General features: G+C 72.4%; 40 protein-coding genes. 16 read left to right on the top strand and 24 right to left on the bottom strand.

Annotated features, from left to right (window positions below; translation table 11 throughout):
• Nucleotides 1-328: 328 nt before the first annotated feature.
• The 3 genes from FF100_RS32505 (at nt 329) to FF100_RS32495 (ending at nt 1,666) form a co-directional block, all read left to right on the top strand.
• Nucleotides 329-1,027, top strand: a complete 699-nt coding sequence (locus FF100_RS32505; RefSeq protein ID WP_139040174.1) for an acyl-homoserine-lactone synthase — start codon at nt 329-331, stop codon at nt 1,025-1,027.
• 10 nt (nt 1,028-1,037) lie between these two features.
• Nucleotides 1,038-1,346, top strand: a complete 309-nt coding sequence (locus FF100_RS32500) for a hypothetical protein (RefSeq protein WP_139040173.1) — start codon at nt 1,038-1,040, stop codon at nt 1,344-1,346.
• A gap of 89 nt (nt 1,347-1,435) precedes the next feature.
• Nucleotides 1,436-1,666, top strand: a complete 231-nt coding sequence (locus FF100_RS32495; protein WP_139040172.1) for an SPFH domain-containing protein — start codon at nt 1,436-1,438, stop codon at nt 1,664-1,666.
• 80 nt (nt 1,667-1,746) lie between these two features.
• Here the strand turns inward: FF100_RS32495 and FF100_RS32490 are convergent, their stop codons facing one another.
• The 7 genes from FF100_RS32490 to gap form a co-directional block, all read right to left on the bottom strand.
• Entirely contained in the window at nt 1,747-3,183 is a 1,437-nt protein-coding gene (locus tag FF100_RS32490; RefSeq protein ID WP_171070421.1) for a DUF2254 family protein, read from the bottom strand.
• Between the two features lie 154 nt (nt 3,184-3,337).
• Nucleotides 3,338-4,408 carry a tetratricopeptide repeat protein gene (locus FF100_RS32485; protein WP_139040170.1) on the bottom strand — a complete coding sequence of 357 codons (1,071 nt, stop codon included), beginning with the start codon at nt 4,406-4,408 and terminating at the stop codon, nt 3,338-3,340.
• Nucleotides 4,409-4,410: 2 nt separating this feature from the next.
• The gene (locus FF100_RS32480) at nt 4,411-5,124 is read right to left on the bottom strand and encodes a thiamine phosphate synthase (RefSeq protein WP_139040169.1); all 714 of its coding nucleotides are present in this window, start codon (nt 5,122-5,124) and stop codon (nt 4,411-4,413) included.
• 144 nt (nt 5,125-5,268) lie between these two features.
• The gene (gene fba / locus FF100_RS32475) at nt 5,269-6,354 is read right to left on the bottom strand and encodes a class II fructose-bisphosphate aldolase (RefSeq protein WP_139040168.1); all 1,086 of its coding nucleotides are present in this window, start codon (nt 6,352-6,354) and stop codon (nt 5,269-5,271) included.
• An 87-nt stretch (nt 6,355-6,441) separates the two neighbouring features.
• The gene (locus FF100_RS32470; protein WP_139040167.1) at nt 6,442-7,644 is read right to left on the bottom strand and encodes a phosphoglycerate kinase; all 1,203 of its coding nucleotides are present in this window, start codon (nt 7,642-7,644) and stop codon (nt 6,442-6,444) included.
• Nucleotides 7,645-7,695: 51 nt separating this feature from the next.
• On the bottom strand, nt 7,696-8,208 hold the full coding sequence (locus FF100_RS32465) for a hypothetical protein (RefSeq protein WP_139040166.1): 513 nt from the start codon (nt 8,206-8,208) through the stop codon (nt 7,696-7,698).
• A gap of 115 nt (nt 8,209-8,323) precedes the next feature.
• Nucleotides 8,324-9,331, bottom strand: a complete 1,008-nt coding sequence (gap, locus tag FF100_RS32460; RefSeq protein WP_139040165.1) for a type I glyceraldehyde-3-phosphate dehydrogenase — start codon at nt 9,329-9,331, stop codon at nt 8,324-8,326.
• A gap of 501 nt (nt 9,332-9,832) precedes the next feature.
• Between gap and FF100_RS32455 the strand changes: the two genes are divergently transcribed.
• The 3 genes from FF100_RS32455 (at nt 9,833) to FF100_RS32445 (ending at nt 11,927) form a co-directional block, all read left to right on the top strand.
• On the top strand, nt 9,833-10,975 hold the full coding sequence (locus tag FF100_RS32455) for a GGDEF domain-containing protein (RefSeq protein ID WP_139040164.1): 1,143 nt from the start codon (nt 9,833-9,835) through the stop codon (nt 10,973-10,975).
• A gap of 152 nt (nt 10,976-11,127) precedes the next feature.
• On the top strand, nt 11,128-11,415 hold the full coding sequence (locus FF100_RS32450; RefSeq protein WP_139040163.1) for a DUF4164 domain-containing protein: 288 nt from the start codon (nt 11,128-11,130) through the stop codon (nt 11,413-11,415).
• Nucleotides 11,416-11,546: 131 nt separating this feature from the next.
• Entirely contained in the window at nt 11,547-11,927 is a 381-nt protein-coding gene (locus tag FF100_RS32445) for a cell division protein ZapA (RefSeq protein WP_139040162.1), read from the top strand.
• A gap of 122 nt (nt 11,928-12,049) precedes the next feature.
• Here the strand turns inward: FF100_RS32445 and FF100_RS32440 are convergent, their stop codons facing one another.
• The 9 genes from FF100_RS32440 to FF100_RS32400 all read right to left on the bottom strand — a co-directional run bounded on the left by FF100_RS32440 (nt 12,050) and on the right by FF100_RS32400 (nt 21,973).
• On the bottom strand, nt 12,050-13,963 hold the full coding sequence (locus FF100_RS32440) for a putative bifunctional diguanylate cyclase/phosphodiesterase (RefSeq protein WP_139040161.1): 1,914 nt from the start codon (nt 13,961-13,963) through the stop codon (nt 12,050-12,052).
• A 167-nt stretch (nt 13,964-14,130) separates the two neighbouring features.
• Nucleotides 14,131-15,624: an IMP dehydrogenase gene (gene guaB, locus FF100_RS32435; protein WP_139040160.1), complete on the bottom strand. Its 1,494-nt coding sequence runs from the start codon at nt 15,622-15,624 to the stop codon at nt 14,131-14,133.
• A 162-nt stretch (nt 15,625-15,786) separates the two neighbouring features.
• Nucleotides 15,787-17,313 (bottom strand): flavin-containing monooxygenase, encoded by a 1,527-nt coding sequence (locus FF100_RS32430; protein WP_246102638.1) that lies wholly within the window; start codon nt 17,311-17,313, stop codon nt 15,787-15,789.
• Nucleotides 17,310-18,212, bottom strand: a complete 903-nt coding sequence (locus FF100_RS32425) for an alpha/beta hydrolase (RefSeq protein WP_139040159.1) — start codon at nt 18,210-18,212, stop codon at nt 17,310-17,312. Before FF100_RS32425 ends, FF100_RS32430 begins: the two co-directional genes overlap by 4 nt.
• Nucleotides 18,209-19,036, bottom strand: coding sequence for an SDR family NAD(P)-dependent oxidoreductase (locus tag FF100_RS32420; protein ID WP_139040158.1), 828 nt, complete (start codon nt 19,034-19,036; stop codon nt 18,209-18,211). Before FF100_RS32420 ends, FF100_RS32425 begins: the two co-directional genes overlap by 4 nt.
• A 188-nt stretch (nt 19,037-19,224) precedes the next feature.
• Nucleotides 19,225-19,485, bottom strand: a complete 261-nt coding sequence (gene minE / locus FF100_RS32415) for a cell division topological specificity factor MinE (protein WP_139040157.1) — start codon at nt 19,483-19,485, stop codon at nt 19,225-19,227.
• Entirely contained in the window at nt 19,482-20,297 is an 816-nt protein-coding gene (minD, locus tag FF100_RS32410) for a septum site-determining protein MinD (RefSeq protein ID WP_139040156.1), read from the bottom strand. The genes minE and minD overlap by 4 nt, the downstream gene beginning before the upstream one ends.
• Before the next feature lie 156 nt (nt 20,298-20,453).
• Nucleotides 20,454-21,266, bottom strand: a complete 813-nt coding sequence (gene minC / locus FF100_RS32405; RefSeq protein ID WP_139040155.1) for a septum site-determining protein MinC — start codon at nt 21,264-21,266, stop codon at nt 20,454-20,456.
• 191 nt (nt 21,267-21,457) lie between these two features.
• On the bottom strand, nt 21,458-21,973 hold the full coding sequence (locus FF100_RS32400) for a CreA family protein (RefSeq protein WP_139040154.1): 516 nt from the start codon (nt 21,971-21,973) through the stop codon (nt 21,458-21,460).
• A 184-nt stretch (nt 21,974-22,157) separates the two neighbouring features.
• On the opposite strand from FF100_RS32400, the gene FF100_RS32395 reads away from it, so the two are divergent.
• Complete coding sequence (locus tag FF100_RS32395; protein WP_139040153.1) at nt 22,158-23,180, top strand: DUF2865 domain-containing protein; 1,023 nt, start codon at nt 22,158-22,160, stop codon at nt 23,178-23,180.
• A gap of 1,157 nt (nt 23,181-24,337) precedes the next feature.
• Entirely contained in the window at nt 24,338-25,504 is a 1,167-nt protein-coding gene (locus FF100_RS38560; protein WP_342779042.1) for an OmpA family protein, read from the top strand.
• A 218-nt stretch (nt 25,505-25,722) separates the two neighbouring features.
• On the opposite strand, the gene FF100_RS32385 is transcribed toward FF100_RS38560, so the two are convergent.
• The 4 genes from FF100_RS32385 to FF100_RS32370 all read right to left on the bottom strand — a co-directional run bounded on the left by FF100_RS32385 (nt 25,723) and on the right by FF100_RS32370 (nt 31,943).
• Complete coding sequence (locus FF100_RS32385; protein WP_139040151.1) at nt 25,723-26,007, bottom strand: hypothetical protein; 285 nt, start codon at nt 26,005-26,007, stop codon at nt 25,723-25,725.
• 10 nt (nt 26,008-26,017) lie between these two features.
• Nucleotides 26,018-27,904: an OmpA family protein gene (locus tag FF100_RS32380; protein ID WP_139040150.1), complete on the bottom strand. Its 1,887-nt coding sequence runs from the start codon at nt 27,902-27,904 to the stop codon at nt 26,018-26,020.
• Nucleotides 27,905-28,096: 192 nt separating this feature from the next.
• On the bottom strand, nt 28,097-29,731 hold the full coding sequence (locus tag FF100_RS32375) for a porin (protein ID WP_139040149.1): 1,635 nt from the start codon (nt 29,729-29,731) through the stop codon (nt 28,097-28,099).
• Nucleotides 29,732-30,107: 376 nt separating this feature from the next.
• The gene (locus tag FF100_RS32370) at nt 30,108-31,943 is read right to left on the bottom strand and encodes an ABC-F family ATP-binding cassette domain-containing protein (protein WP_139040148.1); all 1,836 of its coding nucleotides are present in this window, start codon (nt 31,941-31,943) and stop codon (nt 30,108-30,110) included.
• Between the two features lie 264 nt (nt 31,944-32,207).
• Between FF100_RS32370 and FF100_RS32365 the strand changes: the two genes are divergently transcribed.
• The 3 genes from FF100_RS32365 (at nt 32,208) to FF100_RS32355 (ending at nt 34,647) form a co-directional block, all read left to right on the top strand.
• Complete coding sequence (locus FF100_RS32365) at nt 32,208-32,402, top strand: BrnT family toxin (RefSeq protein ID WP_246102636.1); 195 nt, start codon at nt 32,208-32,210, stop codon at nt 32,400-32,402.
• Nucleotides 32,362-32,679, top strand: a complete 318-nt coding sequence (locus FF100_RS32360) for a BrnA antitoxin family protein (protein ID WP_139040147.1) — start codon at nt 32,362-32,364, stop codon at nt 32,677-32,679. The genes FF100_RS32365 and FF100_RS32360 overlap by 41 nt, the downstream gene beginning before the upstream one ends.
• A 135-nt stretch (nt 32,680-32,814) precedes the next feature.
• Nucleotides 32,815-34,647 (top strand): gamma-glutamyltransferase family protein, encoded by a 1,833-nt coding sequence (locus FF100_RS32355; protein ID WP_139040146.1) that lies wholly within the window; start codon nt 32,815-32,817, stop codon nt 34,645-34,647.
• A 64-nt stretch (nt 34,648-34,711) separates the two neighbouring features.
• Here FF100_RS32355 and FF100_RS32350 read toward each other — a convergent pair whose 3' ends face one another.
• The 3 genes from FF100_RS32350 to FF100_RS32340 form a co-directional block, all read right to left on the bottom strand.
• Nucleotides 34,712-34,918 carry a hypothetical protein gene (locus tag FF100_RS32350; RefSeq protein WP_139040145.1) on the bottom strand — a complete coding sequence of 69 codons (207 nt, stop codon included), beginning with the start codon at nt 34,916-34,918 and terminating at the stop codon, nt 34,712-34,714.
• Between the two features lie 79 nt (nt 34,919-34,997).
• Nucleotides 34,998-35,312: a polyhydroxyalkanoic acid system family protein gene (locus tag FF100_RS32345; protein WP_139040144.1), complete on the bottom strand. Its 315-nt coding sequence runs from the start codon at nt 35,310-35,312 to the stop codon at nt 34,998-35,000.
• Between the two features lie 71 nt (nt 35,313-35,383).
• The gene (locus tag FF100_RS32340) at nt 35,384-35,725 is read right to left on the bottom strand and encodes a septal ring lytic transglycosylase RlpA family protein (protein ID WP_139040175.1); all 342 of its coding nucleotides are present in this window, start codon (nt 35,723-35,725) and stop codon (nt 35,384-35,386) included.
• Nucleotides 35,726-36,610: 885 nt separating this feature from the next.
• Here FF100_RS32340 and FF100_RS32335 point away from each other — a divergent pair.
• Nucleotides 36,611-37,801, top strand: a complete 1,191-nt coding sequence (locus tag FF100_RS32335; RefSeq protein ID WP_139040143.1) for a site-specific DNA-methyltransferase — start codon at nt 36,611-36,613, stop codon at nt 37,799-37,801.
• A gap of 495 nt (nt 37,802-38,296) precedes the next feature.
• Here FF100_RS32335 and mutY read toward each other — a convergent pair whose 3' ends face one another.
• Entirely contained in the window at nt 38,297-39,529 is a 1,233-nt protein-coding gene (gene mutY / locus FF100_RS32330; protein WP_139040142.1) for an A/G-specific adenine glycosylase, read from the bottom strand.
• Between the two features lie 180 nt (nt 39,530-39,709).
• Between mutY and FF100_RS32325 the strand changes: the two genes are divergently transcribed.
• From FF100_RS32325 to FF100_RS32310, 4 genes are all read left to right on the top strand, one after another.
• Entirely contained in the window at nt 39,710-40,195 is a 486-nt protein-coding gene (locus tag FF100_RS32325; protein WP_139040141.1) for a DUF721 domain-containing protein, read from the top strand.
• Between the two features lie 207 nt (nt 40,196-40,402).
• Nucleotides 40,403-41,047 (top strand): DsbA family protein, encoded by a 645-nt coding sequence (locus tag FF100_RS32320; RefSeq protein WP_139040140.1) that lies wholly within the window; start codon nt 40,403-40,405, stop codon nt 41,045-41,047.
• 109 nt (nt 41,048-41,156) lie between these two features.
• Nucleotides 41,157-41,789, top strand: coding sequence for a thioredoxin domain-containing protein (locus FF100_RS32315; RefSeq protein WP_139040139.1), 633 nt, complete (start codon nt 41,157-41,159; stop codon nt 41,787-41,789).
• A gap of 25 nt (nt 41,790-41,814) precedes the next feature.
• Nucleotides 41,815-44,077: AAA family ATPase (locus FF100_RS32310; protein ID WP_139040138.1), on the top strand; the 2,263-nt coding region annotated here is incomplete at its 3' end.

Raw genomic sequence — 44,077 nt, 5'->3', positions numbered from 1 at the left:
CATGCGCTCCCACTGAGTGTCGCTAAGAACGAGACGGTCCAGGACGCCCAAAGCGGCTCTCCAAAAAGCAGCCTTGAATCACGTCTCAACCAACCGGGAAACCCCAAGAGTCCACACCGCCTAGGGCCACGATCGCAGGAGCCCTGATCCCAAGCTCCTGATCCCAATCACCCCGATCTCCAGGGCCCTGCTCCGGGCGCGAGGGCCGTCCGGCCAAAAGCGGCATTTCGGGTGCGCCATTTGCGCACGCCGGCGCCACCCTACCGGTTTTCGGGGATACCGGGCTCCTCCCTCCTCTGACCTTACTGAGGCCGGACCGAGGGACGCCATGATCCGCCTCCACGTCATCGACCCGGCGCACCGCGGCCTCTACGCGGACGCGCTCGCGCAGCACCACGCCTTGCGGCGGGCCTCCTTCGAGGCAGGCGGCTGCCGGGCGCTCCGGACCGTCGATGCCGCAGGGTGCGACCGGTTCGACACCGAGGCGACGCGCTACCTCGTGGCGATCGACGGGGACGGGCGGGTCACGGGCGGCACGCGGCTCCTGCCGTCCGACGGTCCGACGCCGCTGAGCGAGATCTTCCCGCACCTCGCCGAGATCCGCGGCGTCGCGCGCGGACGCGACATCTGGGAATCCGCCGGGTTCTTCGCCTCCGCGCGCTACCGCGAGGAGAAGCCGCTGTCGCGGGCGGGCGGCATCGTGGCGGCGGGCTTGATCGAGCATTGCCTGGAGCAGGCCATCCCGCACCTGAACCTCGTCGCCGAGACCTGCCGGATTCCCCAGATGGCCGAGCTCGGCTGGCGCCCGCGGCCGCTGGGCCTGCCGATCGCCCATGACGGCGTCTCGCTCTGCGCCGTCCGGATCGCGGCGAGCGAGGAGGCCCTGGCGGAGACCCGGGCGGCCTACGACATCGTCGCCTCCGTCCTGGCCGGCCCCCTTCCCCCGACCCCGCCGGACTGCGCCCGCTCGCCCGACCGCACCCGGTCGCCGGACCGCACGCGGTCCGGGCGTGGCCTGGCAGCGTGAGGCCGCAGCGATGACGCAGCACGATGGCACCCGCCTTCCCACTCAGGCCCTGCGCCAGGCGTCCCGCCAAGCTGTTCGCCAGGCCGCGCGCCAGGCCTCCCGGCAAGTGTCCGGCGAGCTGTCCGGGCTCCCGCGGCCAACCGTCGGGACCCGCGCCGCGGCCGACCTTCTGGCCGAGCACCTGATCGAGGCCTACCGGCACGCCGCCGCGTGCGAGGACCCGGTCGCCCTCGACCTGATCCGGCTCGCGCTCTGGCATGTCGCCCGCACCTACCCGCCCTCCGGGGTGAACCCGGCGCCGGAGGAGCATTGGTCGTAACCTTCGGCGCATCGCATCCGGCCCGGTCCCGCCCCCGTCGCGAGCCCGCGCATCCCCAAACCCGTTCCGCATTCGACCAGGCACGCACCATGGCGCCCGTTTTCCAGACCTCTCTGTCGTCGTCCGGCCTGTCGCAGGCCGCCCGGGCCGAGATCCAGGCCCTGCGCCTCGCCGCCGGCATCCTGGACCTGCAGCACAGCGCGAGCCCGCAGATCCGCGACCTGCCCTCCGTGCAGGCGATGATCCGCGCCGCCGCAGCGGTGTTCGACGAGCTCGGCTTCGGCGAGGAGGGCGAGCTCGACCGGGCGATGTCTTCCTGACGGGACGCGGGCCCGGGGCCTGCACGAGTCCTGCGAGAAGCCTGCAAAGCCGGATCCGCGCGGCTTCGCCCCGGGCCTCCCTACGCCGTCGGTCCGGGCACGCGGGTCGAGCGCGAGTTCAGCTTGCCCAGGCTGGCGGCGAGGTCCGCCGTGGCCGCGGAGACGGCCTCGGCGGTCGCGACGAAGCCGCGCTCGGTCAGGGCCTCCGCGAGATCGGCCAGGGAGGCTTCGAGCTGGCGCGTCAGGACGTGCTCGCCGAGGCTCGACAAGGCGCGCCGGGCGACATCGGCCAGTCTCTCGGCGGTCGGCGTCTCGACGTGGCGCAGCAGGATGGCGAGCGTCGCGATGGCCTCCGTCAGGGTCTGGGACTGGATCGACTCCGACGCGACGACGATCACGGCCTCCAGCGCGTCGGTCGCGATGACCGGTGCCGCATCGCCGTAGACGATGCAGGCGCCGGCATCGCCCGGGGCTTCGACCTCGCCCCGGCTCCACTGCGCGATGATGTCCCGCAGGGCCTGGATGACGGTGAGGCCGGGATTGGGGTTGGATTTCGACGTCGAGACCGAGGTCCAGGCGATCGTCGCGAGCTGGTGCAGGCCGTAGGCCGTGTTGTTCTGGAGATCGCGGCCGTCGTCATAGACGAAGGCGGCCAGGATCTCGCCGACGAGGCCCTCGCCGGCGAGGCGCTCGCGCGCGTCCATGCGCGACGCCGCGCTCGGGCTCACCCGCAGCCGGAACACCGGATCGCCGACCGCGCGATAGGTCCCGAGCGCGATCAGGACCACGATCTCGGCGTCGCCTCGCCCGTGCCGGTCCAACGCCGCCGCGATCCGGGCGGGGTCGAGGCCGACGACGTAACCGCTCTCCCGTGACCGGACGAGGGCGAGATCGACGAAGCCGGGGCGTTCCGCCCTCCGGGTCGCCGCCAGCAACCGGAGATCCGCGCTCCGGGCCTCCAGCACCTTGTCGTGGATGAACTGGATGATCTGCTCCGGCCGCATCTGGTCGATCGTGTTGTAGATCATCACGATGATCAGGCACAAAGCCAGGGCCGTGAGCAGCAGGCTCAGCGCCGCCGCAAAGACCGGCCGGTGGTAATCGGTGTTGGTGACGAGGGTGGTCAGGACGAAGACCGACAGCCCGACGAAATAGCCGAAATAGAACTGGTTGGTCCGGCGCGCCATGAACTGGTCGGTGACCTGCGCCGTCAGGGCGCCGGCGCCCTGCTGCACGGCGAGGAGCAGGAGCGAGAAGGTGATCGAGGTGACCGTGATGATGCTCGAGGCCACGGTGGCGAGCAGGCTCGCCAGGGCGGCGCGGTCGCCCATCAGCGCGCCGAGCCAGCGGAAGCCGGGCGGTCCCTCGGCGCCGGACCACGATCCGTCCGCGAGGTAGACCAGGGCGCTCAAGGCGATGAACCCGCTCACCGTCGCGAGCGGCAGGGAGAGGAACTGCCGGAACGAGCGCCGGATCGCGCTGACGAGGCGGTTCGGAACCGCGGCGATGGCGTTCATGGGCCGGGATCCCGTCCTAGTCCCATCGCGCCGATGCATCGGCACGCCGATGCCTCAGTGCCGGCCCCCGCTCGGGCGTGCCCCGTGCCCTCGTACGGGGGCGGTTCGAAAGGCGCTGCGGCGTGACGTTCCGATTCTCGGCGGATGCCCCGGCTCACGGCCCCGCGCGGTCCGCGGCCAGCCGTTCGGCCCGCGCCTTCTCCTCGGGGCTGAGCCCGGCCACCGCCTGGGTCAGCCAGGCGTCGGAGAGGCCTTGCGCCCGGGCGGCCATGTCCCAGGCCGCGGCCTCGACCAGGTTGCGCGCGACGCCGCGGCCGCTGGCATAGAGCCGGGCGACGCGGTTCTGGGCGACGGCGTTGCCCCGGAAGGCGGCGTGGCGGAAGTAGCGGGCGGCCCGGGCCTCGTCCTTCGCGACGCCCTCGCCGTTGAACAGCAGGATCGAGTACTCGACCTCGCCGGCGAGGTCGCCGTTATCGGCGGCGCGGCGGAACCACTCGGCCGCCCGGGCCGGGTCCTTCGCCAGCCCGCGGCCCTGGAGGTAGAGCACGCCGAGGGCGTGCTGGGCCGGGGCCAGTTCCTGATGGGCGGCCTGGCGCAGGAGGTCGGCGGCGCGGGTCAGGTCCGCCGGCACGCCGGTGCCGATCAGGATCAGGGCGAGGTTGTAGCTCGCGGTCGCGTCGGCCCGGGCGGCGGCCTTCTCCAGCAGGGCGCGGCCGGAGGCCTGGTCCTTCGGCACGCCGCGGCCCTCGATCTGCATCATGCCGAGGGTCGCCGCGGCGTGGGGATCGCCGAGATTGGCCGCCAGCCGGTACCATTCGGCCGCCCGCCTGGGGTCCTGGCGCACGCCGAGGCCCTGGCTGTAGAGCTCCGCCAGCAGGGTCATGGCGGCAAAGTCGGTCTTGTTGGTCTCGAGCCGCTTCGTCGCCTCCTTGAACGCGGTGACGTAGAAGCCGCGCTGGTAGGCCCCGTAAGCGAGGTCGGCGTTCGGGTCCTTCGAGGGCGCCGGCGGCAGCGAGGCCGCACCCGGCAGGGTCTGGTTCGGCGCGCCGAAGGTCTGGACGCCCAGCGCGGGGGCTGCCGGAGCCTGGATCGCCGGGCTTGCCGGCGTCGAGCCTGGCGGCGTCGGCTTGGCCGCGACCGGGCCGGCCGCGAGGCTCAAGGTCCCCACGGCCGTCAGGGCCGAGGCCCGGAGGAGCGTCAGGGTCGCGAGGCGGACCTGGCGCATCCTCACCCCTCCCCGGCCGGGCGGGCCTGGATGAGCTGCTGCGCCTCGGCCACCGCAGCCTCGCCGCCCTCCCCCGCCCACAGGACGGGATCGAGGCCGATGAACTCGGCCCCCGTCGCGACGAGGTCCGGCACCGCCGCGAGGTCGCGGGCGAGGGCGATGCAGGGCGTCTCGAAGATCTCGACCCACCAGGTCAGCCGCGCCACGAGGTCGTCGAGGCCGAGCTTCGCCTCGTCGCCGAACAGGACGTAGTCGGCGCCGGCCTCGCCGGCCTCCATGGCGGCGTGCTTGGTGCGCAGGCGCCCGACCCCCAGGATGCGGCCGTCGCGCAGACGATCGCGCAAGGCGCGCAGCGGGGTCTCGGCGTCGTCCTCGTCCTCCTCCTCGTCGTCGGCGGCCTCCGAGGGCTCCGCCTCCGCCCGATCCTCCGCCCCATGGTTCGCCGGCACGTGGACGCCGTCGGCACCGCTGCGGGAGGCCACGGTGGCGAGGTCGGTGGTCCCGCCCCCGGCCAGCACCAGGGCGGCGCCGGCCTCCTGCACCGCAGGCGCCACCGCCTTGACGGCGTTGACCAGCGCGCGTTCGTCGCCGGGCGGCAGGCGCAGGATCACCGCGGCGACGTCGCCGGCCTTGACCGCGCGCGCCAGGCGCTGGCCGAGGTCCGGGCCGGCCTCGGGGGCCGTGAGGAGGATCAGGCGGGTCTGGGGTTCGGCCATCGGGATCTTCGGTTCGAGCCTTCGAGCGCGCGACAAGGCGAGGGCAAAAAACGCATGGGGCGGACGGCCCTGCGGCCGCCCGCCCTGCTGCCCGGTCAATGGGGCGGCGATGCGGCGCGGGGCAAGCCCCGCGCCGGCTCGGCCTTACTCCGCGGCCTGCTTGTGGGCGGCGAAGGACGGGTCGAGCTTGCCGGCGGCGTAGCGCTTGGCCATCTCCGAGAGCGCGATCGGCCGGATCTTGCCGGCGTGGCCGGCGGTGCCGAACTCCTCGAAGCGCTGCTTGCACAGCTTGGTCATCGCGTCCATCGCCGGCTTCAGGTACTTGCGCGGGTCGAACTCGGCCTTGTTCTCCTGCAGGATCTTGCGGATCTGGCCGGTCATCGCCATCCGGTTGTCGGTGTCGATGTTGATCTTGCGCACGCCGTGCTTGATGCCGCGCTGGATCTCCTCGACCGGCACGCCCCAGGTCGGCTTCATCTCGCCGCCATACTGGTTGATGATGTCCTGCAGGTCCTGCGGGACCGACGAGGAGCCGTGCATCACCAAGTGGGTGTTGGGCAGGCGGCGGTGGATCTCCTCGATCACGTTCATCGCCAGCACCGCGCCGTCGGGCTTGCGGGTGAACTTGTAGGCGCCGTGCGAGGTGCCCATGGCGACCGCGAGGGCGTCGACCTTGGTGGCGGCGACGAACTTCTCGGCCTCGGCCGGGTCGGTGAGCAGCTGGTCGTGCGACAGGACGCCTTCGGCGCCGTGGCCGTCCTCGGCCTCGCCCTCGCCGCTCTCCAGCGAGCCGAGCACGCCGAGCTCGCCCTCGACCGAGCAGCCGGCCCAGTGCGCCATCTCGGTCACCTTGCGGGTGATCTCGACGTTGTAGGCGTAGTCGGCCGGGGTCTTGCCGTCGGCCTTGAGCGAGCCGTCCATCATCACCGAGGTGAAGCCGTACTGGATCGCGGTGGCGCAGGTCGCCTCGTTGTTCCCGTGATCCAGGTGCATGCAGACCGGGATGTGGGGATAGATCTCGACCAGGCCGTCGATCAGCTTGGCCAGCACCACGTCGTTGGCATAGGCGCGGGCGCCGCGGCTCGCCTGCAGGATCACCGGCGAGTCGGTGGCGTCGGCCGCCGCCATGATGGCGAGGCCCTGTTCCATGTTGTTGATGTTGAAGGCCGGCACCCCGTAGCCGTGCTCGGCGGCGTGGTCGAGGAGCTGCCTGAGCGTGATGCGCGCCATGTCGAAATCCTCCGAGATCGTCGTTCGTGCAGTTGTATAACGGACGGGTCGGCGGGCGTCATAATCCCGCCGACCTGAACGGAACCCTCAAGCTGTCTGGCGCAACGCGTCGACGCCCGGCAGCGGCTTGCCTTCGAGCCACTCGAGGAAGGCGCCGCCGGCGGTCGAGATGTAGGTGAAGTCCTCGGACACGCCGGCATGGTTGAGCGCCGCCACCGTGTCGCCGCCGCCCGCCACCGAGACGAGCTGGCCGGCCTTGGTCCGCGCTGCCGCGTGGCGGGCCGCCGCCACCGTGCCCTGGTCGAAGGGCGCGATCTCGAAGGCGCCGACGGGGCCGTTCCACACCAGGGTCCTGGCGTCGTCGATCACCGCCGCGATCCGGTCGACGGACAGGCCGCCGATGTCGAGGATCATGCCGGTCTCCGGGATGGCGTCGACCCCGTAGGTGTGGTGGGGCGCGCCGGCCTTGAACTCCTCGGCCACCACGCCGTCGACCGGCAGGACGATGGCGCAGTTGTTCTCCCGCGCCGCCTCGATGATGGCCTGCGCGGTGCCGGCGAGGTCGCGCTCGCACAAGGACTTGCCGACGCCGAGGCCGGCGGCGTGCAGGAAGGTGTTGGCCATGCCGCCGCCGATCACCAGGGCGTCGACCTTGGCGACGAGGTTCTTCAGGAGGTCGATCTTGGTCGAGACCTTGGAGCCGCCGACGATCGCCACCACCGGCCGGGCCGGGGCCTCGAGGCCCTTGGTCAGCGCGTCCAGCTCGGCCTGCATCAGGCGGCCGGCATAGGCCGGCAGCACGTGGGCGAGGCCTTCCGTCGAGGCGTGGGCCCGGTGGGCGGCCGAGAACGCCTCGTTGACGTAGACGTCGCCGTTCGCGGCGAGCGCCTTGACGAAGCCCGCGTCGTTCTTCTCCTCGCCGGCGTGGAAGCGGGTGTTCTCCAGCATCAGGACGTCGCCGTCGTTCAGCGCCGCGACCGCCGCGGCGGCCTGCTCGCCGATGCAATCCTCCGCGAAGGCGACCGGACGGCCGAGTTCCCGGGCGGTGGCCTCGGCAATCGGGCGCAGGGACTCGGCGGCGACCGGCTTGCCCTTCGGGCGGCCGAAATGCGCGAGCAGGATCACCTTGGCGCCAGCCTCGACGAGTTCCTGCAGGGTCGGCAGGACGCGCTTGATGCGGGTGGCGTCGGTGACGCGGCCCTGGTCCATCGGCACGTTGAAGTCGACGCGGACGAGGACGCGCTTGCCCTTGAGGTCGCCGGCATCGTCGAGGGTACGGAAACGGGTCATCGGCGGGGGCACCTTGCGGACGGGGAATGAGCGGAAAGAGCGGGGCGCGGCTCAGCGCAGCGGGATCAGGGCCTGCAGGTTGAGGCGCTGCGCCACCAGGGTCAGCGCCACCGTGAGCGCGGCGGTGATCACGGCGGTGAGCAGCAGGGCCCCCATCCCCGGCAGGCCGCGGGTGCGCTCGGTCAGCGCCCGGACCTCACCGCGCAGGGCCGCGAGGTCGGATTGGCGGGCGGCCTCGTTCATGCGGGCGCCGGCCGCCTCGACCCGGTCCTCGACGCGGCCGAGCAGAGCCTCGGAGCGGGCGTACTTGTCCTCGATCCGCGAGGCCTTGTCCTCGATGCGGGCGAGCTGGTCCGCGACTTGCGTCGGCAGGGCGACGGCGATCCGGGCGGGGGCGCCGGCTTGCGCCGGGGGAGGGACCTGCGCGGGAACGGGATTCGGCGGAACTTGCGCCGGAACGGCGGGCGCCGCGTTCGGCGGCGCGGCCGGAGTCGGAGCCTGCCCCTGGAGCAGGGCCGCGTCGGCGGCGTTCGCGGGGCGGGTGGAGGGCGCGGCGTCGGTCATCGGCGGATCCTCGGGGGCGAATCCTTGAAGGGTCAACGCGGGCGGTCCCGCGATGGGCCCGCCCGAAAACGAAGGCCGGCCCCTTGGAGGGAGCCGGCCCGTCGCATCGTCCAGGTCAGATGAGCTTCGCCATCGCGATGGCGGTGTCGGCCATGCGGTTCGAGAAGCCCCACTCGTTGTCGTACCAGGTCAGCACGCGCACGAAGGTGCCGTCCATGACCTTGGTCTGATCGATGTGGAAGGTCGAGGAATGGGGGTCGTGGTTGAAGTCGATCGAGACGTTCGGGGCCTCGGTGAAGCCGAGCACGCCCTTGAGCGGGCCGTTCGCCGCCGCCTTGATCGCCTCGTTGATCTCGCCGACCGAGGTGGCGCGCTTGGCGTTGAACTTGAAGTCGACGACCGAGACGTTCGGGGTCGGCACGCGGATCGAGGTGCCGTCGAGCTTGCCGTTCAGCTCCGGCAGCACGAGGCCGACGGCCTTGGCGGCGCCGGTGGTGGTCGGGATCATCGACAGGGCCGCGGCGCGGGCCCGGTAGAGGTCCTTGTGCATCTGGTCCAGCGACGGCTGGTCGTTGGTGTAGGAGTGGATCGTGGTCATGAAGCCGCGCTCGATGCCGACGGCGTCGTTGAGCACCTTGGCGACCGGGGCGAGGCAGTTGGTGGTGCACGAGGCGTTGGAGACCACCAGGTGGTCGGCCGTCAGCTTGTCGTGGTTCACGCCGTAGACGACCGTGAGGTCGGCGCCGTCCGCGGGAGCGGACACGAGGACGCGCTTGGCGCCGGCCTCGAGGTGGAGCTTGGCCTTCTCCTTCGAGGTGAAGATGCCGGTGCACTCCATCGCGATGTCGACGCCGAGCTCGCGGTGCGGCAGCTCGGCCGGGTTCTTGATCGCGGTGACGCGGATGCGCTGGCCGTCGACCACGATGTGGTCGCCCTCGACCGTGACGGTGCCGGGGAACTTGCCGTGGACCGAATCGAAGCGCAGCAGGTGGGCGTTGGTCTCGACCGGGCCGAGATCGTTGATGGCCACGACCTCGATGTCGGTGCGGCCGGCCTCCTTGATGGCGCGCAGGACGTTGCGGCCGATGCGTCCGAAGCCGTTGATGGCGACCTTGACCGTCATGTGTTCTCTCCCGTGGAGGTTGCGTGGCGATAGGAGCCGGGGCGGGTGCGCCCCGCGGCGAGGCGGGCCGCGCGGGACGAGCCGGCGCGACGCGGATCGGGGATGGGCGAGAGGGGCCGGAGCCGGCCGGGGGGCCTGGCTGCGCTCTCCGTCCCGAACGCGCCGGCCGTCCCTTCGGGGACGGGGCTGGCGGGGGGCACGGGAGGCGTCACGGCAGCTCGTATTCTGGTTCTCGCCGGCGACAGCCGCCGGGCGGGGCGCCGGCTTCCTAACATGGCGCCGGGACGTGTCAAACTCAGGCCCCGGCTTGGGGAAAACCCGGTTCCGAGGGGCGGGTCGGGGCTCCCCCCTCGGAGCCCGCGCCCTCGCGGGGCCGTCGAATCGTCGAGATCCGGTCAGCCACCCCTTAACCACCGCGACGCGAGGGGTGAGAGAGCCCTGGATCTGTAACCAAATCGCGCCTGATCGGCGGTAGATCGGCCGGTGAAAGCGGCGACAGCGATGCAGATCGATCTTTCCACCCTCTACTACCTGATCATCGGCACGGTGCTGGTCGCGCTGGCGATGACGCTGTGGGAGCGGCAGGCCCATCCGCGGCGGGCGCACGAGCTCGGCCTCTGGGCCGGCGCCTACCTGGCCTTCGCGATCGGCGTCACCATCGGGCTCAACCGCGCGCTGCTCCCCGGCATCGTCGGCGGTGCGCTCGCCAACCTGGTGATCGTCACGGGCTACCTGCTGATCCTGCACGGCGTCGCCCGCCTCGACGGCCCGGCCTCCCTGCGCCGCCCGGTCGCGATCCTGGTCGCGCTGGCGTTGCTGTGGGCGACCGTCGGCGTGCGCTGTCCGGGCGCGCTGTGGAACTACCTCGCCTCGCTGCCGATCACGCTGGCCTGCGGGCTGACCGCCTGGACGCTGATGCAGAGCCGCAGCACCCGGACCTTGCGCGCGCGCCGGCTCGCGATCGCGGTCGCGGCCGGGCACGGCCTGTTCAACCTCGGCAGGGTGATCCTGACGCCGGTCCTCGTCGCCGCCTACGGCGACGGGCTGCTGCCGGCCTTCGGCAAGATCACGATGTACGAGGGCGTGCTCTATTCCGTGGCGATGCCGATGGGACTGATCGCGCTGGTGCGCGAGGAGGCGCAGGCGGACGCCCTGGCGGCCTCGCGCACCGACTACCTCACCGGTCTCCAGAACCGCCACGGCTTCTTCGAGGCCGGGACACGGCTGCTCGACGCGCAGCCGGCCGCCCTCCTCGCCTTCGACCTCGACCACTTCAAGGCGATCAACGACCGCCACGGCCACGCCGCCGGCGACGCCGTGCTGCGTCTGTTCGCCGATACCGCCCGCCGGGCGGCCGGGCCGGACGCCCTCGTCGCCCGGCTCGGCGGCGAGGAATTCGCCGCGCTCCTGCCCGGCCGGGACGTCGGCGGGGCCCGGCTCGTCGGCGAGACCATCTCCCGCCTCTTCGCCGCGGCGTCCCGGCACGGCGACGGCCCCGGCATCCCGGCGACCGTCAGCGTCGGCCTCGCGGCGGCGCGACCCGGCCTGGACGATCTTCCGGCCCTGCTCTCGGCCGCCGACCGCGCCCTCTACCGGGCCAAGGCGGGCGGGCGGAACCGCCTGGAGGTGGCGGCAGCCGCCTGATTGTCCCCGCCATCCCCAAGGCACGGCGCGCAAGGCCGCCGAGGGCCGGCACGGCGATTGCGAGGCGCGGCCCGGGCCTTTAGGGTTCCGGCGACGGAATTCCCGCGTTCTTAGTCGGCGTTGTCGTGGTCGGCGTAATCCCGGAGGTGAGCATGACCGCAGCGGTGGAGGAAGCGCTGCGCCGCCTCGAAGCCTCGGTGGCCCTGCTCGAATCCGCGGTGGCGCGCCGGCTCGACGCGGAGCGCAGCCACAGCGACCTCGAGACCGAGCTGGAGATCATGCGCGACGACCGGGCCCGGCTGGCCGCCGAGCTCGATGGCGCAACGGCGCGCCTCGCCGAGATGCAATCGGTCGCGGACGACGTCGACCACCGCCTCGGCCGCGCCATCGGCACCGTCGAGGGCGTCCTCTCCCGCTCGGGCGAGCGGGGCGAGGGCTGAGGCCGCCGGCCCGACATGTCCTAAGCACGATTGCTCACGGCAATGCTGCTTGGCTCTCTGGATTTGCATCGTTTCCGCCGCCGAACCGGTGACCACCCCGGCGATTGATGCATAGGTGCGAGGAGGGGGCGATGCCTCAAGTGACGGTCACCATCGCCGGCAAGACCTACCGCATGGCCTGCGGCGAGGGCGAGGAAGGCCACCTCGAAGGGCTGGCCGCGAGCTTCGATGCCCGCATCGGCGACATGCGCAAGGCCTTCGGCGAGATCGGCGACATGCGCCTGCACGTGATGGCGGCGCTGACCCTCGCCGACGAGCTGGCCGAGACCAAGCGTCGGATGGACGCGATGGAGCGCGAGACCGCGGCCTTGCGCGAATCGACCCATGCCGGCACCGCCGAGCGCGAGGGCGCCGAGGCGCGCCTCGCCGAGACCGTGCAGCGTACCGCCGAGCGGATCGAGCGCCTGGCCAAAAGGCTGGGGCCGGTGCCGGGGGGATCGCAGGGCGGCTGAGGCCCCGGGGGACACTCGGGTCCTCGCAAGGCACACGGTCTCGGGCAAAGCGGGGGGAGGACCGGCGCGTTCCCGGTCCTCGCGCGGTCCTTTGCGGGGGCGGTCCCGGGGGATCCCGGCTCTCAGGCCGAGATCGCGTCGGCGGGCGCCAGCCGGGTCAGGAGGCCCGGGATGTCGCGGCTTCGGATGGGGCGCGAGTACAGGTAGCCCTGAACGACGTTGCAGCCGAGGCTGCCGAGCGTGCGAGCCTGGCCCTCGCTCTCGACGCCCTCGACGATGCAGTCGATGCCGATGCCCTCGCAGATCGAGACCAGTGCCCGCACGATCATCCGGCTCGTTTCGTTGGTCTCGATGTCGAGGACGAAGCGACGGTCGATCTTGAGCTTGTTCAAGGGCAGGTTCTGGATGTGGCTGAGGCTGGAATAGCCGGTCCCGAAATCGTCGAGGGCGATCTGCGCCCCGGTGGCCTTGATGCGCTCGATGTTCGCGCGCGCCGTGGAGAAGTCGTGGAGGAGCGCGGTCTCGGTCAGCTCGAAGATCACGCGTGACGGGGGAATGCCGCTCTTGGCCAGGAGCCCGACGATCCGCAGGACGGCCAGCTGGCTGGTGATGTCGTTGGACGAGAGATTGAACGACAGCTTGACCGAGGGCGGCCAGGTCCGCATCTCGATGAGCGCCTTGTCGAGCATCGCGAGCGTGATCGGGGTGATCAGCCCCGTCCGCTCAGCCGTCGGGATGAAGGCCGACGGCGAGACGGAGCCGAGGGTCGGGCTGTTCCATCGCGCCAGGCATTCGAAGGCGAGGACCCGGCCCGTGACCATGTCGACCACCGGCTGGAACATGGCCGTGAGCTCGGTCTGCAGGTCCGCCCCCCGGAGCGCCTGCTCGATCGAATCCTCCGCGCTCATCAGAGCCCGGTGCTCGGCGGAGAAGATCTCGGATCGGGAACGGCCCGTCCGCTTGGCGTGGTAGAGGGCGAAATCCGCGTACTCGAACAGGATGTCCGCCTGGCGGGCAGACTCGGGGTAGGTGGCGAAGCCGATCGAGCAGCTGACCGACACGGTCAGGTCGCCGACGACCAGGGGGTGCTGCGTCGCCTCGATCAGCGCCTGGCCGATCTGCATCAGGTCGGAGGGGTCCGTGACGGAGTCGAGGTAGAAGGCGAACTCGTCGCCGCCGATCCGCGACATGCCCTTCACCTGCGGCACGGCCTCCGAGAGCCGCTGCGCCACTTCCCGCAATACGGCATCGCCGACCCGATGGCCGTAGGAATCGTTGACCGGCTTGAAGCCGTCGAGATCGATGACGCCGACGGACATCGTGCCCGCACCGTCCTTCGCCGCCAGGGCCGCCGACAGGGCATCGAAGTAGAACCGGCGGTTGGGGATCCCGGTCACCATGTCGATGCTCAGGAGGCGGACGTTCTCCTGGTCGAGTTGCTGGATCTCCAGCTTCGAGCGCACGAGCGTCGTGAACTCGTCGTAGGAACTGGTCAGGGAGCACGCGAGGCTCGCGACGGCGAGCAGGAGAACGAGTCCCGACAGCATCGCCGGCATGGTCCCGGCCGAGAAGTACTGAACGACCGCCGGGAACAGTGTCACGGCGGTGCACAGCACCGCCACGTAGCGCAAGTTGCTCAGGCAGAAGAGACCGACCAAGCCGGCCAGGACGCAGATGAGCGACAGGAACTGCTTCTCCTCCGCGCTCGCGGCGGAAGACAGGCTGAGCACCATCACGACAGCCAGGATCGCCGCGCCGACCAGCAGGACGATGGCGCGGGTGAGACGTGCCTGCGCCTGCTCGGTCGTGATCGCGTCGTCGCGGTGGCGGTACCACCACCATCCCCGGATGCAGGCCATCGCCATCAGGAAGGCGGGGATCGCCAGGGAGGCCAGAACCGGCTCCCGCCCGCGGAACAGAACCATGACGGCGAGCATCGCCGCCGCCAGGAAGGCGTAGAGCGGCGGCATCTTGGTGGCGAAGGCGTAGTATCGCGGGAGCACCAGATCGGCGTTGATGCGGCGCTCGAACATCATGACTGCGTCTCCTGCGCGGTTGCGCAAGACACCAGTCTAACCCTTGGTCATCAAGAATGTCTTTCACCGCCGGAGCGGTGGGCCCACGCGCCGCCGCGACCCGGATCGGTCGCGTCCGTCCGCGGTCATGGGCCGGCCGCCCCCCAGGGAGGGAGGCGGCCGGGGCCTCACACGCGGCCCGGGTAGTTCGGGCTCTCGCGGGTGATGGTCACGTCGTGGACGTGGCTCTCGCGCAGGCCCGCATTGGTGATGCGGATGAACTGCGCCTTCTCCTGCATCTCGGGGATCGTCGGGGCGCCGACATAGCCCATGGCGGCGCGCAGGCCCCCCGAGAGCTGGTGCAGGACCGCGGCGACCGGGCCCTTGTAGGGAACCTGGCCCTCGATGCCCTCGGGCACGAGCTTGTGGGTGTCGCTGACCTCGGCCTGGAAGTAGCGGTCGGCCGAGCCGCGCGCCATGGCGCCGACCGAGCCCATGCCGCGATAGCTCTTGTACGAGCGGCCCTGGTAGAGGAACACCTCGCCGGGCGCCTCGTCGGTGCCGGCGAGCAGCGAGCCGAGCATCGCCACCGAGGCGCCGGCGGCGATCGCCTTGGCGAGGTCGCCCGAATATTTGATGCCGCCATCGGCGATCACCGGCACGTCGGCCTCGTTGCCGGCCTCGACCGCCTCCATGATGGCGGTGAGCTGGGGCACGCCGACGCCGGCGACGATGCGGGTGGTGCAGATCGAGCCCGGGCCGATGCCGACCTTGATCGCGTCGGCACCGGCATCGATCAGCGCCTGGGCGCCCTCGCGGGTCGCGACGTTGCCGGCGATGACCTGCACGGCGTTCGACAGGGTCTTCACCCGCCGCACGCTCTCCAGCACCTTGGCCGAGTGGCCGTGGGCGGTATCGACCACGATGACGTCGCAGCCGGCATCGATCAGGCGCTCGGCCCGCTCGAACCCGCCGTCGCCGGTGGTGGTGGCGGCGGCGACCCGCAGGCGGCCCTGCTCGTCCTTGATCGCGTTCGGGTAGGCGACCTGCTTCTCGATGTCCTTGACGGTGATCAGGCCGATGCAGCGATAGTGGTCGTCGACGACGAGCAGCTTCTCGATGCGGAACTGGTGCAGCAGGCGCTTGGCCTCGTCCTGGGTCACGCCCTCGCGCACGGTGATCAGCCGGTCGCGGGTCATCAGCTCGGCGACCGGCTGGCTCTGGTTGGTGGCGAACCGCGTGTCGCGGTTGGTCAGGATGCCGACGAGCTTGCCGCGCGAGCCGTTGGGGCCGCGCTCGACCACCGGGATGCCCGAGATGCCGTGCTGGCGCATCAGGCCGTAGGCGTCGGCCAGGGTCTCGTCCGGGTGGATGGTGATCGGGTTGAGCACCATGCCGGATTCGTACTTCTTGACGAGGCGCACCTGCTCGGCCTGCTCCGGCGGCTCGAGGTTGCGGTGGATCACCCCGAGGCCGCCGTGCTGCGCCATCGCGATGGCCATCCGGGCCTCGGTCACCGTGTCCATCGCCGAGGCGATGATCGGCATGTTGAGCTTGATCGTGCGGGTGAGGCGGGTGCCGAGATTCACCTCGGCCGGCATCACCGAGGATGCGGCGGGGCGGAGCAGGACGTCGTCGAAGGTCAGGCCCTCGATGATCGTATCGGTGCTGATGCGGGCCATGAACCAACTCCTGGTGCGTGCGGCGCCCTTGACGGGTCGACCGCGAAATCGGCGTCGTGCCGAGCGATTTCCCCGGCAAGAGCCTGTCTTGAGTTGGCACCGGCCGATAGCACGCGTCCGTGACGGGCGCAAAGCGCTATCGCCGCAGCGCAGCGATGCGATTCACGCCTCTTGCGGGGCGTCCGTCCGGGTCCGGGCCGGGGTCAGGACGAATTCGTCCCAATCCGGCACGCGCATCGCCCGCTGGTAGGCGACGACGGTGCCGGGCCAGAGCGCGACGTTGCGGCCCTCGCCGTCCTGGTACCAGGAGGCGCAGCCGCCCTGCTGCCAGATGCTGCCCGACAGCCGCGCCTCGAGCGCGGCGAGGTCGCGCGCCTGCGCCTCGGGCGTCGGCTCGATCGCCGCGAGGGTCCGCGCCTTCATCTCGGCGAGGCAGGCCAGCACGTAGGAGACCTGCGCCTCGACCATCAGCACCACGGAGTTGTGGCCGAGGCCCGTATTGGGGCCGAGCAGCATGAAGAAGTTGGGGAAACCGGCGAGCGCGACGCCGCGATGCGCCGTCACCCGCTCGCCCCAGGCCCGGGCCAGGATCAGCCCGTCGCGGCCGACCACCGGCACCCGGGCCAGCGACGCGGTGACGTCGAAGCCGGTGGCGAGCACCAGCACGTCGAGGGGATGGTGGCGGCCATCCGCCATCGTCACGCCGTCCGGGGTGACGCTGCGGATCGCCTCGGTCTCCAGCGTCACGTTCGGCCGGGTCAGGGCCGGGTAGTAATCGTCGGAGAGCAGCACCCGCTTGCAGCCGAGACGATAGGCCGGGGTCAGCTTGGCGCGCAACGCGGGATCGGCGACCTGCTTGCGCAGGTGGTGCCGGCTCGCGGCCTCGGCGAGGCGGGTGAGGCCCGAGACACGGGTGAAGCCCAGGGCCGCCCGCGCCTCCCGGGCCCAGAACTGGACCGCGCGCAGCAGCCGGCGGGCTGGCGGCAGGCGGCGGAACAGGGCCTGCAGCCGCGGGCCGATCGGCCGGTCGTGGCGCGGCATCACCCAGGGAGCCGTGCGCTGGAACAGGGTGAGCTGCCCCACCTCCGGCGCGATGGCCGGCACGACCTGGATCGCGCTCGCCCCGGTGCCGATGATCCCGACGCGCTTGCCCGTCAGGGCGACCCCGTGATCCCACGAGGAGGTGTGGAAGAGCGGCCCCAGGAAGCTGTGGAGGCCGGGAATCGCCGGAAGCGCCGGGTGATGCAGGGCCCCCATGCCGGACACCACCACCCGGGCCTCGAGCGGGCCGCGATCGGTCTCGACCCGCCACAGGGACCGCGTCCCGTCCCAGACCGCGCCGGTGACCGCGGTGGCCAAGGACAGGCACCGGTCGAGCGCGAAGCGCTCGACCAGCTCGCCCAGATAGGCGGCGATCTCCGGCTGGCCGGCATAGATGCGCGTCCAGTCAGGCTTCGGGGCGAAGGACAGGGAGTAGAGATGGGCCGGGATGTCGCAGGCGGCGCCCGGATAGGTGTTCTCATGCCAGGTGCCGCCGACCGCACCGGCCTTCTCGACCACGAGCAGGTTCGCGAGGCCGGCCTGCCGGGCCCGGATCGCCATGGCGAGGCCGGAGAAGCCGGCCCCGATCACCAGGAGGTCGAGCGGCTCGGTCGGCCAGGGCGCCGGCGGGGCGGGAGCATCCGTCACCGGATCGCCTCCGGCGCCCGCGCGTGGGTCTTCAGGAAGGCGGCGGCCTCGGACAGGGAGCGGCGGCCTTCCGGCAGGAACGAGTGGGCGAGCTGCCAGACATGCGGCACCACCGGCCAGGTCTTCACGGTGGCGTTGACGCCCGCCGCCTTCGCCTTCTCGGCGAAGCGGACCGAATCGTCGCGCAGGACCTCCCGGTCGCCGACATGGAACAGGAGCGGCGGCAGGCCGGCCGGATCGCCCTCGACCGGCGAGACGAGCGGGTCCGTGGGGTCGTGGCCGGCGAGGTAGAGGTCGACGAGGTGCTGGAGCTTGGTGGGGTCGAACATCGCGTCGCGGCGGGCATTGCCGAGCATCGAGGCGCCGCGGCCGAGCATGTCGGTCGAGGGCGAGAACAGCACGGCGGCCTCGGGCATCGCCAGGCCGTCCCGCCGCGCCCGCAGCATCAGGGCGAGCGCCAGGTTGCCGCCGGCGGAATCGCCCGCGACGCCCGCCGGCCCGGCCGCCGCGAAGGCGGACCAGCAGGCGGCGGCATCGTCGAGGGCGGCCGGGAACGGGTGCTCCGGCGCGAGGCGGTAATCGGGGCAGAACACCCGGAAGCCGCTGCCGGCGAAGGCGCCGGTGAGCGAGCGATGGGTGCGGGGCGAGCAGCCGATGAAGCCGCCGCCATGCAGGTAGAGCAGGCGCGGGGCGTCCGGCGCGAGGCCGGGGCGCTCGGCCCACTCCCCCGGGACGCCGCCGACCTCGCCGGGCCGGAACGCGACGCCGGCCGGCTCGGGAAAGCTCGCCTGGTTGAAGATCCGCCGGATCGCCGCGACGTCGCCGCCGGCCCGGGCGATCTTCGGCCTCACCTGCCAGCGGATGATCCAGTTGAAGACATGGGCGCGCAGGCTCGTCATGTGGTTCGCTCCATGGCGCGGGCGAGCAGCGACCAGTAGCGCACCGGCATCAGGCGCTGGATCAGCGCCACCTGGGCGGCGTCGCGACCGACGACGATGCGGGGCTCGCGCCGGGCGATGCCGCGCAGGATGCGGTCGGCCGCCGCCTCGGGCGACAGCCGCAGGAAGCGCTCGGCGGCCTGCTTGCCCTTGGCGACCTCGGCGGGGTCGAGGCGCGGGCCGGCCCGGGCGCTGCGGGCGATGGCGGTGGCGACGCCGCCCGGATGCACCACGCTGACGCCGAGGCTGGTCCCGGCATATTCGTGCCGCAGCGCCTCGGAGAAGCCGCGCACCGCGAACTTGCTCGCGGCGTAGGCCGCCTGGCCCGGCGGGGCGACGATGCCGTAGAGGCTCGACAGGTTGACGATCTGCGCCGCCGGCCGGCTCTCGAGGACGGGCAGGAAGGCGTGGGTCATCCGCACCACGGCGCGGAAGTTGATCTCCATCAGCCAGTCGAAATCGCTGAGCTCGACATCGGCGAAGCGGCCGGCGAGCGCGACGCCGGCATTGTTGATCAGGAGATCGAGCGGCCCGTGCCGGGCGGCGACCGCCTCCGGCAGGGCCGCGATGGCGTCGGCATCGGCGAGGTCGAGGAGGTGGGCGCTCACCTCACGCCCGAGGGCCTTTACGGCCGCCTCGCTGCGGGCGAGCCCCGCGGGGTCGCGGTCGACGAGGACGAGGCGGGCGCCCCGCCGGGCGAGGCCGACGCTCAGGGCCGCGCCGATGCCGCTGCCGGCCCCGGTGACCAGGGCCAGCGTGTCGTGCAATGGGAAGGCGTCCGCCAACAGCTCGCTCCGTCCGGCCCCGTCACGCCTTGAATCGCCCGGGCGTGACAGGAGCGCAAGGGGCGCAGGATGCGTGACGCGAGAGCGGCGTCCGATCGCGCTGCACCCGGACGCCGCCCTCGATCCACGATCGTTGCCGTCTCGTCGTCGGCGAACCGGGATCCGCTTGGTCGAACGGTGCCCTCGGCTCAGGCCGCCTGGTGAACCGCCTTCGGCAGCTCGACGTCGATCTCCAGGGTCGAGACGGAATTGCCCCGCTCCATGGTGATCTTCACCTTGTCCTGGTCGATCGCCACATGCTTGGCGATCACCGCCAGGATCTCCTCGCGCAGGACCGCCACCAGGTCCGAATTGCCGAAGGCGGTGCGCTCATGCGCCAGCAGGATCTGCAGGCGCTCGCGCGCCACCGGCGCCGTGCCGCGCCGCGACAGGAAGCTCAGCAGGTTCATGCCGCCCTCCGGGTGAACAGCTTGCCAAGGAGCGAGCGCTTCTCGGACGGTACGATCATCTCGACCGTCTCGCCGCGCAGGCGCCGCACCGCATCGATGTAGGCCCGGGCCGGCGCGCTCTGGGGGGCGTTCAATGTCACCGGGCTGCCGAGGTTGGAGGCCTTCAGCACCTCCTCGCTCTCCGGCACCACCGCCAGGAGCGGGATCGACAGGATCTCCAGCACGTCCTCGATCTTCAGCATCTCGCCGCGCTCGGCCCGGCCGGGGTCGTAGCGGGTGAGGATCAGGTGCTTCTCCAGATGCTCGCCCTTCTCGGCGCGCTCGGTCTTGGAATCCAGCAGCCCGATGATGCGGTCCGAATCGCGCACCGAGGAGACTTCGGGATTGGTCACGACCACGGCGATGTCGGCATGGCGCATGGCCAGCGTCGCCCCGCGCTCGATGCCGGCCGGGCTGTCGCAGATCACCCAGTCGAACTTCTCGCGCAGTTCGCCGATCACCCGGGCGACGCCCTCGTCGGTGAGCGCGTCCTTGTCGCGGGTCTGCGAGGCGGGGAGCAGCGCGAGGGTGTCGAGGCGCTTGTCGCGGATGAGGGCCTGGGTGAGCTTGGCGTCGCCCTGGACGACGTTGATGAGGTCGTAGACGACGCGGCGCTCGGCGCCCATGATGAGGTCGAGGTTGCGCAGGCCGACGTCGAAGTCGACGACGCAGACGTTCTGGCCAGCCTGGGCGAGGGCGGCGCCGAGCGCCGCCGTCGTGGTGGTCTTGCCCACTCCGCCCTTGCCGGACGTCACCACTATGATCTTGGCCATTCTCGTGCTCCCCCCAGAGCGGTCGGGATGATGCGGCGTCCGGCTCGGGGTCCGGGAGGCGCGCGTGCGGGGTTTCGGTGGTCTGTCTCGTCGGGCGGGTCGGGGCGGGACGCGCCCGCGGGACTTCGCCCGGTCGTCTGGTGTCGCGGCGCGGGATCAGTCCAGGGCGGCCATGCGGAGGGTCTCCCCCTCCAGCCAGACCTGGACCGCCTTCTTGCGCAGCTTCGGGTCGGTGGTGTCGGCGGTGCGGAACAGGCCGTCGATGCCGATCAGCTCGGGCTCGAACTTGCGGCAGCAGATGCGGGCCCGGGGGTTGCCGCCGGCGCCCGCGATGGCGCGGCCGCGCAGGGCCCCGTAGATGTGGATCGAGCCGCCGGCCAGGATCTCGGCGCCCGAGGCGACCGAGCCCATCACCGTGACGTCGCCCTCGGGATGGTAGACCGACTGGCCCGAGCGCAGCGGGTTCTCGAGGACGAGGGAGTTCGGCTTGCGCGGCGGCTCCGGCGCCTTGACGGGCTCCGGTGCCTTGACGTCCGCCGGCGGCGCCATCTCGGCCGGGCGGCCGCCGCTGAGGAGCGGCGGCAGCGCCGGGCCGAGCCAGGCCGGCTCGGCCTTCTCGACGCCCATGATGCGGATGCCGCGCTGCTTGAGCTCGTCGACGAGGCCGGCGATGTCCGGCGTCGCCGCGGCGGCATCCGTGTCGTCCTCGGCGGGCTCGGCCGTCTCGAGCCTGGCCGCGTCTCCCCGGAGGGGATCCTTGGCGAGGCCCGAGACGTCCAGGATCACGGCGCGCTCGGAGAAGAGCGTCGGCGAGCGCTGCACCAGGGCATCCAGGTGCGAGAACCAGTCGCCGAGCGGCGTCTCCGGCGCGAGCACGAGCGCCCGGAAGGAGCGGCCGCGCAGCGGGAGGGAGGGGCGGGTGAGGCTGATGCTGGTCACGGCGGTTGACGAGTTGTTACCGGAGGCCATGAAGCGCGCATCGTGGTTACCGGATCGTTAATGCCTCCCCGCCCCGGCGGGAATTCGGCGGCAGGCCGGCGGCCGGGACACAGCGGCCGGAGCAAGGGACCGACAGACGCCGCCATGGCGTCGAGACAATAAAAAGGGGCCCGCGCCGGCGCGGGCCCCCCATTCCGCGATCACGATCGACGTGCCCGGCCTCAGCCCAGGAAGTCGCCGCATTTCGGCGGCGGCTCGGTGCCCCAGGGCATCAGCGGCACCGTCGAGGTCGAGTTCTTGGGCGAGCCCTGCACCACCTTGTCGGAATAGACCATGTAGATCAGGGTATTGCGCTTGGCGTCGCAGCCGCGCACGATCTGCATGCTCTTGAAGATCAGCGAGCGCCGCTCGCTGAACACGACCTCGCCCTGCTTGATCTTGTCCTTGAATTTGACCGGCCCGACCTGGCGGCAGGAGAGCGAGATGTCCGAGACCTCCTCGGCAAGGCCGAGCGTGCCCTTGATGCCGCCCTTTTCGGGCTGGGTGTAGTGGCAGGCGACGCCGGCCACGTCCGGGTCGTCGATGCCGTAGACCACGAGCTTGTCGTTGGGGGTGAGCGGCCGCCACACCGTGGACTTGTCGAAGATCCGGTCCGGCTCCTGCCCGAGCGCCGCACCGGAGGCGAGCCCGAGACACGCCGCCGCGCAAACAGCCCTGAGACCCCGCCGCCACACCATCGCGTCAACCTTTCCGCAAACGAGCTTAACGTATGTAGGGAGGCTGTCGCGCGGCGGCGAGGGCGGCTAGAACGGACCCGTCCCGTCCAGCCACGCTTTGCGCATCCGCGCGCGGGGCAGCTCGTTCTCGTCCGCCGCCCTCGTGGGCGGTCGTCCCCGCATACCGGTCGGTCCCCCGAACGCCATGCCGCTGCTCCGCTACACGGTCCGGCTCCTTGCCGGCGTCCTTGCGACCCTTTCCTTGTGCCAGGCTGCCCTGGCCGAGCCCAATGCCGCGGCCTGCCAGCGCTATCGCGCCGAGCTCGCCGGCCTGCAGCGGGAGTCCAACCGCGGCCAGATCGAGGAGATCCAGCAGCTCGTCGCCTATCGCCAGTCGATCGGCTGCGAGGGCGGGCGCTTCCTGTTCTTCGACATGCGGCCGCCGCAATGCGCCCAGGTCGAGCAGCGCATTCGCGCCCTCAATGCCGGCTATGGCGCCGGGGCCCGCGAGATCTCGGATGCCCGCCGCGGGCAGCTCATCGCCGCCGTGAAGGACGCCTGCACCGGCCTGCAGAGCGCCGCCGCAGCCCAGCCGAAACCGGCCGACGGCTTCGGCCGCGGCGGCTCGCAGGTGATCTGCGTGCGGATGTGCGACGGCGCCTACTTCCCGATGCCGAACCTGCCCGACGGCCGCGAGGGCGCCGACGAGATGTGCCAGGCGCTCTGCCCCGGGGCCGAGGCCGCCGCCTACTCGATGCCGCCCACCGACAGCGGCCTGACCCAGGCCGCCGCGATCCAGTCGAAGCGCGCCTACTCGGCCCTGCCGAACGCCTTCAAGTTCCAGAAGACCTTCGTGCCGAACTGCTCGTGCAAGGGCACGCAGACCTGGGCCCAGGCGCTGGTCAAGGCCGAGAGCATGCTGGTGCGCCACAAGGGCGACATCTTCGTCACCCCGGCCCAGGCCGAGGCGATGTCGCGGCCGAAGGTGCGCCTGACCCTGGTCGGCCGCGCCGACCGCGCCGCCGCGACGCTCGCCGCCACCGCCGCGACCCGGGTCGAGGAGGAGACCGCCGAGGGTGCCCGCCCGGCCGGGCCCGAGGAACGCCCCGCCATCCGGGTGATCGCCCCCAACCTCATCCCGGTGCCGCTCGTCGCCAAGGCGGACGGCCCGCAGGCCGCGGCCGTCGCCGTTTCGGCCCCCGGCGCCGCCCCGGTCGCGACGCCGTAAGTCGCGCCCGGGCCAGACCCGACGAGATCGGACGGCCGCTCACGGGCGGCTGACCCGCGGGCACCGCCTCGGGGAACCAACTCGCCGTCACGAGGTTCGAAGGAACCGACGACGGACGAGAGGTTCCCCTGATGCGTTCTGCCCGCGCGCTGCTGCTGACCGGTACGATCCTGCCGGCGCTGCTGCTCCAGCCCCTTCTTGCCAGCCAGGTGGCGGCGCGAGGCGACGACGTGATCCGACTGGCCCAGGGCGGGCCGGGCGGACCCGGTGGGCCCGGCGGCGAGCGCGGCGGCCCCGGTGGACCTGGCGGCGAACGCGGCGGCCCGGGCGGTGAGCGGGGTGGCCCGGGTGGTGAGCGGGGTGGCCCGGGTGGTCCGCGCGAGCGGCCGGAGCCCCGGCAGGAACGTCCGGAGCCGCGCCAGGAACGTCCGGAGCCCCGGCCGGAGCGCGCCGCTCCCCGGCCCGAGCCGCGCGAGCGGCCGGAGCCCCGTCAGGAGAGACCCGAGCCACAGCGCGAGCGGCCCGAGCCGCGGCAAGAGCCCCGCGAGCGGCAGGAACCCCGCGAGCGGCAAGAGCCCCGTGAGCGGCCGGAACCGCGGCAGCGTCAGGAGCGGCCCGACGCGCCGGACCGCGGCCCTCAAGAGCGTGGCCCGCAGGGTCGCCCCGACCGGCCGGATCCGCGCGAGCGCCAGGAGCAGCGGCCGGAACGCCAGGACCGGCAGGAGCGCCAAGACCGGCAAGAGCGCCAAGACCGGCAGGAGCGTCCGGACCGGCAAGAGCGCCAAGACCGGCAAGAGCGTCCGGAGCCCCGCGCCCCGCGCGGCGAGGAGCCCGGCCGCCCGCCGGGGCCGTCGCAGGACCGCGGTCCCGCCGGGCGGCCCGACCCGCGCGAGCGCCCGGTCCCGGACGCCCGTCCCGACCGTCCGGACCGCCGCGACGAGCGGCCCGATCCGCGCGACGAGCGCCGCGGGCCCGACGCGCCCGGCGGTCCGCGCGGACCCGGTCAGGCACCGGCTCCCGGCCAGCCCCCTGCCCCGGGCCGGCCGACCCCGCCGCCGGCGCCCGGCGATGCCCGGCCCGACCGCGGACCGGATCGGCCCGACGCTCCCGGCGCCGGCCCGAACGGCGCACCGTTGCCGCCGAACCAGAGGCCCGGCGTGCCCGGCCGCCCCTTCGTGCCCGGCGGCGCGGCGCCCGACGACCGTGATGAGCGTGGCATCGACCGGCGCGACCCGCGCGACCAGGATCGTCGCGATCTCGACCGCCGGGATGGCCGTGACTTCGACCGTCGCGACGACCGGCGCGATGGCGACCGGCGCGGCTTCGACGACCGCGGCGACCTGCCCGGAGGCTATCGCCGCGACGCCCCGGATTATGTCCCGGGCGGCTTCCGCCGCGGCGACATCGACGTGCGCAGCTACGAGGACGTGCGCCGCGCCCGGCGCGAGTACAACGAGGGCGGCCGCCTGATCATCCGCGAGCCGGGCCGGGTGATCGTGCGCGACGACGACCGCTACTTCCTGCGCCACGACGAGACCGAGCGCTTCCGCCTGCTCGACCGCGACGCCCGGATCGAGCGCCGCGGCCGCGACACCGTGACGATCATCGACCGCCCCGGCGGCTACCAGGTCTTCACGGTGGTCGACGACGACGGCCGGCTGCTGCGGCGCTACCGCCGCGGGCCGGACGGGCGCGAGGTGGTGCTGATCGACAATTCCTACGGCGGCCCGCCGCGGTCGATCGAGCGGGACGTCGTCGTGCTGCCGCCGCCGGACATCCGCATCCCCCGCGACCGCTACGTGGTCGAGGCGGACCGGGCCGACGAGGGCGCGATCTACGAGGCGCTCACCGCCCCGCCGGTCGCCCCGATCGAGCGGCGCTACACCCTCGATCAGGTGCGCTACAGCCCGACCCTGCGCGCCCGGATGCGCAGCGTCGACATCGACACCATCACGTTCGACACCGGATCGTGGCAGGTCACACCCGACCAGGCTCGCCGCCTCGCCACCATCGCGGCGGCGATCAACCAGGCGATCCAGAACAACCCGCAGGAGGTGTTCCTGATCGAGGGCTACACCGACGCGGTCGGCAGCGACATCGACAACCTCTCGCTCTCCGACCGCCGCGCGCAGTCGGTGGCGGAGGTGCTGACCCGCGACTTCAAAGTGCCGCCGGAGAACCTGACGACCCAGGGCTACGGCGAGCAATACCTGAAGGTGAACACGCAAGGCCCCTCGCGGGAGAACCGTCGGGTCACCGTGCGCCGCATCACGCCGCTGATCCAGCAGCAGCAGGCCCAGCCGCCGCAACAGCAGCAGCGTTGACGCCCTGCCGGGCGGCCCCCTGGGGCGGCCCGCTTCCGTTCAGGGCTCCCGCCGGATCCGTTCGCAATCCAGGTGCGGCGTGGGTTCCTCCTCTCCCCGCAGGCAGGGAGAGGAGACGGCCCGCGCCTTGTCTTGCACTCGAACTTGTCTTGCACTCGAACTTGTCTTGCACTCGAACGACACCGTCGAGCCGGCCCACCGGGGCCCGGGCCGTGGGCTCACGCGCGCCGTGGCAATGCCCCGAGAACGCAGCCGGCGAGGTAGGCCGCCAGCATCACGGCCGCCATCTCGATCCGGAAGCCGTCCCGCCCCGGTACCGCGAGGGAGCCGGGCAGGAGGCCGGCGAGTGCCGCCGCCCCGGCGGCAAGCGCCAGGAGCGCGATCAGGGCGGCGGCGAGGCGCGGTCCCCGGGCGGCGGGCAGGCCGGCCCACCAGCCGGTGCCGGCGCCGATCAGGAGGCCCGCCAGAACGCCCGGCCAGGCGACGGAAGCGAGGAGCAGCACGGCAGGGCCCTCAGGAGCGCAGGGCGAAGGCGACCGACCGGCGGTCGGTGGGGGCGTCGGCGGGCGCGGCGGCGATTCGCCCGGCCGGGATGCCGGCCTTGACCAGATAATCGACGATCGCCGCCGCCCGGCGCTGCGGCAGGCCCGGATCGGGCATCGACGCCGCCTCGGCGGGCTTCTCGGAGGACGGGGTAGTCGGGGGTTTCGCCGCCGGCTTGCCGGGCTTCGGCGCCGCCTTGCCCTTATTGGCGTCCTTGGAGACGTCCTTCGGCGCGGGCGGCTCCTTCGGTGCCGGCGGCGGCGCGGAGCCGGGCGGGTCGTCGTGGCCGGCGACCTCGATCCGGGCCTGCGGGCAGGCGCGGGCGAGACCCGCGACCTCGTCGAGGACGGGGTAGAAGGCGGGCTTGAGGTCGGCGCTGCCGGGATCGAAGCGCAGGGTCGACTCGTTCGCCAGCGTCGCGAAGGTATCGCGGCAGGAGGCCGGATCGCGCAGCGGCGCCGCGCCGCGGTCCCCGACCGCGACCTCGGTGCGCCAGCCGGCGGGGGCGATCCGCGCCGCCTCCGCGGCGACGCGGCGGGCGCTTTCCGGATAAAGTCCTTCGCCTGCGATGCGCAGGTTCTGGTCGCGCACCGTCACCTCGCCCGCGGCGAGCTGGCCGAGCGCACCGATCCCGGCGGCCAGGCCCTCGACGAGGGCGGGTGGCGCGCCTTCGGCGAGGCGGGTGCGGTCGATCACCCGCTCGCCGTAGAGGTAGGGCCGCAGCGCGGCACGGAGCGCGGAGCGTGCCTCGGCATCCGGCAGGTGGCCGGTGAGCGTGAAGGCCTCCGGCCCGCGCCGGACCGTGACGATGTAGGGCGAGACCGGGCTCGCCGTCAGGGCGACCGTCCCGCGGGAGACGCCCGCCGGCAGGGCGTCGGCCACGGCCTCGGCCTCGCGCACCGCCTGGGCGTCGATGGCGGCCCCCCGGAGCGACAGGGTCGCCCCGTCGAGGGACACGGTGCCGTCGCGCAAGAGCGCCAGGGCCGCGAAGGCCCGGTCGGTGAGCGCCCGGGCGTCGATCCCGGCGGGCAGGCCGCGGGCGGTGCGCATCGTGTCGATCACCGGGGCGCCGTCGGCGAGGAGCCGCGCGGCGGCCAGGATCGCCGCCCGGTCGCCCTCCGACACGGTGTAGCCGTCGAGGCGGATGCCGTCCGGACTGCGGCTCGCCGACCAGGTGAAGGGCGCGGCCAGGGCCGGCTCGACCGCGACCTCGCCGATCGTGAACCCGGCGGGCGGCCGGGCGAGGTCCGCCTTGAGGCCGGCATAGGCCTCGACGCTCGCCGCCTCGCCGCGGACCGACAGGACGGGACCGCTCATCGCCGCGGTGGCGCCGGGCTTCAGGTGCAGGACCACCCCGACGAGGAAACGGGCGGCCTCGGAGAACGCCGCCGGCGCGCCGCGGGCGGCCCGCGCCGCGTCGCGCAGCGAGATCCCGGCGGGCAGGCCGGCGCCGAGGGAATCGGCGAGGGCGGCGCGGCCGGTTTCCGCCGGCCGATGGCCGATCAGGTCGAGGTGGTCGGCCGAGCGGCGCAACGCCGCCCAGGTGAAGGGCGAGACCTCCGCCACGAGCCCGAGGCGGTCGGTGATCCGGCGGTGGCCAGGAAGGCCGGACAGGGCGGCGCGGGCGCCGGCGAGGGCGGCGTCGGCCGGCGCCTCGCCGCTCGCCACGAGGTCGCGGCCCCGTGCCTCGACCCGCAGCCACGGCTCGGCTCCGTCGCGGCCGGTGCCCGCCGCCACGGCCTCGGCGGGCGCCTCCAGGGCGGCTTCGAGCCGCGGCTCGGCGAAAGACGTCGCCGCAACCCAGGCACCGGCCAGGAGGGGAAGGCCGGCGAGCCAGCCGATCGAGCGAATCGCCACCGAGGGACCTCGTCGCGGGGGTGACGCGCGGCGGGGGGATCACGCGCGGGTCCGCCACCCTGGCGCCGGTTTCCGGCATCAGCAAGGCGCGACAGGCCGCCGGCCGCACGCCGCGCAAAAAGGGGCCCCGGCTCGCGCCGGGACCCCGAGGACGTCCTCCGTCGGCGGTCCCCGGAGGGACCGCGCCACGGCTTAGAAGTCGCGCTGGACGCGCATGCGGACCTGGAACGTGTCGGCCGAGTTGGCGGTCGGCAGGACCGCGCCGGCGGCATTCACCGGCAGGCCGGCGGCGTTCAGGCCGCTCGCGACCTGGCCCGGAGCCTTGTTCTGGTCGACCACGCGGCCGCCCTTCAGGTCGACGCGGTTGTAGAGACCCTCGACGCCGATATCGAGGTCCTTGACCGGCGACCAGATGATGCTCGCACCGGCGACGAACTGGCTGGTGTCACGCAGGGCGGCGCTGTAGAGGAAGGCGCCGGGGCTGTTGACCGGGTTGCCGAGGCCATTGAAGTTCAGCGCGCCGAGCAGGTTGCGGCTCGTCTTGCCGAACGTCATCTCGCCGTAGCTGCCGATGAACGCCGACCGCACTTCCGGCGTCCAGTAGTGCAGGTACGATCCGACCACCGTCCAGCTGGTCGACAGCTCCATCTTGCCGGTCAGCGGGTTGACGGCAGCGTCAGTGAAGTACGCCGCGAAGGGCGAGCCCTGGGTGTTGCCGGCGCTGGCGGTGTAGGTGCCGATGTACTGGGAGTAGCCGGTGTAGATCTGGGCGCCCTCGCCGTACGAACCCTGCAGGTACAGGGAGTCGCCCGGAGCGATGAAGGGCAGGTTGAACTTCACGCCACCCTGCACGGCCCAGCCGTACTCGGTCTGGACGCGCGGCGTGACGACCGAGCCAGGCGCGATGGTGGCGCCGCCGAAGGTCAGGACCGACGAGGCGTTCTGGGCGTTCAGCTCGTGCACGGCGGCCGAGAGCTGGGCCGAGCCCCAGGCGGCGTCGTAGCGCAGGGCGCCGACGAAGTCGGGCATGCGCGAGGTCTGGCGCACGTCGTAGAACGCCTCACCGACCGGCACGCCGGCCGCGTTGGTGGCGATGACCGGGGTCAGGTTGGAGGCGCCGGCGGTGAAGACCGCGAACTGGCTCGCCGCGTTGCCGGCGGTGGCGGTGCCGAACAGCGGGTTCTTGCGGAAGATCGGATCTTCGACCGAGATCGTCGCCGAGAAGCCGTCGCCGAAGGTGGCGGTGTAGGCGAGCAGGTTGGTCGAGGCGACGTCCGAGCCCAGCGAGGTGCCGATGATCTCGAAGTCGTGGGCGTAGAAGTCGTAGAACGAGGCCGCGCGACCGGCGGTGAGGCCGGCGAACTGGATGAAGGCCTTGTCGACGTTCACGTATTGCTGGGCGCGGCCGAACGTGTCGACGCCGAGCGCCGGGAAGGCGTTGGCGATGCGCTGCTGCGTGCCCGAGTTCAGGTAGGCGCCGGTGCGGGAGGCGAGCTCGAAGCGGACGAAGGCGCGGAGCGTGCCGTAGGCGGTCTGCGTGCGGGCATCGAGGTTGAGGCGGCCGAGGCCGCGGTAACCCATCAGGTCGCCGTTGTTGCCACCGCGCTGGTAGCCCTGCGAATAGCCGGCCTCGAAGCGGGCGCGGCCCGACACGCGCAGGCAGGTATCCGTACCCGGAACGAAGAAGAAGCCGGCACCATAGGCCGAGCAGACACGAACGAATTCAACAGGCGCTGCCTTCTTGATAGGCAGATCGGCAGCCTGCGCCCCAGCCACAACGGTCAGGCCGGCGGCCGAACCCAGCAGAAGGCTCTTCACGAGCTTCATCGAGACCTCCAAAGTTTCGAGACCCTGGGGGTGAACGACTGTGTCCCGACGAATGCCGAACCACGCCACTCTTATCCCCTTGCGCCCGGCGCTCCCTGAAGGGATGTCATCCGGGCTGCACCGGGTTGTGCCCGGTGCAGGGGCACCATGTGCGAGGCGCTAACGGCGATCAACTGACATCCGCGTCCGGAACGGCCAAGTCGCCGGGTTTCGGCAGGAATGTTGCACGGACGCCACGAAAGCTTACGCGGGTCAGCTAAAACCCGGGGCCTAGAACGCGACAACTCATGTTCCGGCCTGTTTCCCTGTCGTCGCTCTTGACCGGCCGTCATGGTGCAACGGCCGGATCAATTCATCCACAGGTTGTGATACCGAATCAACCCTCGAGTTCTTCGCGCAGCATCTCGAGGGCGAGCCAGCGCTCCTCGGCCGCGGCGAGGTCGGCCTCGGTCGTCGCCAGGGTGCGGGAGATCGCCTCGAAGCGGGCGGGGTCGCGGGCATAGAGGGTCGGGTCGTCGAGGGCGGCGCGCAGCTTCCCCCGGTTGCCCTCGAGCGCCGCGATCCGGGACGGCAGGGTCTTCAGCTCGTGCTGCTCGTTGAAGCCGAGGCGCTTCTTCGCGGCCGGGCGGGCGGAAGCGGGCTTGCCGGCCTCCTTCGTCTCCTTGGCGTCCTGCCTGGCATCGTGGCGCCCGGTCTGCACCACCCCGCGGGCCTGCACGCCGATGCCGCGCTGGGCCACCATGTCGCTGTAGCCGCCGGCATAGGCGACCCAGCGCCCCTCCCCTTCCGAAACCAGCACCGTATCGACCACACGGTCGAGGAAGTCGCGGTCGTGGCTGACCAGGATCAGGGTGCCGGCATAGTCGCCGAGCATCTCCTGCAGCAGGTCGAGGGTCTCGAGATCGAGGTCGTTGGTCGGCTCGTCGAGCACCAGCAGGTTGCCGGCCTCGGCGAGGGCGCGAGCCAGCAGCAGCCGGTTGCGCTCGCCGCCCGACAGAACGCCCACCGGCGTGCGCGCCTGCTCGGGCGAGAACAGGAAGTCCTTCATGTAGCCGATGACGTGCCGGCTCTGGCCGCCGACCTGGACGCTGTCGCTGCCGCCCCCCGTCAGCACGTCGGCGACGGTACGCTCGGGGTCCAGCGCGCTGCGGCGCTGGTCGAGGAGGTTGAGGGTGACGTTGGCCCCGACCTTCACCTCGCCCGAATCGGGCGGGAGCCGCCCGGTGAGGAGGTTGACCAGCGTCGTCTTGCCGGTGCCGTTGGCGCCGACGATGCCGAGCCGGTCGCGGCGCGCGATGCGCATGGACAGGTCGCGGACGATCGGGCGCTCGCCGTAAGCCTTCGCGGCGTCGCGCGCCTCGACCACCAGGGCGCCGGAGGCCTCCGTCTCGCTCACCGTCAGCGTCGCGGCGCCGACCGGGCCGCGATGCTCGCGGGCCTGGCGCCGCAGGTCGTGCAGGCCGGCGAGCCGCTTGACGTTGCGCTTGCGCCGCGCCGTCACGCCGTAGCGCAGCCAGTCCTCTTCCATCGCGATCTTGCGGTCGAGCTTGTGGCGGTCGCGCTCCTCCTCCTCGAACACCTGGTCGCGCCAGCCCTCGAAGGCGGAGAAGCCCTGCTCCAGCCGCCGCGTCGTGCCGCGGTCGAGCCAGACGGTCGAGCGCGACAGGGCCTCGAGGAAGCGCCGATCGTGGCTGATGAGGACGAGCGCCGAGCGGCTGCCCTTCAGCTCAGCCTCGAGCCACTCGATCGCCGGCAGGTCGAGGTGGTTGGTCGGCTCGTCGAGGAGCAGGATGTCGGGCTCGGGCGCCAGCGCCTGGGCCAGAGCCGCGCGGCGCGATTCGCCGCCCGAGAGCTGGCTCGGATCCTCCTCGCCGGTCAGGCCGAGGCTCTCGAGCAGGTAGCGCGCCCGGTACAGCTCGTCGCCCGGCCCCATCCCGGCCTCGACGAAGGACAGAGTGGTGGCATGCCCCGAGAAATCCGGCTCCTGCGCGAGGTAACGGACGGTCGTGCCGGGCTGCAGGAAGCGCACGCCCTTGTCGGGCTCGACCAGCCCGGCGGCGACCTTGAGCAGGGTCGACTTGCCCGAGCCGTTGCGGCCGACGAGGCAGGTGCGGTCGCCGGGGCTGAGCGACAGGTCGGCCCCCGTGAGCAGCGGCGTGCCGCCGAAGGTGAGCGCGATGCCCTGGAGGGTGAGGAGCGGAGGAGCGGCCATGGGGTGGGGATTACGGCAGGCTAGGGTGAAAGGCGAGCCCGGGGCGGGTGTCGCTCACCCTCGACCGCCACTCCGTGAGCGTCCCTCACTCCGCTCCTCCTCCAGGAATGGAATCAGGCTTGCGAAGATCACGGATCGAGGCCTCGACATCGCTGCCTCATTAAATTATCGTAGTTACGATAAATAGATGGCCATCACCTTCGACCCGCCCAAGCGCGACCGTGCCCGGAGCGAGCGGGGCCTGGATTTCTCTCCGCCGAGGCCGTGTTCGCCGGCCTCCACCACACATGGCCGGATGCCCGCCGCGATTACGGCGAGCCTCGCAGCATCACGATCGGACATCTGAACGGGCGCATGGTGATGATCGGATGGACGCCGCGTGGCGACGGCCGCCACGTCGTCACGATGAGGAGGTGCAATGAGCGCGAGCAAGCCCGCTACGCCCACCTTTTCCCCTGATGCCTACGGCAAGACCGACTTCGCCAAGGTCGGTGGCCACACCATCACGCCCGAGGAATACGACGAGCTGCCGGAACTCACCGAGGCCGACCTGGCGGCAGCCGACACCTACCAGGGTGCGACCCTGATCCGCCGCGGACGCGGTCGTCCTCCGGTCGCGCACGCCAAGAAGCTCGTCACCTTGCGCCTGGACCCCGATGTCGTCGAGCGCTGGAAGGCGAGCGGTCCCGGGTGGCAGACCCGGATGAATGCCGTGCTGCGCGAGGCGATGCCGTAGGCGCCAAGGCTGGCAAGGCGCGGCTGCGCATCGCCGGACCCGACAGATTGCATCGTTCCCACCGCGAGTGAGAGCCTAGAATAGCGGTTCCGGCGCGCGAGACTTCGCGCCAGGCCCACCCGAAAAGGAGTTCCGATGAGCTTCGTCACCCCCGATCCCTTCACCACCCGCCCCGAGATCGACGGCACCTTCGGGGTCGTGGCCTCGACCCACTGGATCGCCACCGCGGTCGGCATGGGGGTGCTGGAGCGGGGCGGCAACGCCTTCGATGCCGGAGTCGCCACCGCCTTCGTGCTGCAGGTGGTCGAGCCGCATCTCAACGGGCCGGGCGGCGACGTGCCGGTGATCCTGCATGACGTCCGGGTCGGGCACCCGCAGGTGGTGTGCGGGCAGGGCCCGGCGCCGCGGGCCGCCACCATCGCGCACTTACGCGACGATCTCGGCCTCGACCTCGTGCCGGGCACCGGGCTGCTGGCGCCCTGCGTGCCGGGCACCTTCGACGCCTACATGCTGATCCTGCGCGACCACGGCACCTGGCGCCTCGCCGACGTCTTGGAGGCGGCGATCGGGTATGCCCGCGACGGCTTCCCGCTGGTCGAGCGCGTCTCGGCCACCATCGCCACCGTCGAGGGGCTGTTTCGCGAGCACTGGCCGAGCTCGGCGGCGACCTACCTCAAGGAGGGCGGCGTGCCCGCCCCCGGCACCCTGTTCACCAATCCGGTGCTGGCCGAGACCTATGCCCGCATCGTGCGCGAGGCCGCCGGCGGCACGCGCGAGCAGGAGATCGAGCGCGCCCGCCGGATCTGGTCGCAGGGCTTCGTGGCGGAGGCGATCGACGCCTTCTGCCGGGGCGAACCGGTGATGGACGTGACGGGGCGGCCGCATCGCGGCCTCCTCACTGGGGCCGACATGGCGGCCTGGCAGGCGAGCGTCGAGGCGCCGGTCGGGTACGAGTACGGCCGCTACACGGTGCTGAAGGCCGGGCCCTGGACGCAGGGGCTGGCGACCCTGCAGCAGCTCGCCCTGCTGAAGGGCTTCTACCTCGATCGTCTCGATCCGGCCGGACCCGACTTCATCCACCTGCAGGTCGAGTGCGCCAAGCTCGCCTTCGCCGACCGCGACACGTTCTACGGCGACCCGGACTTCGTCGCCGTGCCGGTGGAGACCCTGCTGTCGGACGCCTACAACGCCGAGCGCCGCACGCTCGTCGGCGACACCGCCTCGCTGGAGCAGCGGCCGGGCACGATTCCCGGCTTCGGCAAGGCGCTGGATGCCCGGGTCAGCAGCGGGGCCCGGACGGCGGTGGGCGCGTCCGGCGCCGGCGAGCCGACGGTGGGCAAGATCGAGGCGACGGTACCGCCGGACGATGCCCGGGCGGGCGTGGTGCGGGGCGACACCGTCCATTTCGACATCATCGACCGGCACGGCAACATGATCGCCGCGACGCCCTCCGGCGGCTGGCTGCAATCCTCGCCGGTGATCCCGGCGCTCGGCTTCTGCCTCGGCACCCGGGCGCAGATGTTCGTGCTCGACGAGGCGCATCCGGCCGCTCTGGCCCCGGGCAAGCGGCCGCGCTCGACCCTGTCGCCGACGATGGCGTTGCGCGATGGCCAGCCCTACCTCGCCTGGGGCTCGCCGGGCGGCGACCAGCAGGACCAGTGGATCCCACAATTCTTCCTGCGCCACGTCCATGCCGGCATGAACCTGCAGGCGGCGATCGACGCGCCGGCCTGGCACACCGAGCATTTCCCGTCGTCGTTCTGGCCCCGCACCGCGCGGCCGGGGGTCGTGGTGGTGGAGAACCGGATCAGCGCCGGCACGATCGCCGAGCTGCGCCGGCGCGGCCACGTCGTCGAGATCGGGTCGGACTGGTCGGAGGGGCGGCTCACCGCGGCGAGCCGTGACGGCCGGCGTCTGCGGGCGGCCGCCAATCCCCGCGGCATGCAGGGCTACGCCGCGGGGCGCTAGCTCGGGCTCGAGGACAGGGGGCATCGCCCGATCGCGAGGGGATCGGGCGGTGCCCTCGCCGCCGCTACATCGTCGGGTTGGCGGGGCCGGTCGGCGACGGATCAGGGGTGATGGCCGGGGAATTGCCCGGATCGTTCACCGGGATCTCGACCGGCCGGTCCCCCGGGGCCTCGGTCGGCAGGTCGGGCCCGCCGGGATCCGGCGTGTCCGGGCCGGGGGCGGGCGGCACGGGATCGTAGGGCTGGTCCGGGATCGGTCCGGGATTCGACATCGAGCGCTCCTCTCTTCTGTCGAACCCAAACCGGGGCGCCCCGCCCCGGTTCCGCAGCGTCCCCTGCGGCCGGACGGGGCTATTGCTTGGTCAGCAGCTTGGTGCCGTTCTGGCTGACGATCTGCTGGATCTTGTGGGCGAAGAGCGACAGGAGCAGCGGCATCCGCACCTCGACCCGCACCGCGTCCTCCTCGACGTCGATGTCGCCGTCGACCCGCTGGTTCATCGCGGCGACGAGGAACGAGAGCCGGTCGCCGGTCCAGGTCGCGTCGGCCATGCTGAGACCCGCCTTCTGCAGCATCTCCTTGGCCTGGCCGATCCCGTTCTCGAGCCGGCGACGGGCCTCGGCCCGGCCGAGCTGATGGGGAATCACGACAACCAGGGGCTTTGCCATCATCACGCTCCGCTCGCACGATGAGCCTGATGTGGGGAGGCCCGGCCCGACGGCAACGCCGCTCCGGCCGATCAGTCCACCACCGCCACGGCGACGCGGGCGACGCCGTTCATGCCGATCGCCTTCCCGGCCCCGCGGGCGAGGTCGATGATGCGGCCATGCGCGAACGGCCCGCGGTCGTTGATCCGCACCACCACCGAGCGGCCGTTCGACTGGTTGGTCACCAGCACCCGCGTGCCGAAGGGCAGGCTGCGATGCGCCGCGGTGAGACCGTTGGGGTTGAAGCGCTCGCCGCTCGCGGTGCGGTGGCCCGACGCGTACCAGGACGCCTTGCCGCTCTGAGCCTGCGCCGTCGACGCCGTCGCGAGGGCCCCGAATCCGGCCAGGGCGAGCCCGCCCAGGAGAACCGACATCGGAGCCGAGAGGGGAGCCGCGATCGACCGACGCACAGGCTTGGCGCTGTTCATTCCACTGTCCTTGGTGGTTGCTGACGGCGCTGCCAATCGAGACCAAACAGGACGAAAATATGACCGCCCGATTTGCGGCCGGTCATGCCGCAATCCTGTCCGATATCTTGCAGGACGTTAAGGATTGATCTTACAAGTTGTCACGCAGCGCGAACACTGATTGGTGACTTGCAGGCATGAACGGCTGCATTCGGGGTTTTCAGCATTCGCGAGATGCGGCGGCGGGGGCGGCGACGCCGAGCCGGACCGGTGCGTGCGGGCGCGTTAACGGCTCGGCGTGTGCGGCACGGGCCGCTGCGCCGCGCGCGGCAGGGCGGGGTCGGGGACGAGAGTGGCGGGGGTCCTCTCCTCTCCCCGCGGGCCGGGAGAGGATTTCACCGACCTCGTCGCCAATGAAGGGAGCGCAGGCGAAGCCGGAGCGTGGGTGAGGGGGTGGGGCCGGACGAGGCTCCTTTGACAACACTCCCTCATCCGGGGCTGACACCTCGCTGCATGCCTGGACGGGAGCGCAGTCCACGCCCCTCCCGCGGGGGACAGGAGAGGACCCGCCCCATTCTTTTCCTGCGACTGCTCTGCCGCAGGCGGAGAGAGGGCAGGCGGGTGCGCCCTCCATCGATGTCAGGGGATGGCGGCCGGCATGGCCGGCAGCGAACGATCAACGCCCGTCGCGCTCGCTGTTCGTAGCCATTCATTAACGAATTATTCGGTCGATCTACCCACCCGGCAAGAAGTGCAGCCCCATTTCGAGACGCAATTTGTGCCAGTTGGCAACCTCACCTTTACCGTAGCCGCGGCAATGTCTGGGTGTCAGTCGCGTAACCGGTGTTTGCCATGGCTTCCCCGCGTACCGCGGTCGCCGGCGCCGCCGCCCGGAATCAAGTCTCGCGTACCGGGCGAGTGGTGTCGGCGCCGCGGATGGGTCTCGTTACCCCCGCACAGCGTCTTCCCCTGGACGAGGTCATCCTCGGGGATTGCCTCACCGCCCTCGAGCGGCTCCCGCCGGCCAGCGTCGACCTGGTCTTCGCGGATCCACCCTACAATCTCCAGCTCGGGACCGGCGCCCTGCTGCGCCCGGACCAGAGCACCGTCGACGCCGTCGACGACGACTGGGACCAGTTCGCCAGCTTCGAGGCCTACGACACCTTCACCCGCGCTTGGCTCGCCGCCTGCCGCCGGGTGATGAAGCCGACCGCCACCCTCTGGGTGATCGGGTCGTACCATAACATCTTCCGCGTCGGGAGCGCGTTGCAGGATCTTGGTTTCTGGATCCTGAACGACATCGTGTGGCGCAAGGCCAACCCGATGCCGAACTTCCGCGGCAAGCGGTTCACCAACGCCCACGAGACCCTGATCTGGGCCTCGCGCAGCGAGCAGAAGGGCTACACCTTCCATTACGAGGCGCTGAAGGGCGGCAACGACGACCTTCAGATGCGCTCGGACTGGTTCATCCCGCTCTGCACCGGCGACGAGCGCCTGAAGGGCGACGACGGTCGCAAGCTGCACCCGACCCAGAAGCCCGAGGCGTTGCTCGCCCGCACCATCCTGTCGTCGTCCAATCCCGGCGACGTGGTGCTCGACCCGTTCTTCGGCACCGGCACCACCGGCGCGGTCGCCAAGCGCCTCGGCCGGCACTTCATCGGCATCGAGCAGGAGCCGGCCTATGCCGCGGCGGCGCGCGAGCGCATCGCCGGCATCGAGCCCCTGTCGCGTGCCGCCCTTCTCACGGCACCGGCGAAGCGTGCCGAGCCGCGGGTGCCGTTCCTGAGCCTGCTGGAAGCCGGCCACGTCCGGGCCGGCGAGACGCTCACCGACGAGCGGCGCCGCCACAAGGCCCTGGTGCGCCCCGATGGCACGCTCGGGGTCGGCCCCGCCTCGGGCTCGATCCACAAGATCGGCGCCCTGGTCCAGGGCCTCCCGGCCTGCAACGGCTGGACCTTCTGGCACGCCGAGCGCGGCGGGCGGCTGGTCTGCATCGACGACTTCCGCGGCACGATGCGGGCCGGGATGGGTTCGGCCGCCTGACCACCGTTCCCCGTGGCCGAGACGCGCCTGTGGCCTCTCGGCCACGGGCGCTTCGGCGATCGACACACGCGGAACACGTCTTTGCCCGATCCGACCCCTGCTGCAGATGCCGGAGGCGGCCGCCTACCTCCGAGGCATGGCGGGGCAGCGCCTCGAGGCGGCGGCCGAGCGGGCGCTGGCCCTGCCGGCCCAGGGGACGCGCCCAGCCCGCATCGGGGCGACCCTGATCGCGGCCGACATCCCCTTCGCGGTGCGCGACGTCATCGACGTCGGCTCGCCGACGCTCCGCGCCCCCATCGAGATCCTCGACGCCCGCACCGGCGCGGTCCTCACCGCCTATTCGGGCGACCAGGGCAGCCACCGGACAGGGCGTGCTCGGCGGCGTCATCGACGGGGCGCTGACCGCCGGCGGCATGGACGACCTGTACGACCGCGCCGCCAACGACGTCGCCCGGCGCTTCAAGCGCTGGCTGGCGGCCGGGGCCTGACAGCCCCTCAACTCCCCTTCGGCCGCCCCCGCGCCTTGACCACCGGGGCGGCCGAGGCCGGGCGCCGCGACAGCACCTTCGGCAGCGGCGCCCGCCGCGGCGGCGCCTCGGGCTCCGGCGGCGTCGCGAGATCCGGTTCCGGCGGGGGCTTCGGCGCGGGCGGAGGCGCCGCCAGCTTCTGCTCGAGGGCGTGGGCCAGCACCTTCTTCATCGCGCCGGGCAGCGGCTCGGCGTCGAGGGCGGCGCGCGGGGTGAAGCGCATCCCCTCCGGCGCCGGGGTGCCGGCACCGACGCGGGCGAGGAAAACGGTCAGTTCGAGCGGGAAATGCGTGAAGACGTGGCGCACGAGGCCGGGCAGCCGCTTCCAGCGTGCGTCGAGGGGGGCGTCGAGGAGCGCCTGGGCCGGGTCGTAATCGGCCCGCCACTCGCTCGTCGGCGGCTCGGCCATCGACCCGAGCAGGCCCTCCGGCGGGCGGGTGCGCAGCAGCACCGCGTCGTCCCCGGCCCGCAGCACCACGAAGGCGGCGCCGCGGCGGAGCGCGCCGGCCACCTTCTTCACCTTGCGCGGAAAGGTCTCCTGCAGCCCCTCGGCCCGGGCGCGGCAGGGCTGCATCCAGGGGCACAGGGCGCAGGCCGGCCGTTTCGGGGTGCAGAGCGTCGCGCCGAGATCCATCACGGCCTGCGCGAAGTCGCCGGGGCGCGACGCCGGCACCAGGCTCTCCGCGAGGCGGCGGATCTCGGGGCGCGACGCCGGGATCGGGGTCTCGATCGCGTAGAGGCGCGACACCACCCGCTCGACATTGCCGTCCACCGCCGCCGCCGGCCGGTCGAAGGCGATCGCCGCGATGGCGCCCGCCGTGTAGGCGCCGATGCCCGGCAGTTTCCTCAGGCCCTCGACCGTGTCGGGGAAAGCGCCGGCCGCCGCCACCGCCTTCGCGCAGGCATGCAGGTTGCGAGCGCGGGAATAGTAGCCGAGGCCGGCCCAGGCGCCCATCACCGCCTCCTCCGGCGCCGCCGCCAGGACCTCGACGGTCGGGAAGCGCTCCAGGAAACGGGCGAAATACGGCTTCACCGCAGCGACGGTGGTCTGCTGCAGCATGATCTCGGACAGCCAGACCCGGTACGGATCGGGCGCGACGCCGGGCAGCGCGCGCCAGGGCAGCGCGCGGCGATGGCGGTCGTACCAGACCAGGAGGTCGGCGGCATCCGGCCTTGAGTGCGACGCGGCGGGCGCTACCATGCGGTCCGCCTTACCCGGTTTTCCGCGGCGGCGGGAGCGGGATTTCGGGGTGGCGCACCGGCATCGCTTCGCGGGACCAGGCTGGTCCCCGCGGACCCGAGGGTTAAGTATTCCCTCACGCGAAAGCTCTATCGGTCGAGGCTTCACGCCGGACACGGCGACCACCAGGATGGACGGGCGATGGCGCGGCCCAAACCCTTGAGCGAGCTGATCGAGCGGTCCCTCGGCCCCGTCTTCGCGGCGCAGGGCTTCGCCTCGACCGACATCCTGGCCTCCTGGGCCGAGATCGTCGGCGAGCGGCTGGCCCGGGCCTGCCAGCCCGAGAAGCTCGAATGGCCGCGCAAGCGCGGCAGCACCCGCGAGCGGCCGGAGCCCGGCACCCTGACGGTGCGGGTCGAGGGCGCCTTCGCCCTCGAGCTCCAGCATCTCGGCCCGCTGGTGATCGAGCGCATCAACCGCCATTACGGCTGGGCCTGCGTCGGCAAGATCCGCATGCGCCAGGACCGGGTCGCCCAGGCCCAGCGCCGGAAGGCCGCCCCCCCGCCCCTCGATCCGGTGCGCCGCGGCGAGGTCGCGCTCGCCGTCTCCACCGTGAGCGAGGCCGCGCTGCGCGACGCCCTCGACCGCCTCGGCCTCGCGGTGCTGGGCGCGCAGCATACGCGCTGAGCCGCGTCGTCGGCGGGCGTGCAGCCCGCCGCAAGCCCGACCGGGCGTCGGCACGCATGGGCCGGACGCCGTCGCGGCACGCGACGGCACACAGGGAGCAACCGTCGCGGGCTGTTGATGCGGCGGCGGCTTGCCACGAGGCGGCCGGGATTCTACCGCACTGACGACCGCGGACCCTCCCGCACCCGCCTTACGAGGACGCCTGCCATGCTCACCCGTCGCGAGGCCCTGACACTCACCGGCTCGGCCCTCGGCGCGGCCCTGCTCGCCCCGGCCCTGCCGTTCCACGCTCTGGCGCAAGGCCCGGTGGTCGACGGCCTGATGCAGCCCGGCCCCCTCGGGGACGTCTGGCTCGGGCCGGACAACGCCCGCTGCACCATCATCGAGTACGCCTCGATGACCTGCTCGCACTGCGCCGCCTTCCACAAGACCACCTGGCCGGCGCTGAAGGAGCGCTGGGTCGATACCGGCAAGGTCCGCTTCACCCTGCGCGAGTTCCCCCTCGATCCGCTCGCGACGGCCGCCTTCATGCTGGCCCGGGCCGACAACGCGGCGCGCTACTACCCGATCACCGACATGCTGTTCGACCAGCAGCAGAACTGGGCCTTCGTGCCGAAGCCCCTCGACGCCCTCGAGCAGATGATGCGCCAGGCCGGCTTCTCGAAGGAGAAGTTCGAGGCGACCCTGAAGGATCAGAAGCTCTACGACGCGGTCAACGCCGTGAAGGAAAAGGCGATGACGACCTTCAAGGTCAACGCCACGCCGACCTTCTTCATCAACGGCCAGAAATACCAGGGCGAGATGACGATCGAAGGCATGGAGAAGGTGATCAAGCCGATCGTCGGGGCGTGAGTTGGGGGCGTGAGGTTCGGGCGTCCGCAGCCCGGTGGACGCGATGACCGAGTCCGCACGCGATCGCGGCCGCACGGGGCCGGATGTTCGAAAGGCGAGGACGTCCGCCATGCTCAGCCGCCGAGATGCCCTGACGATGACCGGCGCCGCTCTGGCGATGCCGGCCCTCGCCGGCGCCGCCCTCGCCCAGAGCGCACAGGCCGCCGGGCTCCTCGATCCCGGCCCGCTCCGGGACATCTGGCTCGGGCCGGCGGACGCCAAGGCGACGATCATCGAGTATGCGGCGGTGACCTGCCCGCATTGCGCCGCCTTCCACCGGGACACGTGGCCGGCACTCAAGCAGCGCTGGGTCGAGACCGGCAAGGTCCGGTTCGTCCTGAGAGCCTTCGCGCTCAACCCGCTCGATACGGCCGGCTTCATGCTGGCCCGGGCGGACGATGCCGCGCGCTACTATCCCATCACCGACCTCCTGTTCGACCAGCAAGCCCATTGGGCCTTCGTGCAAAAGCCCCTCGACGCGCTCGCGCAGATGATGCGCCAGGCCGGTTTCTCGAAGGAGACGTTCGAAGCGGCCTTGAGGGACCAGACGCTCTACGCCGCATTCAACGCTTCCCAGCAACGGGCCGAGACCGTCTTCCAGGTGCATTCCACGCCGACCCTATTCATCAACGGCAAGCGGCACGAGGGCGAGGTGTCGATCGCGGCGCTGGAGAGCATCCTGACGCCCCTGACGGCGCCGTGAGCGGTCACCGGCTCGTCGGAGCCCCATGAAATTCACGCGCCTGCGCATCGTCGGCTTCAAGACCTTCGTCGAGCCGAGCGAGTTCCTGATCGAGCCCGGCCTGACCGGGGTGATCGGGCCGAACGGCTGCGGCAAGTCGAACCTCGTCGAGGCCCTGCGCTGGGTGATGGGGGAGAGCTCGCACAAGAGCATGCGGGCGTCCGGCATGGACGACGTGATCTTCTCCGGCTCCGGCGGGCGGGCCGGGCGCAGCCACGCCGAGGTGACGCTGGCGCTCGACAACAGCGCCCGCACCGCGCCCGCCGCCTTCAACGCCGCCGACCTGCTCGAAGTCTCGCGCCGCATCGACCGGGGCGCCGGCTCGACCTACCGGGTCAACGGCCGCGAGGTCCGGGCCCGCGACGTCCAGCTGATGTTCGCCGATGCCGCGACCGGCGCGCGCTCCCCCGCCATGGTGCGCCAGGGCCAGGTGGCGGAGCTGATCGCGGCCAAACCCCAGGCGCGCCGCCGCATCCTGGAGGATGCCGCCGGCATCGGCGGCCTGCATGCCCGCCGGCACGAGGCCGAATTGCGCCTGCGGGCGGCGGAGGACAACCTCGCCCGGGTCGAGGACGTGCTGACGGCGATCACCGCCGGGGTCGATTCGCTGCGCCGCCAGGCGCGCTCGGCCCAGCGCTACCGGGCGATCGCCGCCGAGATCCGCCGGCACGAGGCGCTGCTGCTCCTCATCGGCCACACGAATGCCCGTCGCGAGGCGATGGCGGCGCAAGGAGCGCTCGCCCAGGCCCTCGACCGGCTGGCGGCGGCGCAAGCCGAGCAAGTGGAATCCGCGACCGCGCAAGGGTTGGCCGCCGCCGCCCTGCCGCGCCTGCGCGAGGCGGAAGGCGCTGCGGCGGAGGAGTTGCAGCGCCTGACCCTCGCGGCGGCGCAGCTGGAGGCACAGGAGCGCCGCAGCGCCGAGCGCCTGCGCGACCTCGGCCGCCGGATCGCCGACCTGCGCCGCGACCTCACCCGCGAGGCCGCCTCCCGGGACGACGCGCGCACCACCCTGGACCGCCTCGATGGCGAGGCGGCGGCCCTGCGCGACGCCGACGACGGACGGGCGGCGCGGGAGGAGGCGGACGCGCTTGCCGCCGCGGCCAATGCGCGCCTCGCGGTCGCCGAGGCGGCGCTCTCCACCGCGCAATCCACCCAGGCCGAGCACGCGGCGCGGCGCAGCGCCCTGATCCGCGCGGCCGCCGACGAACGCGCCCGGGCCGGGCGTCTCGCCGCCGAACAGGCCCGTCTCGCCCGCGAGGCCGCAGCCGCCGGCGAGGCCGAGTCCGAGCGGCTCGCGGCGCTACGCGAGGCCTACGACGAGGCCAAGGAGGCGGCCGAGAGCGCCGAGGAGGCCGCAGTCGCGGCCCGCGACGCCGTGGCCGAGGCCCGCGACGCCGAGGCGCGGGGACGACCAGTCCTGGCGGCGGCGGAGCGCGAGGCGGCGCGGCTCGATACCGAGGCCCGTACCCTCGCCCGCCTGGTGGCGCCGGTGGCGGAGACGCGCTTCCCGCCGGTCCTCGACGCCGTGACGGTTGCGCCGGGCTACGAGGCCGCCTTGGCCGCGGCCCTCGGCGACGATCTCGACGCCGCGACCGACCCGGAGGCGCCGACCCACTGGGCCTCGCTCCCCGATCCCGGCACCGATCCGGCCCTGCCGACGGGCGCCCGGCCGCTCGTGGAGTGCGTCACCGGCCCCTCCGCCCTCGCCCGCCGCCTGCACCAGGTCGGGATCGTCGAACCGGGGGATGCGCCCGCCCTGCGCGGCCGGCTGCATCCGGGCCAGCGCCTCGTGACGAAACGCGGCGATCTCTTTCGCTGGGATGGCCTCACCGCCGCGGCGGAAGCGCCGCGGCCGGCGGCGCGGCGGCTCTCCGAGCGCAACCGGCTGGAGACGCTGCACGAGGCCGCGGCCCTCGCCCGGAGCCAAGCCGAGACCGCGCGCGAGACCCACGACGCCCTCCAGGCCCGGGCACAGGATGCGGCGGCGGCGGAGCTGCGGGCCCTCGACGGCGCCCGCCTCGCCCGCCGCACCCTCGATGGCGCCCGCGAGAACCTGAACCACGCCGAGCGCCGGGAGGCCGAGGCCGCTGCCCGCCGCGCGGCTCTGGCCGAGGCCCAGGGGCGGATCGCCGCGGATGCCGAGGAGGCGGCGGCCCGGGCCGAGGCGGCGGACGAGGCGCTGGCCGCCCTCGACGAGCCCGAGGACCTGAGCGCCCGCCTCGAGGCCGCCCGCCGGGAGGCCGAGGCGC

The sequence above is a fragment of the Methylobacterium terricola genome (assembly GCF_006151805.1).
GTDB classification, from domain to species: Bacteria; Pseudomonadota; Alphaproteobacteria; order Rhizobiales; family Beijerinckiaceae; genus Methylobacterium; species Methylobacterium terricola.
Note: the sequence above shows the minus strand (reverse complement) of the source record. Positions and strands in the feature narration are given on the sequence as shown.

Coding starts and splice junctions, on each gene's coding strand:
- FF100_RS32505 (WP_139040174.1), top strand. CDS start 329: ATGATCCGCCTCCACGTCATCGACCCGGCGCACCGCGGCCTCTACGCG.
- FF100_RS32500 (WP_139040173.1), top strand. CDS start 1,038: ATGACGCAGCACGATGGCACCCGCCTTCCCACTCAGGCCCTGCGCCAG.
- FF100_RS32495 (WP_139040172.1), top strand. CDS start 1,436: ATGGCGCCCGTTTTCCAGACCTCTCTGTCGTCGTCCGGCCTGTCGCAG.
- FF100_RS32490 (WP_171070421.1), bottom strand. CDS start 3,183: ATGAACGCCATCGCCGCGGTTCCGAACCGCCTCGTCAGCGCGATCCGG.
- FF100_RS32485 (WP_139040170.1), bottom strand. CDS start 4,408: ATGCGCCAGGTCCGCCTCGCGACCCTGACGCTCCTCCGGGCCTCGGCC.
- FF100_RS32480 (WP_139040169.1), bottom strand. CDS start 5,124: ATGGCCGAACCCCAGACCCGCCTGATCCTCCTCACGGCCCCCGAGGCC.
- fba (WP_139040168.1), bottom strand. CDS start 6,354: ATGGCGCGCATCACGCTCAGGCAGCTCCTCGACCACGCCGCCGAGCAC.
- FF100_RS32470 (WP_139040167.1), bottom strand. CDS start 7,644: ATGACCCGTTTCCGTACCCTCGACGATGCCGGCGACCTCAAGGGCAAG.
- FF100_RS32465 (WP_139040166.1), bottom strand. CDS start 8,208: ATGACCGACGCCGCGCCCTCCACCCGCCCCGCGAACGCCGCCGACGCG.
- gap (WP_139040165.1), bottom strand. CDS start 9,331: ATGACGGTCAAGGTCGCCATCAACGGCTTCGGACGCATCGGCCGCAAC.
- FF100_RS32455 (WP_139040164.1), top strand. CDS start 9,833: ATGCAGATCGATCTTTCCACCCTCTACTACCTGATCATCGGCACGGTG.
- FF100_RS32450 (WP_139040163.1), top strand. CDS start 11,128: ATGACCGCAGCGGTGGAGGAAGCGCTGCGCCGCCTCGAAGCCTCGGTG.
- FF100_RS32445 (WP_139040162.1), top strand. CDS start 11,547: ATGCCTCAAGTGACGGTCACCATCGCCGGCAAGACCTACCGCATGGCC.
- FF100_RS32440 (WP_139040161.1), bottom strand. CDS start 13,963: ATGATGTTCGAGCGCCGCATCAACGCCGATCTGGTGCTCCCGCGATAC.
- guaB (WP_139040160.1), bottom strand. CDS start 15,624: ATGGCCCGCATCAGCACCGATACGATCATCGAGGGCCTGACCTTCGAC.
- FF100_RS32425 (WP_139040159.1), bottom strand. CDS start 18,212: ATGACGAGCCTGCGCGCCCATGTCTTCAACTGGATCATCCGCTGGCAG.
- minE (WP_139040157.1), bottom strand. CDS start 19,485: ATGAACCTGCTGAGCTTCCTGTCGCGGCGCGGCACGGCGCCGGTGGCG.
- minD (WP_139040156.1), bottom strand. CDS start 20,297: ATGGCCAAGATCATAGTGGTGACGTCCGGCAAGGGCGGAGTGGGCAAG.
- minC (WP_139040155.1), bottom strand. CDS start 21,266: ATGGCCTCCGGTAACAACTCGTCAACCGCCGTGACCAGCATCAGCCTC.
- FF100_RS32400 (WP_139040154.1), bottom strand. CDS start 21,973: ATGGTGTGGCGGCGGGGTCTCAGGGCTGTTTGCGCGGCGGCGTGTCTC.
- FF100_RS32395 (WP_139040153.1), top strand. CDS start 22,158: ATGCCGCTGCTCCGCTACACGGTCCGGCTCCTTGCCGGCGTCCTTGCG.
- FF100_RS32375 (WP_139040149.1), bottom strand. CDS start 29,731: ATGAAGCTCGTGAAGAGCCTTCTGCTGGGTTCGGCCGCCGGCCTGACC.
- FF100_RS32370 (WP_139040148.1), bottom strand. CDS start 31,943: ATGGCCGCTCCTCCGCTCCTCACCCTCCAGGGCATCGCGCTCACCTTC.
- FF100_RS32360 (WP_139040147.1), top strand. CDS start 32,362: ATGAGCGCGAGCAAGCCCGCTACGCCCACCTTTTCCCCTGATGCCTAC.
- FF100_RS32355 (WP_139040146.1), top strand. CDS start 32,815: ATGAGCTTCGTCACCCCCGATCCCTTCACCACCCGCCCCGAGATCGAC.
- FF100_RS32350 (WP_139040145.1), bottom strand. CDS start 34,918: ATGTCGAATCCCGGACCGATCCCGGACCAGCCCTACGATCCCGTGCCG.
- FF100_RS32345 (WP_139040144.1), bottom strand. CDS start 35,312: ATGGCAAAGCCCCTGGTTGTCGTGATTCCCCATCAGCTCGGCCGGGCC.
- FF100_RS32340 (WP_139040175.1), bottom strand. CDS start 35,725: ATGTCGGTTCTCCTGGGCGGGCTCGCCCTGGCCGGATTCGGGGCCCTC.
- FF100_RS32335 (WP_139040143.1), top strand. CDS start 36,611: ATGGCTTCCCCGCGTACCGCGGTCGCCGGCGCCGCCGCCCGGAATCAA.
- mutY (WP_139040142.1), bottom strand. CDS start 39,529: ATGGTAGCGCCCGCCGCGTCGCACTCAAGGCCGGATGCCGCCGACCTC.
- FF100_RS32325 (WP_139040141.1), top strand. CDS start 39,710: ATGGCGCGGCCCAAACCCTTGAGCGAGCTGATCGAGCGGTCCCTCGGC.
- FF100_RS32320 (WP_139040140.1), top strand. CDS start 40,403: ATGCTCACCCGTCGCGAGGCCCTGACACTCACCGGCTCGGCCCTCGGC.
- FF100_RS32315 (WP_139040139.1), top strand. CDS start 41,157: ATGCTCAGCCGCCGAGATGCCCTGACGATGACCGGCGCCGCTCTGGCG.